The following is a 57,671-nucleotide window of genomic DNA, read 5'->3' as shown; positions in this document are numbered from 1 at the left end:
TGAGCAAATGGGTCTTAAGGTGGGTTGGAACAATACAACGAAGACGGTAACATTAGTTACCCAGAATTCAGGTTCCGGAAACGGGACAACCACTCCTCCGAACTCTGGTAATGATGGTGGAGGATCGGATCAGGAAGGTCTTGTACTGGTGAACGGCATCAGCTTCAGTGACAACCGCTTTTTGATTGCAACAAGCGGAAATACGAAGCCGAACGTCTTCACGATGACAGGACCGGATCGAATCGTTATAGACTTGCCAAATACCGCATTCGCTGACTCTTTTAGTGAAGGACAAGCTTTGGACAGCAACCAGAATGGACAGCTTGTAGTGAGTGGATATCCGGATGTGTCGAAGATTCGTTATTCCTTGTACAGCAATAGTCCTTCTACTCTTCGTTTTGTCATTGATCTGAGCAATGCCAAAGGTTATGACGTGCAAAGTGACTCCGGTCTGGTTATGATTGATCTGAACAAAGAAGGCACTACAACACCGCAACCTCCTGTTGGAAACAACGGCAAAAAAGTTGTTGTTGTAGACGCTGGACATGGTAATCAGGACCCGGGAGCCATCGGTGTAACCGGCAAGAAGGAAAAAGACTTCAATCTGGCAATGGCTCTGAAAGTGGAAGCATTGCTGAAAAAAGAATCTAACATTGACGTTGTGCTGACGCGCAGCGATGATACATTTTTGGCTTTGAGTGAACGAGTAAAGATCGCAGAAAAATTGAAGGCGGATATCTTTATTTCCATTCATGCGAACAGCGGGTCTGCAGCGGCAAACGGTGTGGAGACGTATTACACTCGTTCGAACAGCAAAGCATTGGCTACGGTGATGCACAAGTATCTCTTGCAATCATCTGGCCTGAAGGATCGCGGAGTAAAAACGGCAAGTCTCCACGTAACCCGTGAAACAACGATGCCGGCTGTTTTGCTGGAAGCCGGTTTCCTGAGCAACAAGAGCGATGAAGCCGCATTGTTCACTGAAAGTTTCCAGAACAGTGTAGCCAAAGGGATTGTTGCAGGGATCAAGGAGTATCTGGGAATTAAATAAGGGTTCAACCCTTATGATCAGGAGGCGGAGTTAGAATGAACAAAAAATTATGGATTGCAGCGCTGCTGGTAACGGTTATGACAGTTGCTGCTGGATGTGGAAGCAAGCCAACAGCTGCTCCAGCTCCAAATCAGACTCAAGGTGCGGGAACAGAGAATAATGCGCCTGAGGATCAGAATGAGACGGATATTACTGAACCTGTAACTGTGGATCCGGAGGATACAACGACAACGACACCGGATAACACTGAAGGCACTACGGAGGGTACAACGACTCCATCGGGTGGAACTACTTCAGAGAAACCTGGAAGTTCCGAAAGTAATGAGAAGAAGACCATTGAAGTGTATTACACAGATCTGGAAGAGTTGGAATTGCACAAAGCATCCGCAGATATTTCTTATGCTTCTGATGAAGCCAAGTACAAGGCTGCGTTTGCAGCGCTGCAACAAAGCAAGGACGACAAGTTTGTCCCGCTTTGGGCTAAAGAAATTGAATTGAAATCTGTTCAGTTCAAAGACGGTGCGCTTACCCTGGATATTCACATGCCGGATACAGCACGTCTTGGTGCAGGTGGCGAAGTGTTTGCCATTGATGCTTTGAAGCAAACGTTTTTCCAATTTGATGAAGTTAAATCACTTGATTTGCTGGTAGATGGCCAGCAATCCGAGAGTTTGATGGGCCATGTGGATCTTGAGCATCCAATGACACGATCCGAATAGGTTGTACAGCATGTTGTTTTACCGTGAATCTGCGGAATATCGGCCGTTTTACATGAGAGAGGGGAATCACAGGTGACTTTTAAATATAACAATCCATCACACTCTAAAAAAGTAGTTTCAGCCGTGCTTGCAGGCATGATGGCCCTTAGCGCCGGCGGAGCTGCCATGGCAGCAGAATCAACAGATACGGGGCAAGGTCAGACTGCAACTGTAAGCAATACAGCTGCACCAACCGGTTTGTTCAGTGATATCAAGGTCGGATATTGGGCCGAGAAACATGTGTACAAACTGGCCTATCAAGGCATTCTTCTCGGTAACAACGGCCTGTTCCGTCCGGGAGACGCGGTAACGCAGCAGGAAGCTGTGACGATGGCGATCCGTTTTATGAACAAGGAGGACCAGTTGAACGACAGCACGGCTACGGCATTACCGACAAATATGGAAGTGGGAAACTATTTCAAGCCATATGTCGCTTTGGCGCTTCAACTGGGACTGATTGATAAAACTGAAGAATCTACAGTGGATGTGTCCAAAACATCCTGGGGGCAGAAGCAGGCATCACGTGAATGGATTACAAAATTGCTGATCCGTTCGTTGAACAAAGATGCTGAAGCGAAGGCCCAAAACAATCAATCTACCGGATTCGCTGATAATGATAGCATTTCCGAAAGTGGCAAAGGGTATATCAATCTGGCTGTAAGTTTGGATCTGGCCAAAGGTGTAGATGGCAACAAATTTAATCCAACCGGTTCTGTAACTCGTGCCCAACTCGCTACATTCTTTAGCCGCGGCGAAACTTTAACGGATACGAAGTATGCGAACACATTCACGGGTTATGTAACTGGATTAAAAGATGGGCAGATCACACTGGTTGTGGACGGAAAAGCTGTTAACTTCGCAGTGAACAGCAGTACGCCTTACTTTACAAAAGACAGTGAATCCCGTGCATCGTCTACGGATGTGAAGCTGTATACAAAAGTTCAGATTGTAGGTACTACGGGTACAGCCTCATATGTAGAAGTGGTTGATGCTACACCGCAGGTAGAAAGCATTGAAGGTACATTTGCTCGTTCATTGTCAGGTAATAAAATTGGCTTGTTTGTAGGCGAGAATTATGAAACATACGGCTATGATGAGGCAACAGCATTTATCGATCAAAACGGGAATGCAATCAAACTGTCTGATATTACAGCAGACAGCACCATTGAAGTACAACGTGAGACGTTCTCGGCTGACAAAAAGACAGTTGTTGTTCGTGTGAAGTCCGGAATTGTCAACAAAAGTGATAGTGGTGTCGTTGCTGAAGTCACGACTTCTGCCAAAACGATTAAGCTTACCAATGCAGCGGGAACTACAGAGCAATACACGTATAACGATAATCTGATCATTCGATATCAAGACCGAATCCTTTCCTTGGCTGAGCTCAAAGCGGGAAGTGCAGTGAAGTATACGGTGAAAGACAGCATCCTGCAAACAATTGAATTGTCGCAAGGTGTAGAGCAGTCTTTACGCGGTACACTGGTGGAGATCGGTGGAAACCAATCGACACTGACGTTTAAACGTGAAGGTGGATCGCTGGAAGCGAAGCTGCTTGCAGAAAAACCGGAAGTAGTTATTAACGGAATCCAGGATGCTACGCTGAATGATCTGATTACAGACGCAACTAATGGAGATCAGGTTGAACTTACGCTAAACTCTGAAGACCGTGTAACGCGCATTCAAGTGATCGGACGTCAGATGGAGCCAATGAACGGAGTTTCCGTTGTATCCTACAACAGTAAAACAAAAGTTTTGACGGTTCTGGACGGCAATAAAAAACCGTTTGTGTTCACGCTGGATGACAAAACGAAGCTGGACTACAACACATCGAAGCCTACACTTGCTGGATTGGAGTCTTTGTTGAATGATGGTCGCAAATTGGATCTGACGTATGTGGGAACTCGTGCGTTATCCGTTAAAGTGATCTATAAATACGAAGGCACAATCAGCAGTATTGATACTGCGGGTAGAAAAATCAGTTTGTTGTCTGGAAACCAGACGATCACGGTGCCGTACTCTACGGTTCCAACAATAGAGATTTACAACAAATCTGGAGCAAGTCTGAGTGACCTGAAGATCGGTGATAGTGTCACAGTTACGCTGGGTTCGAATCAGGACTATGTACAGAAAGTGGCTTTGAACACCGTGGCTCAATTTGAAGTAGTTTCTGTAGAGACGAATGGTCGTGTTCGTGTGAAATCGGATTCGCTGACAAGTCAGTTCTATGTCGATCAAGCGGTTCTGACAGGAGAAAGTGGTCAGACTATTACGGTCTCTCAATTGACAGCCGGCAACCTGATTAACGTTACATTTGAGGGAACTACGCCTAAAGCGGTTCAAGTCGTTAAACGTACGCTAGCGGAGGTTACATCTGTTGACGCTTCGTCAGTTACACTGAAACTGTTCAATGGTCAAAGTGAGACGGTTCCTGTTAGTGGTTCTGTAAAAGTGGTTAAATCGGGATCTACGTTAACCACACTTGGCAGTCTTACTGTAGGTGATCGTGTTGAAATGACGAAAGATACGGATAATTCTACCCGTTTTAGAGTGTTGACAGTCATGAGCAAACAGTTCTGGTCTTATGATGGAGTAGGCAACCAAATTTTGGTTAAACGCGAGTCCACATCTGACACAAATTATCGTTTTGCACTGGGTACAGGCGCATTTGTTCACCAGGGTGACAACACTTTAAGCGTGCAATCTCTCAAAGATAATGATAATATTGTATTGTATCTCCTGAACAACGTTGTACTGGAGATTCAAAAACAGTAATCGTTTCTTTTCGAGGATCAAAAGAATGACCGTCTTGATGCGGGATCTTTCCCGTATCAAGACGTTTTTTTTGCAAGATTTTTGGGGTCCCCGCAAAGTACTCGAAAAAAGCTTCGAAGTAAGGCTCCACCGTGTGGAGTCATTTTGTGGGAGGTAGCTCTTCATGAATGCAGCCACTGTAAGACATATACTCGAAACAATGGAAGCGATGTTTCCTGATGCACATTGCGAATTAAATCACAGCAATGCGTTTGAATTGACTGTAGCCGTCCTATTGTCTGCCCAGTGCACCGACGAAACGGTAAACAAGGTAACCGCAGACTTGTTCAAAAAGTACACCAGTCCTGCCGATTATCTGTCTGTTCCTCTCGAAGAACTGGAACAGGATATCCGGCGTATCGGTTTGTACCGAAACAAGGCCAAGCATATTCAGAACATGTGCCGAATTTTAATAGAGCAGTATGGCGGTGATGTACCGCAGGAACATGATCAGCTTGTGACGCTACCTGGTGTCGGGCGGAAAACTGCAAATGTCGTTGTATCCAATGCATTTGGAGTCCCGGCAATTGCGGTGGATACGCATGTTGAACGTGTATCCAAAAGGCTGGCACTGGCAGGTTGGGATGACTCCGTACTTGAAGTCGAGAAAAAACTGATGAAGCGCGTACCCCGGGATGAGTGGACTTTAACTCATCATCGGTTCATATTTTTTGGACGCTACCATTGCAAGGCACAAAACCCTCAATGTCATGTCTGTCCATTACTGGACATATGCAGAGAAGGTAAAAAGCGTATGAAAACGTCCCAAATCAGGAAAGATAAGGAACGTGTCACAACCCCAAAACGAAAAATAAATTAATGAGTAGAAGAGGATGAGTAATCATGAAATGCATTTCCGTGTACACTGACAATTTTGAGGCCTTCTCCGATATTTTTGAACAAATCGTTGAACAGGAAATGGCTGAAAACGAAGAAAAAGAAGTAGAAGGTATCACTGTAAGCCATTCTGGCGATGTTCCTGAACATTATCTCGAGCGTATGTCCACGAAACCAGAAGTGGTTGTCATGAGAGACAAAGGTCGTGACATTACGATTTTGCAGCATGGCCAAGTATTTGAAATTTTGCTGCCTTCGATGGAGAATGCTGTTTCTTAAGAGGTTTGGAATAATAAGATATGCTGCTTCTATGTCACTGGGTTATCCTTTTGAAGTTGATCCAATTGGGCATGGAAGCAGCATGCTTCTTATGGAATACAATCGTTTCACAGATAAAACCGACAGGATCGGTTTTATTTTTTTATGTGGAGAATTGCGATGTGTAATTTTCGATGTCAGTCATCTTGCATTCAAAGCGTTCAATTTCAAACTTGATAATGGTAAAATAAATGAATTATAAGATAAAGACATCGGACCAGATGTCAAATTAGAGGAGCCAGGGGGAAGGCCAGTCATGTCCAGAACAGATTACCCAGTAGAGATGGCCAAACCTCTGCTTCCACTGCGAGAAGCGATGGAGCAGACAGGGGACCATACAGCTGTACAGGCTTTAACGGATTTGATCAGTAAGGCGGAAATGAAACAGTTAACGATTGCGTTTTGTGGACACTTCTCGGCAGGTAAATCGAGTCTGATTAATAGTTTATGTGGCAAGCGGGTGTTGCCTTCGAGTCCTGTACCTACAAGTGCGAATGTAGTATCCATCCGTAATGGTGAGCCAAGAGCACTTATTTATACGTCATCGAACGTAAGCGCTGACAATTCAGCGGGAGTTCTTGAGGTTTCGCCAGAACAATTGGAAGAGTATTGCAAGAATGGTGGGGCATACACCTCCATTGAAGTATGGGATGACATTCCCCTACTGAAAAATGATGCGGTATTACTTGATACGCCAGGTGTTGATTCGACCGATCAGGGGCACAGCCTAGCAACACATTCAGCACTTCATCTTGCTGATGTGGTGTTCTATGTGATGGATTATAACCATGTGCAATCGGAAAGCAACCTTTCTTTTGCCAAAAGTCTATCCGATTGGGGCAAACCGTTGTTTCTTATCGTGAACCAGATTGATAAACATCGGGACCGGGAGCTATCGTTTGACCAATATGTTGAAGGTGTAGAAGCTATTTTTGCAGCCTGGGAAGTTCGGTATGATGGACTGCTGTTTACTTCGCTTCGGGACAAGGAGCATCGTTACAGCCAGTGGAAGCAGCTTCCTCAACTGATTGAACATATGATGAAGGAGAAGGAAGGGTTAATCAAGCATAGCCTTGCAAGCTCTGCGAGCCATGTGACCGAGCAGCATCTGACAAGACAGGCAGAGGAACGCGAAGAGGAAGAGGCAGCGCTTTTGGAGGAAGTTGGGGGCAAGGAAGGTATTGAACGCTTGGAACGGGAACTGGGTCTCCTGGATCAAAAAGAAGCAGAACTACGTTCCAAACCATCACGTGAACGGGAGAAGTTTCGGGCAGAGCTGGAGCCCCTTCTGGCGAATGCGAACCTGACACCGGCCGATATTCGTACCTCTGCGGCGGCTTATTTGGAGAGCCGTAAACCCGGTTTCCGGGTAGGCTTATTGTTCTCTGGTGGTAAGACCGAGCAGGAGAAGCAGCGTCGGGCTGCTGAGCTTGTGAGACTCTTGCAAGATCAGGCATCAGGACAAGTTGAGGTGCATATTCGTACCATGCTTAGACAGTTGGGTGAAGCACATCAGCTGTGGGGTGCTGAGTGGGAGCAGGCGCTGAACGCGGAGCTGCCTGCGGTAGATGAAGCACTGCTGGAGATGAAACGAAGCGCCAGTGCAGAGGTATCTCCCGAGTATGTGCTTCAATTCAGCAAGGATATACGGGGCGAGATTGAGGCCCGTTACCGCAGGGCGGCCATGATGCTGGCCGACCGCTTGCTTGAAGCGCTGGGCGCGCAGGGCGAAGCAGCGCTCCAGGCGCTGGACGCCAGCCGCACCGCGCTCCTGGCGCAATCCGCCTCGGCGGCGCGCTACACGGCGCTACAGCGCGCCGCCGAGGCCGAGGCAGCAGGGCTGCGCAGCCTGCTGCCTCCTGCGGGCCCCCTCACCTCCGGGCTGTTGCCGGAGGTGCAGGGCCCGCCCGTGCCCGCGCACGAGCCGGGTGAAGCACCCGGCCCTTACGCGGGCACGGCAGAGTCTGTGGCTGCGCAGCCACAGACTCCAGGGGCACCGCCGCCGCGCAAAACGGCGGTGCCTGGGCAGCCGGCGGCTGGCGCACAGCGCCGCCGGCGCCTGGATGCAGCGGCGGCACGGCTGGAAGCCGCCGCTGCGCTGGTAGAGCCGTACCCCGCCATGGGGTCGGCGGTACGGGATCTGCGTGCACGCGCGGCTTCGCTTGCGGGCGGCACGTTTACGCTGGCGCTGTTCGGAGCGTTCAGCGCCGGCAAGTCCTCCTTCGCCAACGCGTTGCTGGGCGAAGCTGTGTTACCGGTCTCGCCGCATCCAACGACAGCGGCAATTAACCGGATCATGGCTCCGTCCGGTGGCGCGGAGCATGGAACTGCCCGGGTCCGGATGAAGACCCCGGACGCCTTCCAGGAGGATCTTGCGTATTCCTTCCGTTTGCTTGGACTGGGTGAGCCTGGGGCAGACTGGCAAAAACGGGTCAAAGCCCTTTCACCACAGGATGTGCATCCGGCAGGGCGTCCGCATTACAGCTTTTTGCAGGCAGCCGCAGCAGGCTGGGAGGATACCGCAGCTCAACTCGGCCAGGATGTGCTGGTGGATCTGAACGGATATCGTAACTTTGTCGCTAATGAGAAGAAGTCTTGCTTTGTCGACAGTATTGACCTGTACTACAGTTGTGATGTAACAGAACAAGGTATAGTCCTTGTCGATACGCCAGGGGCTGACTCCGTGAATGCCCGTCATACGGGTGTCACTTTCAATTATATGAAGAATGCGGATGCACTCATTTTCGTAACGTATTACAATCATGCCTTCTCTCAGGGAGACCGACAGTTCCTGAATCAATTGGGACGCGTGAAAGACAGCTCAGCGATGGATCAGATGTTCTTTGTGGTTAATGCGACTGATTTGTCTTCCTCTGAAGAGGAGTTGGAGCAGGTTCTTGACCATGTGAGTACTCAGCTGCGCAGTAATGGCATTCGGGCACCACGCTTATTTCCTGTATCCAGCATGCAGGCAATGGAAGGCAAGACAGGCAACGATGCGACATTGCTGGAGCAATCCGGCTTCATTCGGTTCGAGGAAGAATTTAACCGGTTTGCAGGAAGTGAGCTTGCGGACCTTGCGGTTGGTGGGGCTTCTGAAGAGATCGCACGGGTGATCAAACGACTGAAGACACGTGCCGAGGATGCGACCCAGGGGGAAGAGGTTCTACAGCGACGTCGGGATGAGCTGGGCTCAATCCAGGAACAGTCCCTTCAGAGGGTACATTTGCTCGCGGAACGGTCCATGAAGGCAGAACTGGCCCAGGAAACGGCTGAACTGCTGTTCCATGTGCGGCAGCGCCTGGGTTATCGTTTTGGGCTGTTCATGGCAGAAGCGTTCCATCCATCCGTTCTTCGTGAGGATCGCGGGAATCTGAAAGCAGCCTTCGCTGCCTGTGGTCGAGAACTGTTGCGCATGATTGCCATCGAACTGGAGCAGGAACTGCTTGCCACTACACTCAGACTCGAACAGGCAGGTCAGTCCTGGCTGCACAAGCAAGTGACCGAATGTGTAGATGAACTGAAACGATTGTCCGGAGGCATGGATCTGTCGTTGCCGCTGAACGAACGCTGGAGTACACCTGTTTTGGAAGAGGTGCGTTTGGAAGAACCTTCGGGTTGGAAAGCGTATCTGAGTTATTTCCGAAATCCGAAACAGTTTTTCGAAGGAGATGGACGACAGCGGCTGCAGGAGACACTTGACCCCGTTATTAAGCAGATGGTGATCGATGTTCTGCCTGCTGCGGAGAATAAGCTGGTCCAGTTCTATGACAACCAGCTTGGTCAGTCTTTGCAGCATCAATCCCGTCAATTGGAAGAGAGACTTGAGGAGGCCGTTGGTGCCCTACATGAGACAATGACCAGTGGAATTCCTGCCGAAGAATGGGAGAGTCTGTCTGTACAACTGGGGCAGATTGAACGTGAATAAAAGGTATTCAAATCCATGTCTGTATGTAAACGGTTGAAAAGCGGAATGAGTTGTACTGTGATATTTTGAAATGTTGTCGTTGTACCAAAAAAGGCCCCTGCCTCTAAAGGCATACAGGGAGCCTTTTTTTGTACGAACAACCTGAAAGGAAGAGAATATTCAAACATTTGATTGATAGGAGGGTATCTACCTTCCTTAATGACGCATTAAGGTGAAAGTAGCCTGAATATGGTCGCTTATTCGCTTTGCCGCGAATGGGGGACGGTGATAAACTTCATAAATGTTCATACTGTTTTTGAACGATATAAGAGGAGGAGAGACATGGATGTTCTCAGGCAATTGCAGATTTTTTTCTGGGAGAAGCGCACGTATTTATTTTTATCGATCTTATGCCTCGCCATAGCGACCGCGCTTGGACTGGTGTATCCGAACCTGCTAAGGATTCTGATTGATGACGTCATCACTCCGCGCAATTTTGAAGACGTTCCCAAACTTGCTTTAACGGTATTAGGTGTCGTTATTCTGAAAGCGGGAATGCAGTTTTTACACGGTCTTTTTGGAGGGCGTCTCGGGAACTTCCTGGCGTACCGACTTCGTAACGCTTGTTACGAAAAGCTTCAATTTTTATCCTTCCGGTATTACGACACGGCCAAAACGGGAGATTTGATGTCCCGCCTCACGGGAGATCTCGAAGCGATCCGTAACTTTATCGGATTTGGCTTCGCTCAAATTCTCAACATGGTTCTGATGGTCGTATTCGGCGCAATCATGATGATGACCATGAGTTGGAAGCTTACCTTGCTAACGCTCATATGTATTCCTCTGCTTGCCTTCGTTGCGCTGAGGTTCGAATCCCGAATTCACCCTGCATTCCAAGAAATGCGGCTGGCACTCAGCTCTCTGACGACAGCAGTACAGGAGAATATTACAGGTGTGCGTACTGTAAAGTCATTTGCACGTGAACCTCACGAAGTGGAGAAGTTTTCCGTTCGTAATGAGCGTTACAAAACGAACCAGATTCATGCAGCAACATTATGGAGTCAGTATTTTCCGATCATGGAGATTCTCGCTTCGGTCAGCGTAGTTCTTCTGCTCCTCATTGGTGGGAACATGGTTATTCAGAAATCGTTAACACTCGGTCAACTCGTTGCCTTTTTCAGTTTGATCTGGTACATAATCGGTCCAATGTGGAACCTTGGTTTCCATATCAATAACTATACGCAATCCAAAGCATCGGGTGAACGGGTGTTGGAACTTTTGAATACGCCGGTAGATGTACAAGAGACAGAAGATCCGGTCATTGTAGAGGCTGATCAAGTTAAAGGGCATGTGACCTTTGAATCCGTTACCTTTGCCTACGGCAATAAAATGCCGGCAGTGACCGATATCAACTTTGATGCGCCACCAGGCTCCGTCATTGGCTTCCTGGGAGGAACAGGCTCGGGTAAATCAACTATTATTCAGCTCCTAATGCGTGCATATAACGTGAACTCGGGCACTATCAAGCTGGACGGCAAAAATATTAAGGACATTGGAATTCGCAGCCTGCGGAGTCAGATTGCTTCTGTGTTCCAGGAGACGTTCCTGTTCTCTTCCAGCATTCGCAACAACATTTCATATGGACTCAAAAATGTAACCATGGATGAAATTATCCGTGCTGCCAAACTGGCCAAAGCGCATGAGTTCATCATGGAATTCCCTGAAGGATACGATACGGTTGTAGGGGAGCGGGGAATGGGCTTGTCGGGAGGACAAAAACAGCGGATTGCAATTGCTAGAGCTCTGCTGAAAAACCCGAAAATTCTCGTTCTGGATGATGCAACCAGTGCAGTCGACATGGAGACCGAACATGAAATTCAATCCGGATTCCAGGAAGTCATGCGTGGAAGAACGACGTTTATCATTGCGCATCGGATCTCTTCCCTGCGTCACGCAGATGAGATTTTGGTACTGGATGAAGGACGTGTCGTTCAACGTGGAACACATAAAGATCTCATTGAAGAGCCTGGGCCTTACCGGGACGTATATGAGATTCAATACGCAGATTATATTGCCCGCGGTAAGCGGGAGGCTGGGGAGCAGGTGAATTCATGAGTGCCGAAACGGTAGCCGATAGGCGCGAGGTCAAAGAGACCTCTGACAAGAAAATGAATGAACGTTTTGTATATCAGGACGACGAAATAATTGAAAAACCGTTTAACTGGCGTGAGTTCGGACGTCTGTTCTCTTACATGAAACCTTATGCAAGACAACTCTTGCCACTCATTATCCTAATGATGATTTTGGGTACCATTACGAAATTGTCCGTTCCATTCTTGATCAGTTTGGCGATTGATAAAGCGATTGCACCTGCAACGGGGTTGCCAAGCTTGACGATGCTCTATATTATTGCTGGTTCTGTGCTTGTGTTATACCTGATCCAATGGGCGGCTAATACGTACCGAATCAAATTAACGAACATTATCGGGCAACGTGTCATTTATGATCTTCGCTCGGATCTGTTCAAACATATCCAGAAGTTGTCCTTTAACTTCTTTGACAAAAGACCTGCGGGTTCGGTATTGGTGCGTGTCACCAATGATATCAACTCCCTGCAGGACCTGTTCACCAACGGTGCGGTCAATGTCATGATTGACTGTGTGCAGCTGCTCGGTATTATCGTCATTTTGCTGCTGATCAACTGGAAACTGGGCCTCGCGGTCATTATTACAGTTCCACTCATGTTTATTATTTCGACCAAACTGCGTGTGTTGATCCGCCGTGCCTGGCAGGATGTACGTATGAAGAACTCACGCATCAACTCCCATTTGAATGAATCCATTCAGGGGATTCGTGTGACTCAGGCCTATACGCAGGAAAAAGAAAACATGAAGTATTTTGACAACATGAATCTGTCGAGCAAAAAATCATGGGATAGAGCATCGGCCATGAACCAAGGCTTTGGTCCTCTGATTGAAATTACGGGCGGCTTCGGAACGTTAATCCTGTTCTGGTTTGGTGCTTATCTGATTCAAGAGGGGCAGCTGACAATCGGATTGCTCGTAGCTTTTGCCAACTATGTCGGCAACTTCTGGGACCCGATTAACCGTCTGGGACAGATGTACAATCAATTGCTCGTTGCCATGGCTTCCTCCGAACGGATCTTCGAGTTTATGGATGAGGAGCCAAGTATTGCAGATAAACCTGGAGCCAAGCCGCTTGCTTCTATTAAAGGAGATATTGTATTCGATAATGTCGTGTTTGAATATGAGAAGGGCAGACAGGCGCTGAAGGGAATCAGTTTCGCTGCAGCTGCCGGACAATCGATTGCACTTGTAGGTCATACGGGTTCAGGTAAAAGTACCATTATCAATCTGATCAGCCGATTCTATGACATTTCAGGCGGACGTCTTACCATTGATGGTCAGGATGTAAGAGATGTAACGGTCGAAAGTCTGCGCAGCCAGATCAGTATTGTGTTGCAGGATACGTTTATCTTCTCTGGCACCATTCGCGATAATATTCGTTTTGGACGGCTTGATGCAACTAATGAAGAAGTGGAAGAAGCTGCGAAGGCTGTTAATGCCCATGAATTTATTATGAAGCTGCCGGGTGGATACGATACGGAAGTCGAAGAACGTGGGAATGTATTATCCATGGGACAACGCCAATTGTTATCCTTTGCCCGTGCCTTGCTGGCTGACCCTCGAATCTTGATTTTGGATGAAGCGACTGCCAGCATCGACACCGAAACGGAGCTCAAAATTCAGGAGGCTTTGAAAGTGCTGCTGCAAGGAAGAACTTCCTTTATGGTGGCCCACCGTCTCTCGACGATCCGAAATGCAGATAACATTATCGTGCTGGATCATGGTGAAATCAAGGAAGAAGGAAACCATGAGCAACTTATCCAGAAACAAGGAGTTTATAATGGATTAATAGAAGCTCAATACAGATTTTTGTAAAAATTGATCGAAAAAACACAAAAAATCTTGTAAAATTCACAAGAAAAATAGGGAGCACTCTTGCATTCTTTAACCAAAACCCCGAAAATAGAGAGATAGATATAGAAGATTTCTCTTTGGGAGGATTGGAAAGAACATGTGGGGTGCTCCATTTTCGGCTCAAGCCAAAAAAATGCTGCTATTGGGCAGCGGAGAATTGGGAAAAGAGGTCGTTATTGAGGCCCAACGACTGGGAGTAGAGACGATCGCTGTTGATCGTTACGAAAATGCACCTGCCATGCAGGTAGCGCATCGGTCTTACTGCATCGACATGTTAAATGCCGAAGCTCTGAAACAGTTGGTCCGAAAGGAACAACCTCATTACATCGTACCTGAGATTGAAGCAATCGCAACAGAAGCATTACTCGAGCTTGAGGAAGAAGGATTTTGTGTCGTTCCTACGGCGCGTGCTGCCCGTTTAACGATGGATCGCGAAGGCATCCGCCGTCTGGCAGCAGAACAATTGAATCTTCCGACAGCGGCCTATCTTTTTGCGGACAACCTGGAACAACTTCAGGAAGCTGTTCGTGAATTGGGTACACCATGTGTCATTAAACCACTAATGAGTTCTTCCGGTAAAGGGCAGAGTGTATGCCGTACATCGGATGACGTAGAGGATTGCTGGAACATTGCTCTTTCGGGAGCACGTGGCAAATCCGTACGAGTCATTGTGGAAAGCTTTGTGAAGTTTGACAGCGAAATTACGCTGCTCACTGTTAGATCTGTCTCAGGGACTGTATTTTGTCCCCCGATTGGTCACATTCAGAAAGATGGGGATTATGTCGAATCGTGGCAGCCTCATGCGATGACACCGGAGCAATGGGAACAAGCTTGTCATATTGCCAAGTCTGTTACGGATGAACTCGGTGGTTATGGACTGTTCGGAGTCGAATTATTCCTTACATCAGATGGAGTCGTGTTCAGCGAGGTATCGCCACGTCCGCATGATACAGGCATGGTTACTATGGTAACGCAAGATAGTTCCGAGTTTGCGCTGCATGTGCGTGCAATTCTTGGTTTTCCGGTCACTGGTGTACATTTATTGACACCCGGAGCTTCAGCAACGCTGAAGGCTAATGATGAAACATCTGACTTTACTGTAGGCGGGATTGAAGAAGCACTGGCGCTTCCTCGTACTCAGGTTCGTGTATTTGGCAAACCTGAGACCAAAGTGGGACGCCGAATGGCCGTAGCATTAAGTGCCGGCCAAGATGTGGAAGAAGCTCGTAAAACAGCGGTACAAGCCGCTAATATGCTGAAAGTGGAGGTAAATCATGTCCAATAATGTTGAGGCCCCTGTACTGATGATCCGAGAGTGTGAACTGCGAGATGCTGAAGCGGTAACGGGACTGATGCGAGAGGTCAGCTATCCCACAACAGCCAATGTCATGAAAGAGCGCATTGAATGTTTGGAAAGTAATCCAAACGCATGCATGCTTGTTGCCGAAGTGGATGAACAGATTATTGGTGTGATTGGCTTGCAATGTGTGCAAAGTCATGCCTATCCAGAACCTGCCGCACAAATTACGTCCTTGATAGTAGGGCAAGAACATCGTGGGGGCGGAATTGGCCGTCGTCTGATGGCTCGTGCCGAGGATTGGGGCAGACAGCAAGGTGGGAAACAATTGTTTGTCACCGGAGCGAACCGTGAAGTGACTTCAACAACCTATTCTTTCTACGAGCATATTGGTTTCCAGAAGAGAGGTTACCGTTTCAGTAAAGTCCTTCTATAGAAAAAGAGTTTTATTATATCGCGATCTTCACGTTTTTCGTGTGGTGAATGATAAATAAAAGATAAGTGGCATTCGGCGATTTTTTGTCCGGATGCCATTTTTTTATGCCGTATTTTAAGGTTGATGGTTAGAGTTTTAGTTGATATACCAGCGTTTTAAGAGCTGATTGCAGGATTGGGTGCAATGTACTATAAACCGTCTACACCCACTTGAAACAGCTTGTAAAAATGACAAAAAAGTTACTTTTCCATAATTTATGGGTTCACAATCTACTATTCACTTGATATACTCCTAGAGTATTAATTACAAAGTTGTCATAACTAATATTCCTAAGGAGATGAATGAATTTGAAGAAGAAATGGATGAAAACCGTGGTAACCAGCAGTCTGACAGCCGTACTCGCCGTAGGGGTTATGCTCCCTGCTTCCGCTTCCGCTGCAGATGCATCATATAAAACAACTATTAAAACTGCAACGTTTAAAATTACGAGTACGGATAGCTTAAAAGCGTACATTGAACAGTGGCTGAAAGATAATGGTTACACTGTATCCACTGGCGAAGGGCAAACAACGGTAGAGAAGCCTGCAACACAGCCTGATCAAACAACTAAGCCTGATCAAACAACTAAACCTGCTCAACCAACAACACCTGCAAAACCGGTAACACCTGCAAAGCCAACTCAAGAAGAGAAACCGGCAACTACTCCAGCCAAAGATCCTTCAAATACTGGAACTGGAACTGGAACGACTACAGGTAATACAGGTAACAGTGGTAGCGAGAGCACACAATCGGATTTTGCAGCTCAAGTTGTAAAACTTGTGAACGCTGAACGTGCCAAAGCTGGCCTGGGCGCATTGGCTTCCGATGCTCTTTTGGACAAAGTGGCTGTAGCCAAAGTTAAAGATATGAGCAACAACAATTATTTTGATCACCAATCACCGACCTATGGTTCTCCGTTTGACATGATGAAACAATTCGGAGTAACTTACAGCTATGCTGGCGAGAATATCGCGAAAGGGCAAAAAACACCTCAAGAGGTTGTTACAGCTTGGATGAATAGCGAAGGCCACCGTGCGAATATCCTAAGCAAAAACTTTACGAAAATTGGTGTTGGATTCTACAACGGATATTGGGCTCAAGAATTTATCGGTAACTAATTCATTTTATTGAAGAATATTTTGATTTTAGTTCAAAAAAAGGTTATGTCATCACAGCTCGAAGCTGTGCGTGACATAGCTTTTTTTTGTAAAAGCATATTTGAAACTGAATTCTGCTTAATACAGCGGCAAAATTTGCAAATTAACGACAGAACATTTATGTTATTTAGAAAAAGCGTCATCTTAATGTAAAATCATTTTAAATTTTAAGCACCCAGCCAGGTGTACATGAGCGGAGATGTGATGAATGAAAAAAAGAAATCTTGATTCAGCGCCATGGATCTGGAGAACCATTAGCACTGTATCCATATTGACAACATTGCTGCTGTTATTTGGATTTGGATACGCCATTAAAGACGTCATTTTTCCTGAGGGAGATGCCCAATTAGGTACAGGACAGCAGACAACGACACCTGCCAAGGATAGCGGGCAATCAACACCTGTGGTGAAAGATGGCAAAATTCGAATGGCTGTAATCGGTGATTCCCTGGCAAGAGGTACGGGGGATGATGAGGGACTTGGTTTTGTAAGGCGGGCAGGTAATTTGCTCAAAGATCAGGGATATGATGTGCAAGTGCTTAACAATATGGGTGTGAATGGTTTGAGAACAGACGCATTGTTGAGCAAGCTAGATGAACAGGGCGTACGTTATGTCTTACAACAGTCCAACTTTATTCTGTTGTCGATCGGAGCCAATGATCTGTTCCAGGGTGGACAGGTTCTACAGGGAGAAGACGCTCCAACGGCAGAGACACTTGCTGCGGCATTACCGGAGACGTCGAAGCGTTTGCAGGAGATTTTGAAGAAAGTGAAAGAAATTAACCCTGATGCACAGATTGTCTACATAGGGTTATACAATCCGTTTGGGGATGTAAAAGAACTCAAAGAGCCAGGAAATGCGGTTGTAGCTGCATGGAACGATGCTGCAATGAAGGTTCTGAACAACGAGGACAAAATGACACTTGTGCCTACATTTGATCTGTTTGAAAATCATCTGGGACAATATCTGTCGTCAGATCATTTCCATCCCAATGGAGTAGGGTACGAGCAAATTGCGGTTCGAATTGCACAGGAATATCAGGCAGAGACTCCAGCAGAAGGGAGCGGAAAATAAATGGCACAAGAACAGACTGATTCCGTATTGTCCGTGCAGCATCTGAAGAAAAAGATTGGACGCAAATGGATTATTAAGGATGTTACTTTTGACGTTAAACCAGGCGAAATTTTTGGTTTTCTGGGGCCCAATGGTGCCGGGAAAACAACAACCATTCGGATGTTAGTCGATCTGATTAAACCGACAGAAGGTAAAATTCAAGTTTGTGGGTATGATGTCAACCGGGATCCTGAACGGGCCCTGAAATATGTGGGTTCCATTGTTGAAAACCCGGAAGTGTACACGTATTTGACCGGATGGGAGAATCTTGAACATTTTGCACGTATGCAGCCAGGGGTGGATAATGACCGTATTCAGGAAGTTGTAGATATTGTACGCCTCGATCAGCGGATTCATGATAAAGTAAGAACCTACTCTCTGGGGATGCGTCAACGACTTGGCATTGCACAGGCATTGCTTGGTCGCCCACGGCTGCTGATTCTGGATGAGCCAACGAACGGACTTGATCCCAAAGGGATTAAGGAACTTCGTGTCTTTATCAAACAGCTTGCAAGCGAAGGCATGGCAGTATTCGTCAGTAGTCATTTGCTCAGCGAGATCCAGCTTCTTTGTGACAGGGTGGCAATTATCAGTGCCGGGCGAGTGCTTGCAGTTGGCGGCGTCAATGAACTGATTGAAGACCATTCCAAATTGGCAATATGGCATGTTACTCCGTTGGAGGAAGGTAAAAAAATGCTGTTGAATGCAGGTATTTCGCTGGTGGATCGGCCTGCTGATGTTATGGACGATACCATTGTTGCAGGGCTTGGTCTAAATGCGGTCGTTGCTGAAATGCATGAAGATCGGATTCCGGCCCTAGTCCAGCAAATGGTGAAAGCCGGAATTCAGGTTGAAGGAGTGCAGCGGATTCAGCCTACGCTGGAACAGCTATTCTTAAAAATGACAGAAGGTGAATCCATTGAGTAACATCATGCCGCTGATCCGAAACGAAACGATCAAGATGGTAAAGAAAAAACGTCTTTATATTATTTTTATCGTACTTGCGGTCCTGGTTCCGATGTTTACGTATGCCCAAATGAAATCTGCGGAAAATAATCGTGACAAGTTTGGCGGCGACTGGCGGCTTGAACTGCAACAAGCCATTACGGATAATCAGAACTCGCTTGGCAGTGACCGGGTACCTGAAGAGTACAAAAAGTACAGGACTGTGTACATCCAGCAAATGCAATACTATCTGGAGAATGACATCAATCCGAAGGAGCCTGGTGGTGTAACTTTTACGCGGGAATTCATGAATAACGCCGTTGGATTGTTTATCCCACTGCTCATTATGGCAATTGCTTCGGATCTGGTATCGGGTGAGCGCACCACAGGTACGATTAAAATGCTTCTGACCCGTCCCGTCAAACGTTGGAAAGTGTTGCTGAGTAAGCTCATCACGTTGATTATGTTCGTGTCGATTATTGTGGTGTCGGCGTACGTTATCTGTTATGTCATCTCGGGAGCGGTATTCGGATATAAAGGTTTCGGTATGCCGATCTTTACCGGATTCAAGGTTGTGGGTACAGATGTCGATATGTCAGCAGTCCATGCTGTGGACCAGTGGTTGTATATGCTAATGCAGGCAGGGCTGATCTGGTTCGTCAGTATCATTGTGGCGATGCTTGCCTTCATGGTCTCTGTATTAGTGCGAAGTACAGCAGCAAGTATTGTCATCATGATGGCAGCACTCATAGCAGGAACTATTCTCACCAGTATGGCTGCATCCTGGCAGTCAGCCAAATATTTGTTTATGGTTAACCTCGAACTTCCGAATTATTTGTCTGGCGGATTGCCACCAATCGAAGGGATGAATTTAGGTTTTTCCCTTATTGTGCTTAGTGTTTGGGGCATTGCTTCACTCTTTGTGTCATTCATTGTCTTTACGAAACGGGATATCTTGAATTAAAATGGACAAGGATAAGAAAACATCTGTTTGCATTTCAGGCATTTTTTTAGTTGCAAGTTAAGAAGGGGGAGCATGAATGGTCGAGCAAATCGATATGTCGGCAGGTTCGACAGGCGGAGGACAAGGGTCTTCAGGCTACGACGCGGACGACATTCAAGTACTTGAAGGACTGGTAGCGGTACGGAAACGGCCGGGGATGTACATCGGCAGCACCAGTACTTCGGGTCTACATCATTTGGTATGGGAAATCGTGGATAACGCTGTCGACGAACATCTCGCCAAATTCTGCTCCAAAATCGATATCACGCTGCATAAGGACGGTTCTGTTACGGTTCAGGATAACGGAAGGGGAATTCCGACAGGTATACATAAAACAGGGATTCCTACTCCCCAGGTCGTGTTTACGATTTTGCACGCAGGCGGAAAGTTCGGTGGATCAGGATATAAAAAATCCGGCGGTTTGCACGGTGTAGGTGCGTCAGTTACAAACGCATTGTCCGAATGGCTTGAAGTCGAGATTTTCCGTGATGGCAAGATTCATCGTCAACGATTCGAGTATTGGCAAGACAAAAAAGGCGTTGAGCATGTCGGAGAACCGGTGTCTGGTCTCGAAGTATTGGGCAATACCAATCGAACGGGAACCAAAGTTACGTTTAAACCGGATATTCGGGTGTTCCAGAACGGCATTCAATTTAATTATGATACACTGGCAGAACGTCTTCAGGAGATTGCTTTTCTGAATTCGGGTCTGAGAATTGTGCTCAAGGACGAACGGTCAGGCAATCAGGATGAGTACATGTACGAAGGCGGAGCAAGCCAGTTTGTTGCTTTTCTTAACGAAAATAAAGATGTGCTGCATGATGTCATTCACTTCTATGCGGAGAAGGATGACATTGAGGTCGAAGTAGCGATTCAGTATAACGCGGGTTATACCGAAACGCTGGCGTCGTTCGTGAACTCGATTCCCACTAGGGGCGGCGGTACACATGAGACCGGATTCAGAGCAGCTTATACACGTGTGATGAATGACTACGCACGGCGTACCAGCATGATTAAGGAAAAAGATAAAAACCTCGAAGGTAATGATCTTCGTGAAGGCATGATGGCAGTCATCAGTGTCAAAATGTCGGAGGTTGAATTCGTTGGACAAACGAAGGATCAACTCGGTAGCGCTTCCGCGCGTAGCGCAGTAGATTCTGTCGTGTCCGAGAACATCCAACGGTTTTTGGAAGAAAACCCGCAGGTTGCGCAAACGTTGATTCGCAAAGCGGTTCAAGCTTCCAGAGCCAGAGAAGCTGCACGAAAAGCTCGGGATGAGATGCGAACCGGCAAAAAACGTAGTGAAAGCTCCAACCTGAACGGCAAACTGACTCCGGCACAATCCAAGGATTTTACCCGGAATGAATTGTTTATCGTCGAAGGGGATTCCGCAGGGGGTTCAGCCAAACAGGGACGTGATTCCAAGATTCAGGCGATACTCCCGCTTAAGGGTAAACCACTCAATCCGGAAAAAGCGAAATTGGCTGATATCCTCAAAAATGAAGAATATCGTGCCATTACATCGGCCATCGGAGCAGGTATTGGAACCGAATTTGCAGTTGAAGACAGCAATTATTCCAAAATCATAATTATGACAGATGCCGACACAGATGGCGCACATATACAGGTATTGTTGCTGACTTTCTTCTACCGCTATATGAAACCGCTCATTGATGCAGGCAAAATATATATCGCTCAGCCGCCATTATACAAACTCACACGCAAATCAGGAAAAATGGCTAGTGTACGTTATGCCTGGACTGATGAAGAGCTGGCGAATTACATGAAAGAATTTGGAAACAATGTGGAGCTTCAACGTTATAAAGGACTTGGCGAGATGAACCCGGATCAACTGTGGGAGACAACGATGAACCCTGAAACACGCGCATTGCTCAAAGTAGAAATTGTCGATGCAGCAAAAGCGGAACGTCGTGTATCTACACTCATGGGTGATAAGGTTGATCCGCGCAAACGCTGGATTGTAGAGAACGTCGACTTTACAGAGTACGAAGAATAGAAGGTGCTTGGAATGAGTCTATCAGAACAATTTATGCCGGCCTTTCTCGAAGAGGTCGTAGGTGACCGTTTCGGTCGCTACTCCAAATACATTATTCAGGACCGAGCCATTCCCGATGTACGGGATGGATTGAAGCCAGTGCAGCGGCGTATTCTTTACGCAATGTACGATTCAGGTAATACACCGGAGAAACCATATCGGAAGTCCGCAAAAACAGTTGGGGATGTTATGGGTAATTACCATCCTCACGGGGATTCCTCCATCTATGATGGTATGGTACGGATGGCACAGCCATGGAAAATGGGGCATATGCTCGTGGACGGTCATGGAAACTGGGGGTCACAGGATGATGACCCGGCAGCGGCCATGCGGTATACGGAGGCCCGTTTGTCGCCCATCGCAATGGAGATGCTTCGCGATATCGAGAAACGGACTGTTCTGTTTAAGGATAATTTTGATAATACCGCCAAAGAACCGGTTGTATTACCATCTCGTTATCCGAACCTGCTGGTCAATGGTGTAAGTGGGATATCGTCTGGTTTTGCAACGGAGATTCCTCCACATAATTTGCGTGAAACCATTGATGCTTGTATTGCTGTGATGGAGAAGCCGTCGATTGAACTGGATGAGATCATGATGTTTATGAAAGGTCCGGATTTTCCGACAGGTGGGCTAATCATGGGCGGCGACGGCATTCTGGATGCTTACCGTACAGGTAAAGGCCGGATTTATCTCCGCTCCAAAACCGATATCGAGAATATGCGCGGTGGCAAACAGCAAATCGTGATTACGGAGATCCCTTATCAGGTCGTAAAATCCCGTCTGGTTACAGCGATGGAGAACATTCGGCTTGAGAAAAAGGTTGAAGGAATTGCCGAAGTACGGGATGAAAGTGGGCGTGAAGGCCTGCGGATCGTGGTTGAGCTGAAAAAAGAAGCAGATGCACAAGGTATTTTGGCTTATTTGCTGAAGAAAACCGACTTGCAGGTCACTTACAACTTCAATATGGTTGCGATTGTAAACAAAGCCCCTCAGCAATTGGGATTGAAATCAATCCTCGAAGCTTATATTGCCCATCAGCGTGAAGTTGTGACGTTCCGTACCCGCTTTGAGCTGGAGAAGGCGGAAGACCGTGCACATGTCCTGGAAGGTCTGGTAAAAGCTCTTAACATCCTTGATGAGGTCATTGCGGCTATTAAAGCTTCGAAGAACCGTCAGGATGCTCAAAATAACCTGATGTGGATGTTTGGTTTCTCCGAGCGTCAAGCGGATTCCATTCTGACTTTGCAATTATACCGATTGACCAATCTGGAGATTACTTCTCTGGAAAAGGAACTCGGCGAACTGATGAAGAAGATCGCGCAATTACGCTCCATTCTGGATAGTGATCGCAAGCTGATCGGGGTCATTCGCAAAGAGCTGATGGAGATTCGTGAGAAATACGGAATTGACCGTCGCTCAGCTATTCAGGGCGAAGTGGAAGAACTCAAGGTTAATCTGGAAGTGCTGGTGAACGCGGAAGATGTATTTGTCACTTTGTCCAAAGAGGGATACATCAAGCGTACAGGCATGCAGTCATTCACACGATCCGGCGGGGAACGTAACGCAAGTGGTGTGAAGGAAGGCGATTATATCGCTCAGGTCCTTGAAGTTAACACGCTGGAGAACTTGCTTGTATTTACGAAAAAAGGCCAGTATTTCCTGTTACCTGTGCATCAGGTACCGGAATTCAAGTGGAAAGACCCGGGGACGGCGATCGTCAACGTTATTCCGCTGGCAAAAGACGACCGGATCTCAAGTGTGCTTGCTGTTAAATCCTTCGAAGAGCCGGATCATAGTCTGGTCTTTGTCACCCGCAAAGGACAGGTTAAACGTACCGAGCTGAAGGAATACGTCACCAAGCGTTCCGGCGCAGTAGCCGCATGCAAAGTCGGCAAAGATGATGAGGTATTATCCGTTCATCTAAGTACAGGTGGCAAGGATATCATGCTGATCACCAAAGAAGCCATGGCTATCCGTTTCCGTGAGGATGAAGTAAATCCGATGGGGCGTGTATCTGGAGGCGTACGTGGTATTCAGTTAAAAGAAACGGATGAAGTTGTATCTGTTCTGTGGGTGGAAGGCGATGAAGGTGAGGTTGCTATATTGTCTGACTTGGGTTATGGCAAACGCTCGTTACTGCTGGATTATGCTCTGCAGAGCCGTGGCGGCAAGGGACTGGCAACATTTGAATTCAAGGAAGGCAAACGTGTGAAACCGAACGGTAGCCGAATTGCCGGAGCGTTCTATTGTCGAGAACAACGAAATGTAACGGTGATGACCAAGGAAGGTCAATCACATCACATTTCTTCCGAAGCTGTACCTATTACTGAACGGAAACATATTGGTAAATTGCTTGTGCATGTGGACAAACAGGATGAAATTGTGGAGCTTATCATGGATCTTACAGAGAACCAGGCAGCTTCTTCCTCCTAATCAGGATTCAATAAAGACTCTTTACAAAGCAGGGAAACCTGTCATGTGAAGAGTCTTATTTTGTTGTTCAGACGCGGATTAAAAGAGGACCACCATGCGAAGTTTAACAACCTTCGTCGATTACGGTCGATCGCTAGGAAATTGAAAAAAGGCAGCAGGAATGCGGCTTTGAAGGGCGAAAACTTAAGCAGGTGAAGTGATAACCGGTTGCAGAGAGGAGCGATTCAAGATGTATAATTCCGATTTTGCCAAGTGCTGGTCGAGGCTGACCAAGGACTACAAGCTGCATATGGATCATGAGCTGGCACCCTCGTTAACAGAGGCGCAGCTGGCCGTACTGGAGGTTCTTGAGGATCACGAGAAGATGAAACCATCCGATCTGATTCCTTTTCTGGCTACAACACCCGCAGCAGTAACGATGTTGTTGGATCGTATGGAGAAAAACGGACTGATTCGCCGGGATCGGGATGATCAGGATCGACGAATTGTATGGGTATCCCTATCTGATAAGGGACGCATGGAGACTGAGCGCGGAATTACCATTCGCAATGAATTTATGAATTCCGTTCTCAGCAATATTTCAATGCATAACCAGCAGTTGCTGGTATATCTATTAGGCAAAATGACGACACCAAAAACAAAAGAGCATGCCTTGTCCACATCTTAACGACGATGGACAGGAGAAATAATAGTAACCATGGAACTCTTGCTGAACATGCAGGAGGGCTATGGTTATTTTTTATTGATGTGTATTTTAAAGAGTTTTGCCTGCTTTGAATGCCTGAGAATAATCTCTAAAAATTTATATGTAAAGAGTTGACTATGTAAATATTTTTGTTATAATAAGTAATTGTTCCCCTGATATTTCGTGTACGAAATATTATATTCCATAAGTAAAAGGGTGAATTAATGTCTGACACATATGAAGTATTCTACATTATTAATTCGTTTAGGCAGGTCAATCAAATGCTCTTCCGAGCATTCTGGAATGAAAACAAGGGAATTGAGCTCACTTCGATTCAATTTATGGTGTTATCCATTTTGAGAGAGCGCCCTTCGATCGGTATCAATGAAGTGGCTGAGCTCTGTCATATGGGCAGCAGCTCCATGAGCGCTGTGGTGGAGCGTCTGGTCAAGGGTGAGTACATTGTTCGAACCCGTTCAGACTCGGACCGTCGATCCGTAAAGCTTCAGATTACGGGCAAGGGGGAACGGGCCCAGCAGGAAACACACCAATTGTGGATGGAGCGAGTGTCACCTATTCTGGATATCCCGAAGGAAGACCTTGAGCACCTGCTAAGAATTCATAATCAAATGATTGAAAAGTTAGAAGGAAGAGAGATGAACAACCAATGAGTACTACTGCAGCAGCAGCGCCATCCTCAGCGATGGACAATATTAAGAAAGGCCCGATTGTGGCCGCATTGTTAATCGGTGCATTCGTCGCCTTCCTGAACCAAACGTTGATGAACGTAGCTCTTCCTAAAATTATGGAGGACCTCGGCATCGGCGCGAATAAAGCCCAATGGCTGACTACGGGTTATATGCTCGTCAATGGTGTGTTGATTCCGGTTACGGCGTATCTGATCGCCAAATTTTCGACACGTCAAATTTTCATTACGGCTATGACGCTCTTTACATTAGGAACCTTGGTCTGCGGTCTAAGTCCGAACTTTAGTATTCTGATGGTAGGTCGTGTTATTCAAGCGGCCGGTGCAGGAATTCTGATGCCTCTGATGACAGTTGTATTCTTGACGATCTTCCCGATTGAGAAACGTGGTCAGGCCATGGGTACGATGGGGATCGCGATGATTCTCGCTCCAGCCATTGGACCAACACTGTCAGGCTATGTGGTTGAGCATTATTCCTGGAGACTATTGTTCTATATCATTTTGCCATTCTCCGTTATTGCAACTGCAATCGGTATTGCGTTTGTCAAAAATGTAACACGTCAATCGAAACCTAAATTGGACTATCCAGGTGTTATTTTATCTACACTCGGTTTTGGTAGCTTGTTGTACGGCTTCAGTGATGCGGGTACAGACGGATGGGGCAGTGCAATTGTAATTGCTTGTCTGGTCGTAGGGGCCATATCCCTGATCCTGTTCGTAATTAGACAGATGACAACCGATCACCCGCTGTTGGAGTTCCGTATTTTCAAATACAACATGTATACATTGACAACGATCATTAACATGCTTGTTACAATGGCGATGTTCGCAGGTATGATTTTGCTTCCGATTTTCTTGCAAAATATTCGTGGATTCTCACCAATTGAATCTGGTTTGCTGATGATGCCAGGCGCCATCTTGATGGGGATTATGTCTCCAATCACAGGTCGCATCTTCGATAAAGTCGGAGCACGCTGGTTGTCTGTTGCCGGCCTTGCAATTACGGCTATTACAACTTGGGGGCTTAGCCGCCTGTCGATTGACACTACTTATGGTTACATGATGTTTATCTACACAGCTCGTATGTTCGGTATGTCGATGTTGATGATGCCAATTCAAACAGCGGGTCTGAATCAGCTTCCACAGCGCCTGAATGCACATGGTACAGCGATGTCCAACACATTGCGTACGGTTGCGGGTGCGATTGGTACAGCGATTCTCGTTACGATTATGAGTAGTAAACTGAAATCCCATCTGGCAGATACTCTGGCTACAGGCCAAATCGCTACAGATGATAAGGCTGCAATGCTTCGTGCTACCGCAGATGCAACAATCTACGGCGTAAACTATGCGTTTGTTGTAGCAACTGCGATGACTGTAGTTGCTTTGCTGCTGGCGTTCTTTATCCGTAAAACAAAACCGGCTACAGAACCTGTAACAACTGAGCAACAAAAAGTGAATGCAACAGCATAAAATCAAGCTAGATTACTGTTATTATTCATTCAATAAAGGTCTTATATAAACAAAAGAGAGTTCAGGCAGATCACACTGCTTGAACTCTCTTTGTTTATGCCTTGTGTTGACTTTATTCTTCATCGGTCGATAGATCAAGAAGGAAGGTAGGACCAGGATCATGACCGAAGAGTTTGAGGTTGATGCTTCCATCTATCTGGAATTCAACGCCTTCGCTAATGAGCTCCGTTTCCTGCATGAGGCGTGAATGCTCGTCAGGAATGGCTATCAGACCTTTGGCATTGACGACGCGGTGCCAGGGAAGGCGCTCCTTCCGGCTCATGGAGTGCAGAATGCGTACAACCTGCCTGGCAGCTCTCGGGCTGCCTGCATGAGCGGCAATCTGTCCATACGTCATGACTTTTCCCTCCGGGATTGCTGCGATGATGGCGACGACCTGTTTCGTAAAAGGTGTCATAGTAGGTCTTCCTTTCCATTGGAGTAAAAAAAACCGCGCCATTCAGATAAGGAATCTGGATGACACGGTTTACGGTCAGATTTGACCTGATCCTGTGAATGATTATATTAATATATCAATTAATGTTCTGCTTTAAATACGTTATCATACACAGCTGCCGGCCACTCTGCCCATGGGAATTCACGGGGAGGTAGGGACTGAAGGACAATTTCTTCCTTCGTTACCGGGTGGGGAAAAGCAGCGATGGCAGACCAGAGAGATATTTGTTGTCCAGGCTTATTCACACCTGCACCGTACTTTTGATCTCCGAACAGCGGGCAGCCAATCTCTTTCATTTGGACCCGAATCTGATGTGATCTGCCTGTGTGCAGTTCGATGTGGACCAGACTGTAACGGTCGGTTTCGCCGATGACCCGGTAATCCAACACAGCATCTTTACCGCCGGCGGTACCTTTAGGCACAACGGTAACGGTATTGGTACGTGCATCTTTCAGCAGCGTGTGTTTTAACGTTCCTTGCTGTGCAGGCAGCTTGCCATGTACAACAGCCGCATATATTTTGCGGAAATGACGTCCCCGAACCGTCTCGGATAATCTTGAAGCCGCCTTCGATGTTTTGGCAAAAATCATGGCACCACCAACGGGGCGGTCAAGACGATGTACTAATCCGAGATAGACGTTGCCAGGTTTGTTATAGCGTTCTTTCAAATCCTGTTTTAGCAGTGTAAGCAAATCCGGATCACCTGATGCATCTTCCTGGGTAGGTACATTGACCGGTTTCGTGATGCCTAACAGATGATTGTCCTCAAACAGAATCGGAATATCTCCCATTGTTTGCGAATGTTCGGACATAATCAGGACTCCCAGCGGCCTAAGATGCCGCATGGCAGATCCAGACCACTACGGGTAATTGGAAGACCAATTTCACCAGCTGTAATTTGACCGCCGTATTGGGCAGACATCGTCATTGTCAGCATGTTGCGCAGAACGGTAGACGAAATCCCGGTTGTGTAGGAATTGACCAGCATGAATAATGGGTTATCGGACAGAATTTCCATACAGGATTTAAGGAAAGGATAGAGGTTCTCTTCCAGCTTCCATGTCTCTCCGTTAGGGCCGCGGCCATAGGAAGGAGGGTCCATAATAATCGCGTCATACCGATTGCCGCGACGTTGTTCGCGCTGTACGAATTTGAAAACATCATCTGTAATGAAACGAACAGGACGATCCGCGAGGCCGGATAATTGAACATTTTCTTTGGCCCACTGTACCATGCCTTTAGCCGCATCCACGTGAACAACTGAAGCTCCGGCATAAGCTGCAGCAACTGTTGCGCCGCCTGTATATGCAAACAGGTTCAGTACAGAGATGGGACGACCTGCTCCTGCGATTTTATCCATCATCCAGCTCCAGTTAGCCGCTTGTTCAGGGAACAGACCGGTATGCTTAAAGCTGGTTGGTTTAATATGAAATTTCAGGTTCTCATATCCGATGGTCCAGCGTTCTGGGATCGGTTTTTTCATATCCCAGCTGCCGCCGCCCGAAGAACTGCGGTGATAATGGCCGTGAACCTGGCGCCATTCATTGGTTTCTTTTTCAAGGGGCCAAATGATCTGTGGATCGGGTCTACGCAAAATCACATCGCCCCAACGCTCCAGCTTTTCGCCGCCTCCTGTATCGATTACTTCATAGTCCTTCCAGTTCTTTGCTACGTACATAATGATTTATCCATCCTTCAAAAGTCATTTGGATACTATTGTACAACAAAAAAGGGCCTGTACGCCAGTTGTGGTAGGCGCCTGAAAGGGTGCAGTGCCTAATATGGTGTTGAATTTGGTCCATCACCATATACTGAAATGGAAACCGATTGAAAATTTAATTTGACAATGATAATCATTATCACATATGATTTTGATAAATTCAAATGTTACTTCTTCAGGAACAGTATGACATGATCAATAAAAAGTGAGGGAAAAATAGATGGCTAAATTGTTAGTGGCTTATGCAAGTATGACAGGAAATACGGAAGAGATTGCGGAACTGATCGTCGAAGGAATTAAACAAGGTGGGCATGAAGTGGATCTCAAGTCCGTAACGGATTGCAATGCAGCTGATGTACTTGATTATGACGGGTTTCTCATTGGAGTATACACGTGGGGAGACGGTGAACTGCCGGATGAATTCCTCGATTTTTACGAAGAGCTGGATGAGCTAGATCTGAGTGGCAAACGGGCAGCAGTGTTCGGAAGCGGGGATACTTCTTACGAGCAGTACTGCGGAGCCGTTGATCTTGCGGCAGCAAAGCTGGTGGAACGTGGGGCGGAGGTATCTCCAGAGATGCTGAAGATTGAATACAGTCCGATGGAGCAGGAGAAGGATACGTGCCGTGACTTTGGCAAACGTTTTGCTGCTGCCGGATTACAGGTGTCCTAAGGACTCATGTTAAGACATAATGTTCAGGCGGCTCTTCAGCCGGGAATGTCAGACACCCCGGTAAGGCTGCTTGAAGATTACAGATTGGAAGAGATGTTGCGCAGCCCGCATCGGTTCATCCGCCCGGAACCGGAGGCTGAACAGCGCTCACCGCTGCAATGGAGACACCGTGTACAATATGCAGTCAGCCATGCAGTTAATGCTTTTTACAGTATGGACCTGGAAGTGCGCAAAGAGGTGCCTGTACAATATTTACTCGAAAAGTGGTGGCCTAGAAAGGCAACCGGATTTGAATCGGTACTTCATTACTGGGATGTAAAAAACAAAATTACGGATGAATTATCCCTTGCAATTGCGATGAACGATGATCTGAAGCATCCGACCATTCTATTTGAACAATGGCGAACGGAGCTTCCTACCTTGTCGATGCATCTGTCCATGATCTTCCAGGCTGCCTGGCAGCCTGAGGGCTGGGATTCACTGCTCATCCAAAAATATGTGGTTGTCCATGATCCAAATGTGGTTGAGGCGTTCCAGCATATGGTGAGTGTGTTCTGCTGGGAAGCATTTGGCAAGCTGCCAGGCATGATCGAAATCTATTGTTTGCTTGAAGGGCGCAAGATTCGATATATCCCGGGACGTCAATCGCTTGTCCGTTCGATGGATTATATTCGACTGATTCGTGACAGCATTCCGAGCACAGAGAAGGTGGAGTCTGACCAATTTACGGTTCGGGATAAAGCCAGAGTTCATGAAGAGGTCGATCGGTGGAGAAGTGAGACTGAACCCAAAAAAAACTGGTTGATGTAAGCAAGACAATGGATGTTGTGATATATCGTGCAGATTAGGGAGGGATGATCCATGTCTACCGGTTTGAGACAAGATGCAGTAAACGGCAAGAAACGTACAGGAACTTGTGAATTCAGCCCGTTGCCTGTACCACAGTCGGTTATAAGACGGTTGCTGGATGAAGCAGATCCATCTTTATATGTGATAAGTTCAGAGCCTTGGCGGTTTATGTTGTTCGCGAATGAAGGACGTCAACTGTATCTGGAGGCGGTCAGACAGAGTTACCCACCACATTTGGCAGATCGTTACGGGGACTGGGCTACATATCAATATACAGAAGCTATTCCGGCACATCTGGTTGTTGTCGCCCCTTCAAGTGCCAGGGAGGACCATTTATTGCCTGCAAAAGCCTGGAGCAAACGTTTTTGCATCCTGGCAGCGGAACAAGGTTTGAATGCCGTCTGGAAGATCAATGATTATCAACAGCATCCCGTATTTATGAATTTGATGGGTTTAACTCGTGAGGAAAAGGTATTGGGTGTATTCCACATCGGTTACGGAGACCAGTCTGCACTTCGGGATACCGACGCAGGCAGACCAGCCTCTGAACTGATGACGGTCTACGACCATCTGGTTTAAACGAGGGAATCAGTCATTCCTCATTTATTTGCCGGTTTTGGCAATAAAATTACGAACGAGTTGACGATACGATTGATCTGCAAAGACTGCTGAATACATCCGGTTCGAGACGGTGATCGAGTTGCCAAAAAAGAACCGTTCAAACTGGGTCTGTCTGCCTCCGAATGATCCTGCTCCAAGCTCCCAGATCAGACGAAACAACGCTGTGCGTTCCTGAGATACCATATCGGTTCCTCTAAGGTACGTATCCAAGTGAGGCGCGATATTCGAGTGGAACTCTTCTTCCTGAGGCACCATAATTACACCGCTGGATCCTAAGAGTTGTAAAATTTCAATCATCTCTGGATACAGTTTGGGGAATAAAAGGTTTGCTGCCATTAACGGTTTGGGGGCAGGTATTATAAATCCCCGTCCATCTTCCATAGCACCGGCTTCTGCTGCCAGAGCCAGTGCTTTTAACGTTTCAAGACCGGCGAGCACCCTGGCTGTTTTCTCTATCACATGCGTTTCAGCAGCTTGGTCGAGCGTGTCAGCGAGTAACTGAATGGTGCCCAGAACAAATTCCGTTTTGGCGATATACCGGCATACGACCTGATGTCCTGCGTGGATGTGAAAATGGCTTCCGCTAAAGAGTCGGCCAGACATTTCCTCATTACCGGCGAAGAATATCCGTTCATGAGGAACAAGCACATGATCAAAGATTACAATGTTATCCATCTCTTCATATCTGGAACTGAGTGGATAGTTGAAATTGGACTCGGCGGCGTAGGTATCCCGGCAGATCAGACTAATACCAGGCAGGTCATTTGGTACAGCAAAAGCAAAAGCAAACGGATTTTCTTCGTCGAACGGTGCCGGTGAAGGGGAAGGGTAAACCAGGATTTCGTCTGACGTGGCGGCCTGAGTGGCCATCATGAATGCACCATTAATGATCAGACCTTCTTCAGTGCGATCAACCACTTTGGCGGCAATGGCATCTTCGGTCGCGTCCAATTGTCCCGAAATTTTACTGGCATGGGGCTGGATAAAGGCATGGGAGAGGGTAATATCATTATCCCGGCAGTAGGCATAGTAGTTTCTCAGATTTTCGGCGTATTGTGGCGATACTTCTTCAAGGATATCTGCCCCAGTATAAAAGGCCATAATTGCTGTGTTCATATAATCGGGTGATCGTCCCAAAAAACCATGGTGAGTCCCTGACCAAATATTCATTGCTTCTCGGCGTCTGCGCAAGTCATCCACACTGGTTGGAGGCAGAAAGGACATACCTACTGGTTTTCCGTCAGCAGGAGATGCATAAGTCATCGTATCGATTAAATGTGGATCAGACTGAAGATCGTACAACTTCGCTTGTGTTTCCATCAAACCTGCAAACGCAAAATGTTCAGAACGTTTTCCAGTAACAAGCTCCCCTTTGTACCAGCAGGGGACCGTCTGTGCATCGATCCGTTCGATATACTGTTTGCCACTTTTTACGGGCATCGTTACTCACCTCTATGGTCTATTCGTTCATGGGCAGTTTGACTGCTCTCGTAGTGTACGTCAATAGGCAGTCCAATGTGCATGAAGAGAGGGGAGTTCAGATTTTGTAGAAAAGAGCTTGATAATAATTATCATTCTTGTTACAATAGAAAAAGAAAAAGGAACCGCGAGGGCTCCTTTAACTTGTACCATTTGAATTTTATTTTACTTCAAATGTTTTGCAATCCGTTTCAGCGGATTCACTTACTTTTTTGGAACTGTGACTCACGATGTAGATTGAAGATGCGTTGCATTTGTTTTCTTGAGCCCAGTGACGACATGAATTAACCTCACATAATACGTCTTTTGCCATGATTGATAACCTCACTTTGATTGGATTACATTCGTTGGTATAAAAATGACATCCGGAATTGGCAAGTTGCCGCTTGCAAATCTGGAAAAATTTTGTGCTCTCTCGAGTAAATAGAGGGCTTTTTTGCGTTATACACAACGATGCATATTTAGAATAGCAAATTTTACTGCCGCTTGCAACAAATTGGACGAGACCTTACGCAAAATGATGGACAAGTCACATAAAATTTGCAAAGAGGCCATATTATGTTATGATTTAATAGTAATAATTACGATTAAAAGATCGTTAATTTATGAATGAGATTGAATCGATAGTATTTAACTTGGATGATCCCTTGAGACATAGAAGAAGGAGAACGATCAACGATGAGCAAAACCAACCATATAAATCGGATACCCCGAGCTAAAGGCATCGATATGGCCGCTTTTTATTCACCGAAAGAGTGTGGACGCAAGGCAAAGCATATTGTATTCTCCGCTGACAATGAACGGGTGGTGGAGGAGTTTATTACCATTCTCGGTATGAAAGATCAGTTTGCAGAACATGATGTGCCAATGCCGAACAAAATGGTGATGTTTGGTCCTCCGGGAACAGGCAAAACACTAACTGCTTTCCATCTTGCACACCGACTTCAGCTTCCGCTGGTTCTTGTGAGACTCGATGCCATTATTCATAGCCATCTAGGGGAGACGGGAAGCAATGTCCGTAAACTATTCGAATATGCACGGGCTAACCCCTGTGTGCTATTTCTAGATGAATTTGATGCCGTAGGTCGTACACGTGAAAGTAATGATGAGGTTAAAGAAATGGCTCGTGTCGTCAATACATTGTTGCAGTGTCTTGATGAATTCGATGGTGACAGCATTCTGGTTGCCGCTACGAATCTGGAGACACAGCTGGATCATGCGATATGGCGGCGATTTGATACCAAAATGACTTATGGGATGCCGGATGACTCGAGCCGTAGATTATATATTAACAAGCTGATGGGGCAGTTTGAGCAGGAGAGCCGACTGGAAGAATTCATGTGTGAACGCCTCACAGGATGCAGTTATGCGGATGTGGAGCAGATTGTTTTAAAAGCCAAGCGGAAAGCCATTATTGCCAGCAGTCGATTACATGAGCAGTTCATTAATGACGCGTATGCAGAATATATGCCGCGAGTACTGACCACTTAGCTTGTATATGAATATCACCGACCACTGTCACATTATGAATAGCCCGGTTCCTATGAAGGAATGTCGGGCTATTCGATATTTCAGCAATTTACATGGGCCGTTTGTTCTTGGTTCTTTGGCAGATGAAGAAAGCCCGTTTATAAGATGCAGATATCGTGTCCTGCTACGCGTTAGCCGTTGCGCGGTAAGATGGTTCTATCTCTGTTTTTTCAGGACCAGACCATCGTGGCAAAGTTAAGGTGAAAAGGCTGCCTTCAGGACTGCTGGAGGTCAGGGATAAATCCCCTTCCTGAGCTCGAGCAAGCAAGCGGCTATAGGTTAGTCCCAGACCTAACCCGCGGGTACGGCGTTTTTTGATCTCACCACGGTAGAAACGTTCGAAGATCTTGGGTTGATCTTCTTTAGTGATACCCGTACCGTTATCCTGCACATCAACAAACAAGTTGTCCGCCTCAGCGCGCAAACGGATATGAAAGACGGCAGCTTGATCGGAAGCGGCTGCTTGCAGTCCATTATTGAGCAGGTTGACAATAATCTGCTGAATGCGAAGGGCATCACCGATGGTATAGAGCGTACCCGAAGGTGTGTACAATTCAATCTCGAGAGACTTGTCCTCATAAGCGATTTTCCACTGATACATAATTTCACCCACCAGCAAATTCAGATCTATGCGTTCCCGACGAACAGCAACACTTCCAGCGCTCATCGCATTGTAATCCAGCAGGTCAGCGACCATACGTTCCATTCGTTCCGATTCTTTGAGTGCGATGTCCAGGAATTCCTTCGCTTCCTCCGGACTGACAATATCGTCCCGGACAGCCATCACGAGTCCTTTAATGGACGTTACCGGTGTTTTCAATTCATGGGTTACCCCAGCAAGTGACAGGGCACGCCATTCCTCCAATTGCTGCAAACGGATAGACATCTCGCGAAAAGATTCAACGAGTTCATTCATCTCCCGTTCTCGTGTGTTCAGATCCAAATTGACTTCATAGTTTCCGTTTCGAATCTGCTCTGCGGCATGGGCGACTTGACGAATAGGCCTGGAGAGCTTGCGGGACAGGAGGTAGATTGTAAACCAACCACACAGAATTAAAGCCACGAACAGGATGCATACCACAAGCATCGTTTCCGGATTGTATGCAATGGACTTTTTGGACTGCATGACCCACACTTTACCGAGTGTCTGATCGTCATCTGTGACGTTGACCGTCACCCCGGCGAATTTTTTGTTTCTTGGTTCGCGTAGGTCATCAGACAGCCGATTATATACATCTTGCTGCGTCATTTTTGGTTTGGAATAGATCAATTGATTATTGTTGTCGAGCACCATAATACAAAAGTAATTATCTGTATTGAAAAGCTTGGTTCGCTTGTCCACGAGCCTGTCGAGATCCGGGGGAATATGCAGTTTGTTTTCCGCTCCCGTTACCTTTTCGGCAATTTCCAACCCTAGCAGCTGGGCCGTTTTGAGACCTTTTTCAATGGAAGTAGTTCTGATCCAGTAAAGTGCCCCTGCAACAATAATGGTGAAACCAAAGCAGAGGATTAGAAAATATCGAAGCGTCCAGTAGGACAGAATGGATGTTTTACGTTTGGTTGTACTTCGTTTTAGTTGGCGATCCAAAATTGATACCCCATTCCCCGTAAAGTCCGGATTTCTCCCGTTTCAGGCAGCCAGTGGGATAACGCCTGACGCAGCCGTTTGATCGACAGGTCCACAGCCCGGTCACTTCCGTCATAATCCATGCCCCATACCTGTTCAATCAGATGGTCCCGGGTGAATGTGCGGTTGGGGTATTCTGATAGAAACAGGAGCAGTGACAAATCACGTGGTGTGAGTGCAACCTCGGCACCGTTCAAAAGTACCTGTTTGGCAGCCAGATCAATGACCAGATTACCAAAATAACGTTTGCCTTCACCTTCAGCTGTCCAGTGTGGATTGCGGCGAAGCACAGCATTGACTCTGGCGACCACTTCCTCAGGCACAAAGGGTTTGCTCATATAATCGTCAGCACCGGCATTCAGCCCATTAAGACGGTCCTGAATATCATCCAGTGCTGTTAACATGATGACGGGACAAGCACTTTTTTGGCGGATGATTCGTAGCAGATCCCAACCGTCCATTCCGGGCAGCATCACATCCAGCAATACCAAGGAAGGCACATCCGAATCAAATAAAGTTAGGGCGGTGGGGCCATCCGCTGCATGACGAACGTCGAATCCCGCTTTTCGAAGATAGGCAGCCAGCACACGGGCAATGGCTTGTTCATCTTCGACGATAAGTATGGATTTCAAGAAGGTGTCTCCTTTCACTTCAGAAGCTTGTGTACTGATTTTACATGAGCGGAAGCACAATGCCAATGAGGCAATTATTTTCAGAAAAAAATGCGTTGCACATCATTTCTTGACGTCATCCTGACACATTGGGCTGGTAAGATGCTGATAAATAACCAACTTATACAGTTACCCATTGGAGGAAATAGAGATGAATAAGAAGACAAAAACATGGATGATCTCAGGAGCGGCAGCAATCGTCATTCTTGGGGGCGGAGGGTACTATTTCGCGAACAGTTACCTGGGCAACAATGTTGAGATTGAACAGGTGCTGCCTGCCAGCACTGCAGCTTCCACAACGGAAGCCGGATCGGATAGCGGTACAAGCGTTTCTAACGTTGCAGCGGGAGCAGAGCAATTGAATGGAGACTGGAGCATCAGCGAAGGTTCGAAAGTATATTTTTCGGTAACGACATCCCGGGAGACGGTCAATTTTGCGGACGAGCAGGTTAGTGGTAACTTGACTCTTAATGTAGACGATGCGTCCCAGATGAAAGCGGATGGACAGATCGAGATGAGTGACATTGATTCAGGCAATAGCCAGCGGGATGGACATGTGAAAGAAGCTGATTTCTTCGATGTTTCCACCCATCCACAAGCTGCATTTACGGCTACCTCATTTGAAGGTGTACCAACGGAATGGCCGGCAGGGCAGACCGTAGACTTTAAAATGAACGGAACCCTAACGGTAAAAGGGATTGAGAAAGAGGTTACGTTTGACGTAAAAGCTGCTTACGAAAATGATCAGGTGTTGTTGTCCGCCACAACGATGGTTACCTTTGAAGATTTTGGTATGGAGAATCCACATTCGGTGGTCCTTTCTACTGAAAATGACATTCAGGTTCAACTGGAGCTGAAGCTCAGCAAGTAAGCATATAGTAAGGCTAAAATCTGTTCCAATCTGCCTAATCAGGCAGAGGGACAGATTTTTTTTGTTAGGAATGGGAATCGATCCACAGTGAGCAAGGAATTACCATTCGATGTGTTAAAATAACTGCTGTTTCCTTGGCATAATACCGTGTCCTCGTTTGATGTAAAGCGCTTACAATGATAATGATTTACAACATTCATTGTTCAAAGGTGACCAAACAAATGATAAGGGGGAGATCAAGCGTGCACAAAAGATACATAAGCGGCTGTCTCGTATTACTGATGTTGTTCTGTGATTTGGGTCTGGTAGTTCGGCCCGCAGCGGCAGCGGCGAAAGTAAACGTTGCGCTGAATAAGGCGGTTACGGTCAGCTCAGAAGATCTACAATGGGAGGGCTATAAAGAAAAAGCGGTGGATGGCAATGGAAATACAAAATGGAGTGCGGACAGTCCTACTTCAGTAGATCAACCGCATTGGCTGACGGTAAACTTGGGGGCTTCATACAACCTTTCCGGTGCGGAACTAAAGTGGAAGGATGAAAACGAGGTTGTGAAGTTTTTGGTTGAAGTTTCTGAGGACGGAAATACATGGACATCTGTGGCAGATCACTCTGCCAACGATAAAGCGGAATCACAGGTCAATCTGGATTTTCAGGCAGATGCGGTTCAGTATGTGAAGGTCACGATTCCTTATTATGCTGGTACCGACTGGTGGCCTGGCATTTCCGAGTTTCAAATCTGGGGAGAGGAAGAGGTACGGAACCCGGCAGACATCGTGAAATATGATCCAGTCAACGTGTCTACCGTAAGTCGTACTGCTCCTGTTCTGCCAGCAAAAGTCACGGCACATTACCAGAACGGGAAATCGGGCCTTGTCCCGGTGGCATGGGAGGAAGTTGCCCCTTCACAATATGCATCAGCAGGCAGCTTTACCGTTACGGGTGATGTATATGGGGCTCCCATTCAACCTGAAGCTACCGTTACGGTAGAAGGATATCGCAGTGATTTTGTCAGAGGGGTGGATATTTCCACGTTAACAGCCATTGAGGATAATGGAGGTTATTATCTGGACAGCAATGGAGCAGAACGCGATCTGCTCGATATTCTCAAAGATCGTGGCGTGAACTATGTGCGGCTTCGACTGTGGAATGATCCACAGAAATCCAATGGGTACAACGACAAAGAAGATGTGATTCGTCTGGCCCAGCGGGTAAAAGAGAAAGGCATGAAGATCCTGCTCGACTTCCATTATTCCGATGAATGGGCTCATCCCGGTCAACAGCTTCGTCCGAAGGCCTGGGAAAACCTTTCATTTGATGAACTGAAGACAGCTGTATATGATTACACGCGTGAAGTGGTAGGCGAGATGAAGGATGTGGGCGCGATGCCCGACATGGTACAGATCGGTAACGAAATCAATAGCGGCGTGTTAAATGGATTGAAGAGTAATGTCGACTTTGATGAGAACGTTGCCTTACTTCAGCGAGGAGTGGATGGCGTTCGAAGTATCCAAGGCGGAGATCAGGTTCAAATCATGATCCACCTGGCTGAAGGGGGGAAAGCCGATACATTTGACTGGTACTTCGGTGAATTGCAGAAACGTCATTTGGAGTACGATATTATCGGCCTTTCCTATTATCCATTCTGGCACGGAACATTCGCAGATGTGCGCAAAACGATGAATGAGGTATCCGCGAAATATGGAAAAGAAGTCATTATCGCTGAGACGTCCTACCCTTTCTCGTATAAAAACGGGGACGCTCACGGCAATATTATTGGCAATCCGGAAACGCTGAATGTGGGAGGTGCTACCTTCCCGGCAACTGTGCAGGGACAATATGATGCGATTGCAGGCATTATGGACATGATCTCACAAGTTCCAAATCAGAAGGGAGCGGGGTTCTTCTATTGGGAGCCTGCATGGATTGCGGCCAATGTAGGCTGGATTGCTTCCGAGGGAGACGCATGGGAGAATCACGCCATGTTCGATTATGACGAATATCCGGCGAATGGCGGTTACTCGTATGAAGGGCGTGCCCTGCCATCGCTGGATGTGTACAAACGCGGCCTGGACAATCTGCCCGCAGATCGGAAAGAGCTGTCGGCAGCGATTACACGTGCAAAGGCGCTGGAATCCAGTGATTTTACATCTGAAAGCTGGACCACACTCGCTCCAGCCATTGCAGCAGCTGAGAATACGTACAAATTGGCTTATACATCTGGTGGTATAACCCAACAGGATACGGACGCTGCGACTGCCGCTCTTCATGAGGTTATGCAGCAGCTTGATGTTATAGCGGCGAATCGGAACGGTCTCGAGGCAATCATTGCCGAAGCCAAAACATATAAACAAGCAGATTGGTCTGCTGCAACATGGGCTGTTCTGACCAAGGCTCTTACTCGTGCAGAACAGGTTATGACAGATCCAAGAGCCACCCAGACCGAAGTGAATACAGCAGCAAAACAAGTGGAAGCAGCCATCCATGGGTTGTCCAACGTAGACAAAACGGAGCTGACACAGTTTATCGGTGAAATCCAGCAGCTGACCGAATCTTCGTATACTCAGCGAAGCTGGGCAAACCTGAAAGCGGCATTGTTATCGGCAATCACGGTCAGAGACAAGCAGGATGCCATACAATCGGAAGTGCAGGAGGCTCTGACAATACTTCAGAAAGCCCATAACAACCTTGTTTTGCTGGAGGCATTAACAACAGGTAAAACAGCTACCGCATCAAGCAGTGCCGGTACTGGTGGTGGAAAAGACAACTCGCCTGGGGGAGCGATTGACAGTGACCCCACTACTTCATGGGGAACAGACCAAAGTGTGGATAGTTGGTGGCAAGTGGATCTGGGGGCGACCGCTGTGATCCGTAAGCTGGAAATGTCCATGTGGAGTGGAGGCATTAAATACAAGATCGAAGTATCCAACGATAACAAGAACTTTGTCAAAGTCGTGGATACAACAAGTGATGTGGTTGTATCCACCAGTCCAAGACATATCCTGCCCGCAGGCACGGAGGCACGTTATATTAAACTGACCATTACCGCTGGTTCTCAGTGGGTAGGCTTTATGGATTTTGAAGCTTATGGCATGTTCCCGGCTGACAAATCTGCCCTGGAGGCTACATTGAATTCCGCTGCGAAGCTGCATCAAAGTAATTACACGGCCGCAAGCTGGAATGTGTTTGCACAGGCATTGTCGTTTGCTCATGTGCTTATGGATGATGCAGAAGCCAGCGCACAGGAAATCAGTGCTGCGGATAACGCATTGAAAGAGGCGGTTAGTCAGCTTGTACGGCAAGAGCTGACCCCGGGTCAGCCATCACAGCCAGGTCAACCTGCACAGCCTTCCACGCCTGGATCATCCCAGAATTCCGGCAATCCTCCTGTAACGCCACCTGTCGAATCCGGTAATCCAGGAGAAAGTGGTTCCATTACATTCAAAGGGACAAGTACCGGAGCGGGCACCTATGTGATTCAACCTGAGATGAAACAGTTGTCTCAAATGATTGAAGGAATGGGAGCAGGCAGCAAAAAGCTAACCTTGATTGCAGATGTTCCCAAGGATACAAAGGCTGTGACCTTCCAGCTCAATGCAAATCAACTTCAGGAATGGGCACGTACTCAGGCATTACAGTCGCTGGAGCTCGTCATGAAACAGACATCTGTCCGTATCCCGTTAAATTTATTGAAGGATGCTCGTAATGAAGATGGGGATACAATGGATGTCATTCTAACCGAAGACTCCACAGCCAATCTGTCTGAAGCGCAACAGGAAGCCATCGGTAACCGCAACGTGGTGGTCAGCGTGGATCTCTTGTTAAACGGACAGCTGTTACAGTGGACTGACAGATCCATTGAAATAGCGATGTCTAATGTGCAAAATTCAAATGCAGAAGACAATGTGCTGGCTATCCAATCCCTTTTGCCAAATGGTGAAATGAAACCGGTAACCTTTACTCAATATGATGAAATGACCCAAAGTCTTGCTTTCAAGCCGCTTCAATCAGGCCGTTTCGTGATTACTGAAGTGCAGGTGCCGTTGAATGATTTGCAATCCTACTCCTGGGCCATTAAAGAGATTCAGAATCTGTATGGAAAAGGAATCATTTCAGGCATGACAGATACCCGATTCAGTCCGCAAGCAGAACTGACACGTGTACAATTTCTGCAAATGATCATGAAGGGAATTGGCGAATCACGTTTGCCGGATACATCCACTTCAGCTCCAATGGATGTGAAGAATGATCAGTGGTATTCAGATTCCGTACGTCTTGGTTTGGAGATGGGAATCGTGCAAGGCCGAGCAGACGGTTCGTTTGCAGCAAATGAACGTATTACCCGTGAGGACATGGCGGTAATGTTAAACCGTGCGGTACAGGTCATGAAGCAGAACACCAGTACAACCGTTGATACAACAACCAACAGCACCACATTTAATGACAACGCAGATATCGCTGAATATGCAAAACAAGCTGTTGCAGCGATGCAGGAGCAAGGCCTGCTTAAAGGAATGGCAGATGGCTCGTTTGCGCCTAAACTGCATGCTAATCGTGCACAGGGTGCAGTCGCTGTAGCCAGAATGATGGAGCAGATTTATAAATTTTAAGTGTTTATATGATATAGGGATCGGGTCTTTCTGACTCGATCCCTATGTTTATGGATTTCAATTAAAATGGTAGACAGTTAGTAATCAATTCTGCTATGATTCCAATGATAATGATTACCATTATCATAAAAGTGTTGAATTATAGGGGGCATCATGTTTATGTTTAAATCCAAATCGATTCTTTCCATTTGCACGTTATTTATTGTGTTTACGCTAGTTCTTGCGGGTTGCGGAAATGCAGAAAAGACAACGGATGAAACGGGGAGCGGCTCAGGACAGACGACTGAGAATCAGGAATCCACTGGAACCGATACAGCTCAGAATGAATCAGCGGAAAGTGAAACACGTGAATATGAGACGGATAAAGGGACGGTTACCATTCCTGCACACCCGAAACGCATCGTGACCGATTACTACGGGGGCGAGATTCTGTCTGTAGGCGGTAACTTAATTGGTGTAGAGCCAAGTGCCTTTGATAACCCGTTCATTAAGGACAAGCTGAAAGACACCACAGATGTGGGTTATCCGGTGAACGTGGAGAAGACGCTGGAATTACAGCCTGACTTGATCGTTGTCATGTATGATGATAACTACGAGGAACTATCCAAAATCGCACCAACTGTGCATATCCCATATGGTACAGCGACAGATATCTACAAGACCGTGGAGCTATTTGGTGATTTGATTGGTCAACCTGATCAGGCGAAGGCGTTCATTGCCGATTATGAGAAAAAGGCGGCAGCAGGACGCGAGAAGCTGAAAGGCATCGTGGACGAAAATACGACCGCTGGATTATACGAGTTGACGGACAAAGGAGATCTATGGATCTTTGGCGACAACGCAGGCCGGGGCGGACAAGTTGTATACAATGCTTTGAAGCTGAAAATGCCTAGCAAAGTGAGCAAAGACAATCAGACCGTGCAGCTATCGCTCGAAGTATTGCCTGAATATGCTACTGATTACATGTTCATGACGGTGTACGATCCTGAGAAAAAAGGCGAAGCGCTGAAGGAATTCAAACAGTCCAAAGTATGGAATGGGCTGGATGCGGTGAAGAATCACCGATTCTTCGAGAATGATTTTGACACATTCTATCGATATGATCCAATCGCCATTACTGCCCAGATTGATTTGTTTGTTGATCTGATCTTGAAGAGCGCTGAACAAAACAAATAAATGATGAACGTTGTTTAACGAGGTGATGACTTCTAATATAGGCTAGCGCCTCGCATAACTTAACCCATAATGAGTTGTCATTACTGACTATAATTATAGAAAATCGACCTGCTTTAAGGCTTCTGCCTAAGGTAGGTCTTTTTTTGATATAAAAGCAAAAAAAAGTTGTTAATGTCATATTGACAATATCGAAGTTGTTTGTTATCATTTCGATAATATCAAAACGACAATATTAAGAAATGGGGAATGAGCGATGTTTGGATTCCGATTCGTGAAGTTTCAACCCAGTGAGTACGTAATGAAAGTGAAGAATGGGCAGGTGCAACGTCAAGGTGTAGGTTTGTCTTTCTACTATTATGAGCCGACGACATCGGTGGTGGTTCTGCCTGTATCTTCGGTGGATGTGCCCTTTATGTTCGAAGAAATAACAGCCGATTATCAAACAGTTACGGTTCAGGGTCAACTGAGTTATCGTATCGTTGATTATATGAAAATCACCCAAAGCTTGAACTACACGTACAATTTGCGCAAAAACAGATATATCTCCGACGATCCTGGCAAGTTGGATCAACGTGTAATTACGACCGCCAAAGTTCTGACCAAAAAACATCTGGAGCAAATGCCCCTGAAGGAAGCCATTCAATCGAGTGAACGGCTGGCTAGCAGCATGAAACGGGAAGTGGTGCAGAGTGAGGAACTGGAGAAATTGGGCGTAGAACTGATGAGTTTATCCATTCTGGCTATTTTGCCTAATAAAGAGACGATGCGTGCACTGGAAGCACAAGCGCGGGAAGAGATTTTACGCCAAGCCGACGAAGCGTTGTATGTACGTCGTAATGCATCCATTGAACAGGAGCGGAAAGTGAAGGAGAACGAACTAAACACGGAAATTGCCGTTGAGACGAAGAAACAGCAGATTCGAGAAACGCAATTACATGCCGAGCGCTCAGTGAAACAGAAACAGAATGAGATGGAACAGGAACAGCTTCAATTCAATACGGCGATGGAGGAACGGAAACAACAGCTTATAGAATTAACGATTGCCAATCAGAATGCCGAAGCTGATGCCAAAGCCTATGAAATTGCTGCCGTGATGAACTCGTTACAACAGGTGGAACCTAGCGTGCTACAGGCGATGGCTAACATGGGTATGAACTCGGATAAACTGATTGCCCTTGCATTCCAGGAGCTGGCTGAGAATGCCGGGAAAATTGGACAGCTTAACATTTCACCTGATCTGCTGCAAGGATTGATGAATCCACCGACAAGAGAGCAGCAGGGAGGTCGGGCACGATGAGACTTGGGAAGGCAAGCCAGTCTGAAGCTGCACACACTGCGGGAGGAGAACCTATGACCGAATACAAGTTGATTCTGGTCAAACGCAGAACGAGGCTGGAAGAATTGGTGGTCCGTTATAACACGGTCCAACAAGCCCAGTTCTATATCGAACGCCTGGGAGCAGACTTCAGTGATTACCTGGAGGAGGACAGACGTTATCATCATTCCGTGAAGCAGGCCCAGCAGCAGCTCAGCCAACTGGGCCGGGTTCAGACTATTGATCGGGAACATGTGCCCAACTTTATTTTTGGAGCACAGGACATTGTGGTAGTAATCGGACAGGATGGACTTGTTGCCAATACGCTCAAGTATGTAACCGAGCAGCCGCTCATTGGTGTGAATCCTGACCCCATGCGTTGGGACGGGGTATTGCTGCCATTTACGGTAGAGGATCTGAGCTTCATAATTCCTGATGTTATTCGTAAACGCCGCTCCCTGAAAGAAGTGACGTTGGCCAAAGTGGAGCTGAATGATGGGCAGTATCTTTATGGCGTCAACGATCTGTTCATTGGTAGAAAGACGCATGTATCTGCTCGTTATGAAGTTCGCATGGGTTCATCGGTAGAACAACAATCCTCCAGCGGAGTAATTGTATCCACGGGAATGGGATCGACGGGCTGGTTCAAAAGTGTGCTGGCAGGTGCTGCTGGAGTCGTGGGCTCGGAAGCATGGCTGCACATCCAATCGGGTGAAGCGTTCATCCCCGATAGAGACAGTAGAAGCTCTCATTCAAACTCGAACCCTAGAGGGAAAGGTTATTCAGAAGCACATATCGCCGCGACAGCATCTGCACAGGGGAGCATGAGCGACATGAATCACTTTGGCTGGGATGCGCCTTATCTGTATTTTACTGTACGTGAACCCTTCCCTAGCCGGACGACTGCAGCCAATCTCGTGTTTGGACAGATTCATCCAAAACAGCCTTTGCAGATTGTCTCCCAGATGCCGGAGGACGGTGTTATTTTCAGTGACGGGGTAGAACAGGACTTTCTCGAATTTAATTCCGGAGTGGAGGCGACCATTGGCTTGGCAGAGAAACGTGGACGTTTGGTGGTCTGATCCTTTATTTCCAATCCGTTTTTGACTAGAATGGTAAACTAGATGTAGAAGATATGTCAGGGAACGGAAAGAAGGTTGACGATGCAATCGATATTGCTGGTTGAAGATGATGCCAAGCTCGCAGGATTGCTGGGTGAATATCTGATCCGAAATGGTTTTCAAGTGCAGATTGTGGCAGATTTCCGTCATGTTCTGGATGAATTCATGCAGTTCGGTCCGGATTTGGTATTGATGGATGTAAATCTGCCTCAATTTGATGGCTACTACTGGTGTAGACAGATCCGTTCGCATTCCATATGTCCCATTCTATTTATTTCGGCTCGTGACAGTGGCATGGATCAGGTTATGGCGCTGGAGCATGGGGCGGATGATTATATTACGAAGCCTTTTCAATATGAGGTCGTACTTGCTAAAGTTCGTAGTCACCTGCGTAGGGCATATGGGATGTATGCAGCTGTTCAACCAGAAATGAAAGTGAAAAATGGCTCTATGCTGCTGTACCCCGAAAGATATGTACTGGAGTTCGATGGTCGTTCCGTGGAGCTGACACAGAAGGAATCCGTATTGGTCGAGGCACTGATGGCCAAGGCAGGCCGGGTAGTGGGCCGTGAGCGTTTGCTCGAACTGATGTGGGAAGATCAGCATTTTATTGATGATAATACGTTGAATGTGTACATTACTCGTGTTCGCCGCAAGCTGAAGGATCTGGGAGCTGAAGAGGTTTTGGAAACTGTTCGCGGAGCGGGCTACCGATTGCTTGATTTGGAGTCACCTGTCCAAGAGGACCGACAATGAAACTGTTCTTAAGAGATCAGCTACCCCTCATCGGATTTTATTTGTTGCAGATGCTGCTTGTCCCATGTGTATATTGGCTTTCAAATGAGGGTCGCCCCATGAAGATTGTACTTTATGGCATGTTTCTGAGTACAGTGGTATTGCTCGTGTATCTGACCGTACGTTATTTCCAGATTCATCCATATTACCGTGTGCTCCAGCAGCCACAACGGCTGGTACAGGAGCCTTTCCAATCACTTGGTAATGCCCCTGTGGCTAATTGTTTACAGGAATTGATGCATGAACTGGAGCGTAACCGTCAGCATGAGATGGGGCAATTGCGCATGCATAGTGAGCAGCAGGTTGTATTCATGAATCGTTGGGTCCATCAGATGAAGACACCCTTGTCCATTATTCAGTTGACCCTGGAAGATGTGGATGATGATAAAACTGCAGGCAGTATACAGGATGAGCTGGATAAAATGCGCAAAGGGTTGGAAATGGTACTTCATTCTTCACGTCTGGAACAGTTCGAAGGGGATTTTCGCGTAGAGCTTTTGTCTCTACCCGAGGTGGTTCGAAGCAGTGTAGCTGAGAATCGACGTTTGTTTATTCGCAGAGGAATTACGCCGGTTATCCAAATGGACAACGAACTTCTAGTTTATAGTGACTCCAAATGGCTGCGGTTCATGTTAACCCAGATTTTGACCAATGCCGTCAATTACTCAGATAGCAAATCAGGAAAAAAAGTCATGATTACTGCCTATATGAAGGAAGAACGAATCGTATTAGATATTCAGGATCAGGGTATCGGCATATCGGCTGAAGATATTCAACGTGTGTTTAATCCTTACTTCACTGGAGAACGGGGAAGACAGTATCATGAATCTACAGGGATGGGACTATATCTGGTCCGTGAGATCAGTGCACGTTTGGGTAACCAGATTGAATTGTTCTCCAAACCGGATGAAGGAACATTGGTCCGATTCAGCTGGATGAATCGAAAATAGAAGTGCTTTGCCTATGGGCGAAGTGCTTTTTTTATGGAATAGGAAGAAGGGGGAACATAACCTTAAACGCTGTGTAAGGAAAGTTTAAGGTAAATCGATAGCAGGGTTGTAGGAGGTCGTTTAGGATAAGGATATGAAAAGAAAGCATAGTTTAGTTGGAGGGGAAACACCATGGAAATGTTACAAGTTTCGGCACTAAACAAAGTGTATCAGGGCAAAGTGCAGACTCAAGCCCTTAGTGATATTCATCTGACCATCAAGCAGGGTGAATTTGTAGGGATTATGGGACCATCGGGAAGTGGAAAAACGACGTTGCTCAATATGGTCTCGACCATTGATGAACCAAGTTCAGGCAAGGTGCTGATTAATGGCATGAATCCGTTTGATATGAAAAAGAAAGAACTTGCCATGTTCCGACGCAGGGAACTCGGGTTTGTATTTCAGGATTTTAATCTGCTCGATACCTTGACCGTTGCTGAAAATATAGTACTCCCCTTGACGCTGGACAAAGTCAAGCTGAAGGAGATGGAGAGCAGACTCAATCGGATTACCACTCACCTTGGAATTGATCATATTCTGGATAAACGCATTTATGAAATCTCGGGTGGACAGCGGCAGCGTACAGCCATTGCCAGGGCCATGATTAATATGCCATCCATTGTACTGGCCGATGAGCCGACTGGTGCATTGGACTCCACCTCATCTCAAGCGGTAATGGAATCGCTTGAACAGATCAACCAGCAAGAGAAAACAACGATTATGCTGGTCACGCATGATCCACTTGCCGCAAGTTATTGCCATCGAATTGTGTTTATCAAGGATGGCAAGCTCGCAGCCGAAGTGCATCGTGGAGATAACCGCCAGACGTTCTTTCAACGGATTATTGATACATTATCCTTCTGGGGAGGGAATTCGCATGAGCTTTCCTCAGTTCGCCTTTAATAACATTCGCCGAAACGGGCGAGCGTACATCGCCTTTTTCCTAAGTAGTGCATTCATGGTCATGATATTCTTCGCGTATGCAATGTTTATCTATCATCCGTTTGTTGAGAAATTGCCGATTGGCAAGACTACGGCAGCGGGAATGCAGGTTGCCTCCGTCATCGTGTACGTATTCGCGATCTTCTTTGTTATGTATTCCATTAGTGCATTTCTGAAATCACGGAACAAGGAATTCGGTATTCTAACCATCTTGGGCGCGGAACCGGGCCAGATTCGAAGGCTGGTCATTCTGGAAAATATGTTTATCGGATGTCTGTCCATTGTGGCTGGAATAGGTGGAGGCATGTTATTATCCAAGCTGTTCCTGATGTTAACCACCCGATTTATCGGTATGGAGGATCTGCCTTTTTATTTCCCTGTGAAGGCCATGTTGATTACGGTGATTGCTTTTTTAGTACTGTTCTTTTGCATTTCCCTGTTTACATTGGTCTTTATCGGAAATAAGCGAGCTTTGGAGCTGCTTACGGGTTCGAGCAAACCCAAGAAGGAACCTAAAGCATCTTGGATATTCTCTATTCTCGGGCTTGCGTTTCTGGCTACGGGATTCCTTGCGCTTTACGGTAGTTTGTCGAGTGAGAGTATTCTGATCGCTGCTGTGACAGGCATTGCAGGTACGTATTTTTTTTACTCGCAGCTTTCCGTGCTGGGTATTCGTCTGTTGAAACGTAACCGCAAACGGGTGTGGCATGGTACACGCTTGCTATGGATTTCTGAGATGAGTTACAAAATAAAAGATAACGCACGCATGCTGTTTATGGTGACGGTGGTTATTGCAATTGCTTCCATGAGTGCAGTGGTCATTTTGTCGCTGGATCAACAGAATCGACAAGTATTTAGAGACAATCATTTTCCGATTCGTTATAACGTGTACAGTGCATCGGAAGAACCTAACATGGCACCCGTCAATGAGGTTCTTGACGCTGCGGGTCTTCAATATCAGAATGCTTATCTGAAATATTTTTGGACAAGTACGGATGATAGCGGCATCAGTGTGATGTCTCTAAGTGATTTCAACCAGTTCAACACAATCCAGAACAAACCGACCTATACGCTCTCAGCTCATTCCAGTATATTCATTGATTCACGCAATGTGGAGAAGCCTCGACATGAAGAAAGATTTCGTTCCTATGCCAAGGGCGATCAGTTAACGCTGGATATGAATTCAGGGCCTGTTACACTCGATATTAAATATACTGAAAATGAACCGGAATTCAACGGACTTCTGTATACATCAGCCCTAGTTATTGTAAGTGATGAAGAGTTTAAAGCTCTTACCGGACAATTGGACAAAGATGCTGTTTCCGGTAAATATCTTTATCATATCCCTTCATGGGGGGGATCGGTGCCCGATCGGCAATCATCTGAAGTGATGGTAAGTGATCGGCTGAAGGGCATGGATGAGATTATTAGAAATAACTCTAATGATAAAGATTTTTCAGGTTTTTTCACGACGCGATATGCTGACTTCGAAGAATTCAGACAGACAACGGCACTCTTTACCTTTTTGGGGATATTCATCGGACTGATCTTTTCGATCTCCTCAGCCAGCTTTCTCTATTTCAGGCTGCACACGGATCTTGAGGCAGATGGGAAAATGGTGCATTCCTTGTCTAAAATGGGTCTCAGTTTTCAGGAGATGAAACGATCATCCACAATTCAGATCGCGGTTCTCTTTTTCTTCCCAATCCTGATCTCAATTGTTGAAACGCTCGTTGTTGTTAAGCCGTTTTTGACAGAATTCGGTATTACGAATTATACTGTTCCGGTATTAACCGTGTTTGGTGCATTTCTGCTGGCACAGACCTTCTATTTCTTCGTCATTCGTTCAAGATATATATCTTCACTACGCAAAATGATGGTTTAAAGTTAGCGGTTTTATATTAATCTGGTCATGTCCCCTGTTTTTGTTGTCTATGCTCCGGTTAATGGAATGATAGATCATAATGAACATGAGAGGGGTCATCCCGGATGTGGACTGCATTCATGTGGGGCGGCATCTCCGCCTCGGCTGTTGTCATAGGAGCACTTGCTGCGCTGTTTCTGAAAATTCCGAAACGAGTTATTGGCTGGATCATGGCTTTTGGTACAGGGACCCTGATTGGTGCAGCCGCATTTGAATTAATTGGGGATGCTCTGAATGATGGGGGGATTGTGCCGACGGCCATTGGATTTACCTCAGGGGCCGTCGTGTACACGCTGTTCGATTTGCTCATTTCCAGTAAAGGGGGAGCAGGGCGCAAGCGTTCGGAAATTGCCGGGAAGGGAGATTCCAGCCAGAGCGGACTTGGTATTTTTGCAGGGACGGTCATGGATGCTATTCCTGAATCAATCATGCTGGGGGCCAGTCTACTCGCCGGGAACGGTGTCAGTGTGGTGTTGGTTGTTTCTATCTTTGTGAGTAATATTCCGGAGGGTCTGTCCAGTACGGTTGGACTTCAACGCAATAAATACTCCCGCTCCAGGATTATTCTCTTGTGGCTGGGTGTACTGATCATCTCTGCACTTGCAGCATTGGGAGGATACCTGTTCCTGGAGCAGCTTCCTGATGAGATGGCCGCGGCTATTGGGGCATTTGCCGGAGGAGGCATTATTGCAATGATCTGCTCCACCATGATGCCGGAAGCGTTCGAAGAAGGTGGGCCGGTAGTAGGTTTTATCGCTTCAATGGGATTGCTAGTATCGCTTTTACTTGATCTTTGATTCCTTAAGTTAAATGGGGAGAAGAGTACCTTTCAGATAATGATCTGGAATAAGGTGCTCTTTTTTACGTTGTGTTTTCTTGTGCTAATCACTGGAGTTACATATAATTTTAGGTAGAACAACTGGGAAATGCTGAGTGATTGCTTTTAGCGATTATCTTCATGCAGGGGAAAGGCAGGGATTGAAAATGAAACGTTTCGAGGATGAAGGGGCTTATAAATACAGCTTCTACGCTGTTCTTCGCCGGGGAGAGCAGGTCGTTGTGAGATGTAAACAATGCAGCGGGCACGCCTTTATTATCTTAGAAGAAGATCATCTAGCATGGAAATGTTCGCAATGTTATGCTCATGGAATTCAAGAGACAGAATATCAGTACAATGCCAAGAACAATTGCATTCGGTGTGAGCGCTGGTTCAATGTTGAAGTGACGGATGAGAAAAAGATAACTCACAAATCGTCACATATCGAATGCCCGCACTGTGGGACTATTAATCATGTCGAATTACATAAAAAGCCAGCATTTCAAGGGTGTTATCCCGATATACGGGATGGACGCGACCCTGTGTTTGATATGGAATTGTACTTTCTGGATTATGTTAGAGGTAAGGTGGTATGGGCTGTTAATCGGGAGCATTTAAACTATCTGATCTCATATATTTCGGCTGATTTGCGCGTGAAACCTGGAAATGTACCTGTGAAGACGGCTTCACATTCCATTCCCGCTTATATTAAGAACGCCAAGAACAGGGAGCTGGTTGTCCGCACATTGACCAAACTTCAGCATAAGACTGGATAAACCAGCAGAACGCGAGCCGTAAAGGAGGATGATCATGAAATTCCGTTTAAAGATTACGATATTTGCAGTGATAATAGGCGTATTACTCATTCCAGCCTATTTCATTTTACAGACGTATGGTGTGTTTCAAAAAGAGAAGGTACTCTCTGATTATGCTCTTGCTGTCGACGTGAATGGCAAATCCTATGAAGCCTGGCCGCTCATCAACAGTTTCGCTGCCATGGACAAGGAGGAAGACAACAGGCAGTTATATTACCGTGTAGATATGAATCATATTCAATACCTTTTTCACATCGCTTATCAGGAGTTTGATGTTCGACCCAGTGAAGATAATCCCTATCTGGCGGGTACAGTGAGCTATCAATCCACAGAAAATGAATATGTAAAATCCGAAAAGCAATATACCAATGCCAAAGATTTTACAACGGTATTGAATTTTTATAATAAGGACAAAGAGGTGATTTATACTTATCAAAATACTGGGAAAGGGGATGGACAACTGGTCCAATCCATCATTCATCAGGGGATGAGTCGTTCTAGTAATGGAGGCAGCGAAGCTGCTCGTGATCCTTATATCAACGTTACGGCTTTGTTCCATGATAAGTTAGACATCGATGTGAAGCTGGATGTAGATGAAGAACATAAAGTCGTAACCATTCGAATGAATAAAGCGGAGGCGAGATGATGAATTTATTTGGTGTACATAAAGGACCTACATATTTGGAAGGTTTGGTTCGGGAGATTTCGGATGTTCAGACTCATGAAGTCGAATGGAAAGGCAAGTTGCAAACGAGCGATGGACATGACAAGTTCCATATCTTTTATTATGGTGACTTAACCGAAGATGATCTGATAACCTGGCATGATTCGACACCACTCATTGTATATGCAGAGCATACCGTAACAGGGGAACGTTACTTGCTCATCGATTCAGCCAAACATGGTTATGATGCGATGTTGTGTGAGACATATCCAGAGGAAGACCTGAATAACAGGCCGTTACGGCCCTACCTGGACGTTGAAGGGGAAGACATATTTGAAGTACAGCTATCTGCCTTTTACAACGTGCCGTGGGATGATGAGTTCGGGGAAGATGTAGATGAAGATGGAACCTACGAATTAATTACGGGAGAGCGCATGGATTTTGAGCAGGTGAAACGTGACGGCTATGATGCATTTGCCATTAGTATTGTCAACCGCAAGGGTGTACTAACCGAAATTGTGCAGGAAGAATTGGCTTAGCCTTTACCTGGTTGAATTGCTGACCGATTGAATGAACTATCGTGAATTGAACGAAACGATCGTAGGGAGATGTCGTGAATGTATATAGTAACTCATGCGTTGAAGCCCGTACCGGCTAAGGAACTGGATCATTTTGAAGAACAGCATTCCATCTCGTTACCTGCGTCATATCGCCAATGGCTGGAACAATACGGGGAAGGCACGTATACGGGCTGGATGAATGTGCAGCGGCCGGATCAGGAGGTACTGAAGCCTTTTGCTGAATATGATTTTTGGATGCACACGGAGGATACACCAGTTACTCAGGATCAGCTTCAGGAGTGCATCAGTATCGGCAGTTCGGTGGATGGTGATTTCCTGGCGATTCATCCAGATGTGAAGGGATTGTTGTGGCTCCCGCGTCATGATGAGCATATTATTCTGTGGACATGCTCTGAAGCAGACTTTGGAGAGACACTGGACCAGATCTATTGCGAGTATTACCATCAGGATAAACCGCTGACCCCGGCGTATTTTGAACCGTGGAACGAGCTGCGAAACCATACGTTCTACCACTTGGTTAACGTTGAGCGTGAAGGCTCCATGAAAGAACTGGCCGATTTGTGTAAAAGTAAATTCAAGTGGGATGCAGTGATGGAAAATGAGTATACATGTAAGCTTTTTAGGGTCTCCATGGGTGGATATTTACGTTTTAATTATGCGAACGGCAGGGAAATTGCGCTTTTCTATGAAGAAATGCACGGGATGGAAGGTGCAACGGATCATGATCTGGATCAATTTTTGCTGGCACATCACTGTACAGTTATGGACAGAGGCGGAGTGGAGGAATAATCATTGAGTTGGATAAACGAAGAAATTGCGGAAACATGGCGTAATGAAGGCAAACGATACGCAAAAGATGTCAATGCATTTGTACGCAGAGGCATGGCAGGAGAACAACTGGATGAATCGGAGCTCGCGGAGGATGCCAGAACGCAGATCAGCACTGAGGTGTGGGAGATGGTGAAGCAAGCCAATCTTCAAGGGGATTTGGAACGGCTCCGGCTTGAACTGCCTGCTGCAACATGGCCAATGAACGAACATTTTCAATCTGCCATGCAGGCCGTTCGGGTGGTAGGTTATCTGAACACAGAAACAATAGTATTCACAACCGGCACCTTCACGGAGAATGGCTGTGTATATACGGCTGATCCAAACGGATGGTTGCCATTCTCTCAGTATACCTTCGCAGGTTGTTCGTCAGATGGTGTAGATTATGCGCTGGCCGGATCGGAAGGTATTCGTATCATCAGACAACCAGATCGTCAACTAGAAGGACACGAGCTTGCGGTGTATCGCTGGGAAGATATTCAATCCAGTATTCAGAAGGCTTTGCCACGCATTGAATCCCTTGCTGACTGTGAGCATCCGGAACGCACACTTGAAGGACTTATTCCATTCAATGATGGGAAATCCGTTCTTATCTTCTCCAATTATGGAATCTACCTGGTAGACCAAGATCAGGTATCCCTGCTGCACCCGGATCCGGCAGAGATCGAAGAATATGAGTTGGAAGATACACAGATTGATATGGGCCATGCAGCAGTCTCACGTGACGGTCGCTGGATTGCCTACGGCAGCCAGGTCAGTAACCATATGGTTCTGGATCGCAAACAAAATAAGACGTATTCCCTTTATCCTGAATCCAGCTATCCTCATTATGCGGTATTCACTGCAGACAGCTCAGAGGTATGGTTTAATGCCTGTCACTTTTATAACGGTGCTACAATACAAGTTCAGCTGGAAACGATTGATGGTAATGAGAGTAAGGAAGATTGGCCTGTAATGGATGAGAATGCCCGTGTTTACGCTGCAGTGGAGTTGGGTGCAGGCATGGTGCTTGGTGACGCATACGGATATTTATATTGTGTGAATGGTGATGGGCAGGAAGTGTGGAGACATTTTGTAGGCAGCACCATCTATTCCTTGGCGAGCTCTCCTGACCAGTCCAAGCTTGCAGTGGGTACGTTCGGGGGCATGCTGCATATTCTTGATCTGCACTCTGATCAGATGGATGAGTATGGCATAGGCACAGGCACCCTCCGTGAAATTGAGCGCTACGTGTTATGGCGTGGAGAAGAACCTTTACGTTGGTGAACACCAGTGATTGAAGATCGCAGATTGGGTAAGGTGGAGGTTGAAATGAACCGTGAAGAAGCAGCTCCTGAACTAAAGCAATCTACCCTGGATCGTGAAGTTATGGCTTCACTGTGGGGAATCACCCACCTTGGACGTGCTTGGGCCGTCGAGCCTGAAGGAATGTTGCGTAGTAATCAATTGATATCAGATGCACAGGTCGCGTTGATGGAACGTTGGCTGGATCTGTTTTCCTACGCTGTTATGGTCCTGATCGAAGACGGAGGGGAAGAAGAGGCGTTCTGGGGATATCAGGAATATGTGCGGGAACGGGTTGTTGAAAAGAGTTGAAAAGGGAGGGGTGTGTATGACACCTGAGGCTAATGCAAAATGGAATGATTTGTTTGATGCGTTGAATGAGCTCCTGAACGAAAAAATCCATGATGATGAAATTCGGCAGTTATACGAGGAATACCAGCATCGGGAGGGTGTCTCTGAGGAAAGTCTAAATGCATTTGAAACGGAGTATGGCGTCCGGTTGCCGGAGGATTTTCGTGCCTTCTATAAGCGGAAGGATGGCAGTGGTTATGCATTTCATATCTTGTATCCGGGTGATGCGGAGGCAGAGGAATGTAATCCGTTTTATCTGATGTCATTGCAGGAAATTCGGGAAACCAAACAATACTTCTGTGAAGTAGATGAGAAATTGGACGAGTACTATTCTGACGAAGAGATCAGCAAACTGGACCCGGAGATTAAGCCCTTCTTATTCCATAAAGCTTGGATCCCTTTTGCAACGATGGCGGGAGGCTCCCTGTATTTGATGCTTGATTTTGATCCGACAGAGAAAGGAACCTACGGGCAAGTGATTATGTATGTGCATGATCCGGACTTTGTCTATTATGTATCTGAGACGTTTACAGACTTGCTGGAAGTGTCCAACCGTAATCTGAAGATTATGGATGAGATTGAGTATTGAGCAGGCAGGATGCTGTTCGAAAGAAGGACATCATTGGATGTTTTAAAAGAAAGTTGAACAAAGACAGGAGCTGCCGATAGCAGCTCCTGCATTGCTATTTTACCGTTGGAAGAAACGATGGCCGTGGAAACCTCCGCCAGGTCCACCAGGGCCCCCGGGTCCTCCGCCATGTGGTCCGCCCGGATAGCCGCCTCCAGGGAATGGACCGTGTGGACCACCCGGGTAACCGCCATGCCATCCTGGGCCTCCAATATGTCCGATGGGAAAGGGCAGCGGAAACGGTACGATGGGTGGATAGGGATATGGATAAGGGTAGGGGTATGGATAGGGTGGCGGTGGATAATAAGGGTAAGGATAACCCGCAGTTGGCGGGATAGGAACTGAACCAGGTCCGTATGCCATGATGCATGCCTCCAGTGTTTGATTGATGATATTAGCCTATGCTGCGATGCAATGGAGTGACACAGAGGGCATAATAGAACGTGGTACGGGTAAAGGTGGATAAGATTTGGTAGCTGTATCATAACCCTTCAGCAGAAATGGGCTCACGCATAGAAGCCCAGAGCATAAGCTGGCGTTATAGGTTATCACCTAAACCGAGAGCGAAGGGCAGGCGTTTATTTTGGCAACTTCCTATATGGACTATACCTTACCAACCACCCAATTTACATTTGACGTGAACCAGAATCCTTTCTTCCAAAAAGACGGAAATAACTATATTAACTTTCTCTCCATTCATCAATTAAACACTTTGGGTAACGTATCCTTACTGGACATTTTTCTTAGCACAGGCAATGTGGTTGAACCCCATATTCATCAGAATGCATCCGAGCTGGTGTATTGCATCAGTGGTTCCGCCGTCGTTTCCCTTATAAACCCGTTTACTAATGAGTTGCTGAACTTTACGATTACTCCGGGTCAAGTAGCTAATGTTCCGCAAGGTTGGTGGCACTATGAAATTGCAACGGTAGATCAGACCCATCTGCTGGCTATCTTCGATGCCCCGGTTCCTGAAGCTATATTTGGTTCGGATATTTTACGACTGACACCTGCGAGTGTTCTGGCCCATACGTATTGTCTGGATGAGAACAAGGTGAAGGAAACACTTGCTCCAATTCAAAAAACAGTAATCGTTGGTCCGCCAGTGGACTGTGTTACTCAAGTTTCTCCGGCAACAAACATGCCGCAGCCAAATAGTCAGCCTAACGCACAGCCGTATGTAAATCGCCTTCCATATTGGGGAACATGGGTTGATCCACGTATTATTCACGAACCAGGCTGTCCGTATTATACAGAACCTCCTGTG

Annotated in this window: 49 protein-coding genes (2 of these 49 cut by a window edge); 41 read left to right on the top strand and 8 right to left on the bottom strand. The window is 46.5% G+C overall.

Annotation, left to right across the window (positions count from 1 at the left end):
• From CS562_RS23335 to CS562_RS23240, 19 genes are all read left to right on the top strand, one after another.
• On the top strand, positions 1 to 1,051 hold the 3' portion of the coding sequence (locus CS562_RS23335) for an N-acetylmuramoyl-L-alanine amidase family protein (RefSeq protein ID WP_076288984.1). The gene continues 362 nt to the left of window position 1, outside the view; 1,051 of the gene's 1,413 nt are visible here — the last part of the coding sequence; the start codon falls outside the window, past its left edge; the stop codon is at positions 1,049 to 1,051.
• A 35-nt stretch (positions 1,052 to 1,086) separates the two neighbouring features.
• Positions 1,087 to 1,770 carry a GerMN domain-containing protein gene (locus tag CS562_RS23330; protein WP_099858375.1) on the top strand — a complete coding sequence of 228 codons (684 nt, stop codon included), beginning with the start codon at positions 1,087 to 1,089 and terminating at the stop codon, positions 1,768 to 1,770.
• Positions 1,771 to 1,842: 72 nt separating this feature from the next.
• Positions 1,843 to 4,581: an S-layer homology domain-containing protein gene (locus CS562_RS23325; protein ID WP_099858374.1), complete on the top strand. Its 2,739-nt coding sequence runs from the start codon at positions 1,843 to 1,845 to the stop codon at positions 4,579 to 4,581.
• 163 nt (positions 4,582 to 4,744) lie between these two features.
• Positions 4,745 to 5,440 (top strand): endonuclease III, encoded by a 696-nt coding sequence (gene nth / locus CS562_RS23320; protein ID WP_076288987.1) that lies wholly within the window; start codon positions 4,745 to 4,747, stop codon positions 5,438 to 5,440.
• Positions 5,441 to 5,463: 23 nt separating this feature from the next.
• Entirely contained in the window at positions 5,464 to 5,736 is a 273-nt protein-coding gene (locus CS562_RS23315) for a hypothetical protein (RefSeq protein ID WP_024630585.1), read from the top strand.
• A gap of 295 nt (positions 5,737 to 6,031) precedes the next feature.
• Positions 6,032 to 9,703, top strand: a complete 3,672-nt coding sequence (locus CS562_RS23305) for a dynamin family protein (RefSeq protein WP_099858372.1) — start codon at positions 6,032 to 6,034, stop codon at positions 9,701 to 9,703.
• A 321-nt stretch (positions 9,704 to 10,024) separates the two neighbouring features.
• Positions 10,025 to 11,797 carry an ABC transporter ATP-binding protein gene (locus tag CS562_RS23300; protein ID WP_076288990.1) on the top strand — a complete coding sequence of 591 codons (1,773 nt, stop codon included), beginning with the start codon at positions 10,025 to 10,027 and terminating at the stop codon, positions 11,795 to 11,797.
• Positions 11,794 to 13,644, top strand: coding sequence for an ABC transporter ATP-binding protein (locus tag CS562_RS23295; protein WP_076288991.1), 1,851 nt, complete (start codon positions 11,794 to 11,796; stop codon positions 13,642 to 13,644). Before CS562_RS23300 ends, CS562_RS23295 begins: the two co-directional genes overlap by 4 nt.
• A gap of 136 nt (positions 13,645 to 13,780) precedes the next feature.
• Positions 13,781 to 14,968, top strand: coding sequence for a formate-dependent phosphoribosylglycinamide formyltransferase (purT, locus tag CS562_RS23290; RefSeq protein ID WP_076288992.1), 1,188 nt, complete (start codon positions 13,781 to 13,783; stop codon positions 14,966 to 14,968).
• Positions 14,958 to 15,416 carry a GNAT family N-acetyltransferase gene (locus CS562_RS23285; protein WP_062328403.1) on the top strand — a complete coding sequence of 153 codons (459 nt, stop codon included), beginning with the start codon at positions 14,958 to 14,960 and terminating at the stop codon, positions 15,414 to 15,416. Before purT ends, CS562_RS23285 begins: the two co-directional genes overlap by 11 nt.
• 347 nt (positions 15,417 to 15,763) lie before the next feature.
• Positions 15,764 to 16,573, top strand: coding sequence for a CAP domain-containing protein (locus CS562_RS23280; protein ID WP_099858371.1), 810 nt, complete (start codon positions 15,764 to 15,766; stop codon positions 16,571 to 16,573).
• 247 nt (positions 16,574 to 16,820) lie between these two features.
• Positions 16,821 to 17,687, top strand: a complete 867-nt coding sequence (locus CS562_RS23275; RefSeq protein ID WP_076288993.1) for a GDSL-type esterase/lipase family protein — start codon at positions 16,821 to 16,823, stop codon at positions 17,685 to 17,687.
• Positions 17,688 to 18,653: an ABC transporter ATP-binding protein gene (locus tag CS562_RS23270; protein ID WP_099858370.1), complete on the top strand. Its 966-nt coding sequence runs from the start codon at positions 17,688 to 17,690 to the stop codon at positions 18,651 to 18,653. It abuts the gene before it with no gap.
• Positions 18,646 to 19,635, top strand: coding sequence for an ABC transporter permease (locus tag CS562_RS23265; protein ID WP_063563174.1), 990 nt, complete (start codon positions 18,646 to 18,648; stop codon positions 19,633 to 19,635). The genes CS562_RS23270 and CS562_RS23265 overlap by 8 nt, the downstream gene beginning before the upstream one ends.
• Before the next feature lie 76 nt (positions 19,636 to 19,711).
• Positions 19,712 to 21,691, top strand: coding sequence for a DNA topoisomerase IV subunit B (gene parE, locus CS562_RS23260; protein WP_099858369.1), 1,980 nt, complete (start codon positions 19,712 to 19,714; stop codon positions 21,689 to 21,691).
• Between the two features lie 12 nt (positions 21,692 to 21,703).
• Entirely contained in the window at positions 21,704 to 24,166 is a 2,463-nt protein-coding gene (gene gyrA, locus CS562_RS23255; RefSeq protein ID WP_076288996.1) for a DNA gyrase subunit A, read from the top strand.
• Between the two features lie 229 nt (positions 24,167 to 24,395).
• Entirely contained in the window at positions 24,396 to 24,833 is a 438-nt protein-coding gene (locus tag CS562_RS23250) for a MarR family winged helix-turn-helix transcriptional regulator (RefSeq protein ID WP_063563171.1), read from the top strand.
• Positions 24,834 to 25,075: 242 nt separating this feature from the next.
• Positions 25,076 to 25,522 carry a MarR family winged helix-turn-helix transcriptional regulator gene (locus tag CS562_RS23245; protein WP_099858368.1) on the top strand — a complete coding sequence of 149 codons (447 nt, stop codon included), beginning with the start codon at positions 25,076 to 25,078 and terminating at the stop codon, positions 25,520 to 25,522.
• Positions 25,519 to 27,030 carry a DHA2 family efflux MFS transporter permease subunit gene (locus CS562_RS23240; protein ID WP_099858367.1) on the top strand — a complete coding sequence of 504 codons (1,512 nt, stop codon included), beginning with the start codon at positions 25,519 to 25,521 and terminating at the stop codon, positions 27,028 to 27,030. Before CS562_RS23245 ends, CS562_RS23240 begins: the two co-directional genes overlap by 4 nt.
• A gap of 112 nt (positions 27,031 to 27,142) precedes the next feature.
• Here the strand turns inward: CS562_RS23240 and CS562_RS23235 are convergent, their stop codons facing one another.
• The 3 genes from CS562_RS23235 to CS562_RS23225 all read right to left on the bottom strand — a co-directional run bounded on the left by CS562_RS23235 (position 27,143) and on the right by CS562_RS23225 (position 29,204).
• Positions 27,143 to 27,487: an MGMT family protein gene (locus CS562_RS23235; RefSeq protein WP_099858366.1), complete on the bottom strand. Its 345-nt coding sequence runs from the start codon at positions 27,485 to 27,487 to the stop codon at positions 27,143 to 27,145.
• Between the two features lie 119 nt (positions 27,488 to 27,606).
• Positions 27,607 to 28,338: an RluA family pseudouridine synthase gene (locus tag CS562_RS23230; protein ID WP_076289000.1), complete on the bottom strand. Its 732-nt coding sequence runs from the start codon at positions 28,336 to 28,338 to the stop codon at positions 27,607 to 27,609.
• Positions 28,339 to 28,340: 2 nt separating this feature from the next.
• Positions 28,341 to 29,204, bottom strand: coding sequence for a class I SAM-dependent methyltransferase (locus CS562_RS23225; RefSeq protein WP_024630567.1), 864 nt, complete (start codon positions 29,202 to 29,204; stop codon positions 28,341 to 28,343).
• A gap of 262 nt (positions 29,205 to 29,466) precedes the next feature.
• Between CS562_RS23225 and CS562_RS23220 the strand changes: the two genes are divergently transcribed.
• The 3 genes from CS562_RS23220 to CS562_RS23210 are packed head-to-tail and all read left to right on the top strand — an operon-like array spanning position 29,467 to position 31,347.
• Positions 29,467 to 29,919: a flavodoxin gene (locus CS562_RS23220; RefSeq protein ID WP_064636952.1), complete on the top strand. Its 453-nt coding sequence runs from the start codon at positions 29,467 to 29,469 to the stop codon at positions 29,917 to 29,919.
• A 6-nt stretch (positions 29,920 to 29,925) separates the two neighbouring features.
• Positions 29,926 to 30,729, top strand: a complete 804-nt coding sequence (locus tag CS562_RS23215; RefSeq protein WP_099858365.1) for a hypothetical protein — start codon at positions 29,926 to 29,928, stop codon at positions 30,727 to 30,729.
• Positions 30,730 to 30,780: 51 nt separating this feature from the next.
• The gene (locus CS562_RS23210) at positions 30,781 to 31,347 is read left to right on the top strand and encodes a nitroreductase family protein (protein WP_099858364.1); all 567 of its coding nucleotides are present in this window, start codon (positions 30,781 to 30,783) and stop codon (positions 31,345 to 31,347) included.
• Between the two features lie 24 nt (positions 31,348 to 31,371).
• Here CS562_RS23210 and CS562_RS23205 read toward each other — a convergent pair whose 3' ends face one another.
• Together CS562_RS23205 and CS562_RS23200 are read right to left on the bottom strand one after the other, a co-directional pair.
• Entirely contained in the window at positions 31,372 to 32,829 is a 1,458-nt protein-coding gene (locus tag CS562_RS23205) for a 4-hydroxyphenylacetate 3-hydroxylase family protein (RefSeq protein WP_076289003.1), read from the bottom strand.
• A 199-nt stretch (positions 32,830 to 33,028) separates the two neighbouring features.
• Entirely contained in the window at positions 33,029 to 33,181 is a 153-nt protein-coding gene (locus tag CS562_RS23200; RefSeq protein ID WP_072733378.1) for a DUF1540 domain-containing protein, read from the bottom strand.
• A 365-nt stretch (positions 33,182 to 33,546) separates the two neighbouring features.
• Here CS562_RS23200 and CS562_RS23195 point away from each other — a divergent pair, with 365 nt between their 5' ends.
• Positions 33,547 to 34,359, top strand: a complete 813-nt coding sequence (locus tag CS562_RS23195; protein ID WP_099858363.1) for an AAA family ATPase — start codon at positions 33,547 to 33,549, stop codon at positions 34,357 to 34,359.
• 163 nt (positions 34,360 to 34,522) lie between these two features.
• Here the strand turns inward: CS562_RS23195 and CS562_RS23190 are convergent, their stop codons facing one another.
• Entirely contained in the window at positions 34,523 to 35,986 is a 1,464-nt protein-coding gene (locus CS562_RS23190) for a HAMP domain-containing sensor histidine kinase (protein WP_099858362.1), read from the bottom strand.
• Complete coding sequence (locus CS562_RS23185) at positions 35,971 to 36,657, bottom strand: response regulator transcription factor (protein WP_076289006.1); 687 nt, start codon at positions 36,655 to 36,657, stop codon at positions 35,971 to 35,973. Before CS562_RS23185 ends, CS562_RS23190 begins: the two co-directional genes overlap by 16 nt.
• Positions 36,658 to 36,847: 190 nt before the next feature.
• On the opposite strand from CS562_RS23185, the gene CS562_RS23180 reads away from it, so the two are divergent.
• The 17 genes from CS562_RS23180 to CS562_RS23095 all read left to right on the top strand — a co-directional run bounded on the left by CS562_RS23180 (position 36,848) and on the right by CS562_RS23095 (position 56,365).
• Entirely contained in the window at positions 36,848 to 37,567 is a 720-nt protein-coding gene (locus CS562_RS23180) for a YceI family protein (RefSeq protein ID WP_076289007.1), read from the top strand.
• 242 nt (positions 37,568 to 37,809) lie between these two features.
• Entirely contained in the window at positions 37,810 to 42,174 is a 4,365-nt protein-coding gene (locus CS562_RS23175) for a glycosyl hydrolase 53 family protein (RefSeq protein ID WP_076289008.1), read from the top strand.
• A gap of 159 nt (positions 42,175 to 42,333) precedes the next feature.
• On the top strand, positions 42,334 to 43,350 hold the full coding sequence (locus CS562_RS23170) for an iron-hydroxamate ABC transporter substrate-binding protein (RefSeq protein ID WP_076289009.1): 1,017 nt from the start codon (positions 42,334 to 42,336) through the stop codon (positions 43,348 to 43,350).
• Positions 43,351 to 43,603: 253 nt separating this feature from the next.
• Positions 43,604 to 44,647 carry an SPFH domain-containing protein gene (locus tag CS562_RS23165; protein WP_076289010.1) on the top strand — a complete coding sequence of 348 codons (1,044 nt, stop codon included), beginning with the start codon at positions 43,604 to 43,606 and terminating at the stop codon, positions 44,645 to 44,647.
• On the top strand, positions 44,644 to 45,747 hold the full coding sequence (locus CS562_RS23160; protein ID WP_179087158.1) for a diacylglycerol kinase catalytic domain-containing protein: 1,104 nt from the start codon (positions 44,644 to 44,646) through the stop codon (positions 45,745 to 45,747). The genes CS562_RS23165 and CS562_RS23160 overlap by 4 nt, the downstream gene beginning before the upstream one ends.
• An 81-nt stretch (positions 45,748 to 45,828) precedes the next feature.
• Positions 45,829 to 46,542, top strand: coding sequence for a response regulator transcription factor (locus CS562_RS23155; RefSeq protein WP_099858361.1), 714 nt, complete (start codon positions 45,829 to 45,831; stop codon positions 46,540 to 46,542).
• A 98-nt stretch (positions 46,543 to 46,640) separates the two neighbouring features.
• Entirely contained in the window at positions 46,641 to 47,531 is an 891-nt protein-coding gene (locus CS562_RS23150) for a sensor histidine kinase (protein ID WP_306554840.1), read from the top strand.
• A gap of 171 nt (positions 47,532 to 47,702) precedes the next feature.
• Positions 47,703 to 48,473 (top strand): ABC transporter ATP-binding protein, encoded by a 771-nt coding sequence (locus CS562_RS23145; RefSeq protein ID WP_076289013.1) that lies wholly within the window; start codon positions 47,703 to 47,705, stop codon positions 48,471 to 48,473.
• Positions 48,448 to 50,397 carry an ABC transporter permease gene (locus CS562_RS23140; protein WP_099858359.1) on the top strand — a complete coding sequence of 650 codons (1,950 nt, stop codon included), beginning with the start codon at positions 48,448 to 48,450 and terminating at the stop codon, positions 50,395 to 50,397. Before CS562_RS23145 ends, CS562_RS23140 begins: the two co-directional genes overlap by 26 nt.
• A gap of 104 nt (positions 50,398 to 50,501) precedes the next feature.
• The gene (locus tag CS562_RS33905; protein ID WP_257219586.1) at positions 50,502 to 51,233 is read left to right on the top strand and encodes a ZIP family metal transporter; all 732 of its coding nucleotides are present in this window, start codon (positions 50,502 to 50,504) and stop codon (positions 51,231 to 51,233) included.
• 187 nt (positions 51,234 to 51,420) lie between these two features.
• Positions 51,421 to 52,029 (top strand): hypothetical protein, encoded by a 609-nt coding sequence (locus CS562_RS23125; protein ID WP_099858417.1) that lies wholly within the window; start codon positions 51,421 to 51,423, stop codon positions 52,027 to 52,029.
• 34 nt (positions 52,030 to 52,063) lie between these two features.
• The gene (locus CS562_RS23120; protein WP_099858357.1) at positions 52,064 to 52,714 is read left to right on the top strand and encodes a hypothetical protein; all 651 of its coding nucleotides are present in this window, start codon (positions 52,064 to 52,066) and stop codon (positions 52,712 to 52,714) included.
• A complete protein-coding gene (locus tag CS562_RS23115; RefSeq protein ID WP_099858356.1) occupies positions 52,714 to 53,271 on the top strand; it encodes a hypothetical protein in 558 nt (185 codons plus the stop codon). Before CS562_RS23120 ends, CS562_RS23115 begins: the two co-directional genes overlap by 1 nt.
• Positions 53,272 to 53,349: 78 nt before the next feature.
• Positions 53,350 to 54,102, top strand: a complete 753-nt coding sequence (locus CS562_RS23110) for an SMI1/KNR4 family protein (protein WP_099858355.1) — start codon at positions 53,350 to 53,352, stop codon at positions 54,100 to 54,102.
• 3 nt (positions 54,103 to 54,105) lie between these two features.
• Positions 54,106 to 55,407, top strand: a complete 1,302-nt coding sequence (locus CS562_RS23105) for a beta-propeller fold lactonase family protein (RefSeq protein ID WP_099858354.1) — start codon at positions 54,106 to 54,108, stop codon at positions 55,405 to 55,407.
• A gap of 45 nt (positions 55,408 to 55,452) precedes the next feature.
• Positions 55,453 to 55,737, top strand: coding sequence for a hypothetical protein (locus CS562_RS23100; RefSeq protein ID WP_180287208.1), 285 nt, complete (start codon positions 55,453 to 55,455; stop codon positions 55,735 to 55,737).
• A 16-nt stretch (positions 55,738 to 55,753) separates the two neighbouring features.
• Entirely contained in the window at positions 55,754 to 56,365 is a 612-nt protein-coding gene (locus CS562_RS23095) for an SMI1/KNR4 family protein (RefSeq protein ID WP_099858353.1), read from the top strand.
• Between the two features lie 99 nt (positions 56,366 to 56,464).
• On the opposite strand, the gene CS562_RS32655 is transcribed toward CS562_RS23095, so the two are convergent.
• Positions 56,465 to 56,767, bottom strand: coding sequence for a hypothetical protein (locus CS562_RS32655; RefSeq protein ID WP_125477319.1), 303 nt, complete (start codon positions 56,765 to 56,767; stop codon positions 56,465 to 56,467).
• 220 nt (positions 56,768 to 56,987) lie between these two features.
• On the opposite strand from CS562_RS32655, the gene CS562_RS23090 reads away from it, so the two are divergent.
• Positions 56,988 to 57,671, top strand: the 5' portion of a protein-coding gene (locus CS562_RS23090; RefSeq protein WP_099858352.1) for a cupin domain-containing protein. The gene runs 21 nt beyond the window's last position; the window shows 684 of its 705 coding nt (coding positions 1-684); it begins with the start codon at positions 56,988 to 56,990; its stop codon lies beyond the right edge, outside the window.

It is taken from the genome of Paenibacillus sp. LK1, from assembly GCF_002750415.1.
Taxonomy (GTDB): Bacteria; Bacillota; Bacilli; order Paenibacillales; family Paenibacillaceae; genus Paenibacillus; species Paenibacillus taichungensis.
The sequence above is the reverse complement of the archived record's forward strand: the minus strand, read 5'-3'. Positions and strand labels throughout refer to the sequence as shown.

Coding starts and splice junctions, on each gene's coding strand:
- CS562_RS23330 (WP_099858375.1), top strand. CDS start 1,087: ATGAACAAAAAATTATGGATTGCAGCGCTGCTGGTAACGGTTATGACA.
- nth (WP_076288987.1), top strand. CDS start 4,745: ATGAATGCAGCCACTGTAAGACATATACTCGAAACAATGGAAGCGATG.
- CS562_RS23315 (WP_024630585.1), top strand. CDS start 5,464: ATGAAATGCATTTCCGTGTACACTGACAATTTTGAGGCCTTCTCCGAT.
- CS562_RS23305 (WP_099858372.1), top strand. CDS start 6,032: ATGTCCAGAACAGATTACCCAGTAGAGATGGCCAAACCTCTGCTTCCA.
- CS562_RS23300 (WP_076288990.1), top strand. CDS start 10,025: ATGGATGTTCTCAGGCAATTGCAGATTTTTTTCTGGGAGAAGCGCACG.
- CS562_RS23295 (WP_076288991.1), top strand. CDS start 11,794: ATGAGTGCCGAAACGGTAGCCGATAGGCGCGAGGTCAAAGAGACCTCT.
- purT (WP_076288992.1), top strand. CDS start 13,781: ATGTGGGGTGCTCCATTTTCGGCTCAAGCCAAAAAAATGCTGCTATTG.
- CS562_RS23285 (WP_062328403.1), top strand. CDS start 14,958: ATGTCCAATAATGTTGAGGCCCCTGTACTGATGATCCGAGAGTGTGAA.
- CS562_RS23275 (WP_076288993.1), top strand. CDS start 16,821: ATGAAAAAAAGAAATCTTGATTCAGCGCCATGGATCTGGAGAACCATT.
- CS562_RS23270 (WP_099858370.1), top strand. CDS start 17,688: ATGGCACAAGAACAGACTGATTCCGTATTGTCCGTGCAGCATCTGAAG.
- parE (WP_099858369.1), top strand. CDS start 19,712: ATGGTCGAGCAAATCGATATGTCGGCAGGTTCGACAGGCGGAGGACAA.
- gyrA (WP_076288996.1), top strand. CDS start 21,704: ATGAGTCTATCAGAACAATTTATGCCGGCCTTTCTCGAAGAGGTCGTA.
- CS562_RS23250 (WP_063563171.1), top strand. CDS start 24,396: ATGTATAATTCCGATTTTGCCAAGTGCTGGTCGAGGCTGACCAAGGAC.
- CS562_RS23245 (WP_099858368.1), top strand. CDS start 25,076: ATGTCTGACACATATGAAGTATTCTACATTATTAATTCGTTTAGGCAG.
- CS562_RS23240 (WP_099858367.1), top strand. CDS start 25,519: ATGAGTACTACTGCAGCAGCAGCGCCATCCTCAGCGATGGACAATATT.
- CS562_RS23235 (WP_099858366.1), bottom strand. CDS start 27,487: ATGACACCTTTTACGAAACAGGTCGTCGCCATCATCGCAGCAATCCCG.
- CS562_RS23230 (WP_076289000.1), bottom strand. CDS start 28,338: ATGTCCGAACATTCGCAAACAATGGGAGATATTCCGATTCTGTTTGAG.
- CS562_RS23225 (WP_024630567.1), bottom strand. CDS start 29,204: ATGTACGTAGCAAAGAACTGGAAGGACTATGAAGTAATCGATACAGGA.
- CS562_RS23220 (WP_064636952.1), top strand. CDS start 29,467: ATGGCTAAATTGTTAGTGGCTTATGCAAGTATGACAGGAAATACGGAA.
- CS562_RS23215 (WP_099858365.1), top strand. CDS start 29,926: ATGTTAAGACATAATGTTCAGGCGGCTCTTCAGCCGGGAATGTCAGAC.
- CS562_RS23210 (WP_099858364.1), top strand. CDS start 30,781: ATGTCTACCGGTTTGAGACAAGATGCAGTAAACGGCAAGAAACGTACA.
- CS562_RS23205 (WP_076289003.1), bottom strand. CDS start 32,829: ATGCCCGTAAAAAGTGGCAAACAGTATATCGAACGGATCGATGCACAG.
- CS562_RS23200 (WP_072733378.1), bottom strand. CDS start 33,181: ATGGCAAAAGACGTATTATGTGAGGTTAATTCATGTCGTCACTGGGCT.
- CS562_RS23195 (WP_099858363.1), top strand. CDS start 33,547: ATGAGCAAAACCAACCATATAAATCGGATACCCCGAGCTAAAGGCATC.
- CS562_RS23180 (WP_076289007.1), top strand. CDS start 36,848: ATGAATAAGAAGACAAAAACATGGATGATCTCAGGAGCGGCAGCAATC.
- CS562_RS23170 (WP_076289009.1), top strand. CDS start 42,334: ATGTTTAAATCCAAATCGATTCTTTCCATTTGCACGTTATTTATTGTG.
- CS562_RS23165 (WP_076289010.1), top strand. CDS start 43,604: ATGTTTGGATTCCGATTCGTGAAGTTTCAACCCAGTGAGTACGTAATG.
- CS562_RS23160 (WP_179087158.1), top strand. CDS start 44,644: ATGAGACTTGGGAAGGCAAGCCAGTCTGAAGCTGCACACACTGCGGGA.
- CS562_RS23155 (WP_099858361.1), top strand. CDS start 45,829: ATGCAATCGATATTGCTGGTTGAAGATGATGCCAAGCTCGCAGGATTG.
- CS562_RS23150 (WP_306554840.1), top strand. CDS start 46,641: ATGAAGATTGTACTTTATGGCATGTTTCTGAGTACAGTGGTATTGCTC.
- CS562_RS23145 (WP_076289013.1), top strand. CDS start 47,703: ATGGAAATGTTACAAGTTTCGGCACTAAACAAAGTGTATCAGGGCAAA.
- CS562_RS23140 (WP_099858359.1), top strand. CDS start 48,448: ATGAGCTTTCCTCAGTTCGCCTTTAATAACATTCGCCGAAACGGGCGA.
- CS562_RS33905 (WP_257219586.1), top strand. CDS start 50,502: ATGTGGACTGCATTCATGTGGGGCGGCATCTCCGCCTCGGCTGTTGTC.
- CS562_RS23125 (WP_099858417.1), top strand. CDS start 51,421: ATGAAACGTTTCGAGGATGAAGGGGCTTATAAATACAGCTTCTACGCT.
- CS562_RS23120 (WP_099858357.1), top strand. CDS start 52,064: ATGAAATTCCGTTTAAAGATTACGATATTTGCAGTGATAATAGGCGTA.
- CS562_RS23115 (WP_099858356.1), top strand. CDS start 52,714: ATGAATTTATTTGGTGTACATAAAGGACCTACATATTTGGAAGGTTTG.
- CS562_RS23110 (WP_099858355.1), top strand. CDS start 53,350: ATGTATATAGTAACTCATGCGTTGAAGCCCGTACCGGCTAAGGAACTG.
- CS562_RS23100 (WP_180287208.1), top strand. CDS start 55,453: ATGAACCGTGAAGAAGCAGCTCCTGAACTAAAGCAATCTACCCTGGAT.
- CS562_RS23095 (WP_099858353.1), top strand. CDS start 55,754: ATGACACCTGAGGCTAATGCAAAATGGAATGATTTGTTTGATGCGTTG.
- CS562_RS32655 (WP_125477319.1), bottom strand. CDS start 56,767: ATGGCATACGGACCTGGTTCAGTTCCTATCCCGCCAACTGCGGGTTAT.